The sequence below is a fragment of the Armatimonadia bacterium genome (assembly GCA_039679385.1).
In the GTDB taxonomy this organism is placed as follows: domain Bacteria; phylum Armatimonadota; class Zipacnadia; order Zipacnadales; family JABUFB01; genus JAJFTQ01.
The window spans coordinates 1-54516 of the sequence record JBDKVB010000036.1; the positions used below are offsets into that span (position 1 = coordinate 1).

Genomic DNA, 54516 nt, shown 5'->3' on the forward strand with positions numbered 1-54516 from the left:
CGGTCTCTACCACACCGACACCGATGCGAGCGGCAATTTCGCAATAAACATACCGGTCGGCCAGTACCGGATCGCCGTCAACCACAGTTGCTGGGCAACTCCCGACCCGCTCAAAGTGGTGCCGATGGGGAATCCCAACACGTCGGTCACAGCGCCTTGTACTCAGTAGGAGGGGCGGCGGGCAACCCTAGGGTAGCCGCCCAGTCTGCAGATAGTAGCGATACGGCCGGTGGCAAGAGCGAAGGCTCACCACCGGCCGTTCTGTGTCTGCCTGCTCCCGGACACCGCACCGCAAGGTGCCATCCTTCACCGCTTCTTGCCACGCAGAGTCGTCTGATTCGTCTCGGCCTCGGGCGGTTTCTGCTTCCAGCCCCACACCGCAAGGAATCAGCCTGTACAGCGAGGAAACCAGCAGTGTGGGTGCTGCTCCGGACGCGGCGCCCCTCTCTGAGATGCGAGCTGAGCCGATCCGTCGGATGCTGCAGATGGAACGTCCACTGACACGCCTCTGGCCGCACTGACGCCTTGCCTCACGATGCAGCGCGAGCAGTCCCGGCACCAACTGCGGACAGTGCGGACCAGGAACTGACTGGAGGGACCAAAATGGGGCATGGAGGACAGTTGTTCCGGATACTGGCAGTGATGGTTGCCCTGCTGACGGTCGGAGGCCTCAGCGCCGCCGTCGCCGCTGAGGCTCCGGGGTTGGTGGCCTACTGGCCGCTGGACACGGTGACGGGCCAGATCACCCCGGACCTCTCCGGGAACGAGGCCAACCTGATCATCGGCCTGGCGCAGAAGGTCAAGGGTGTGAGCAGCACCGGCCTGAAGTTCGACGGCAAGACCGCGCAGGCACGCTGCATGAGCGCCGGCAGCATCGACGCTGCGACCGGACTGACCATCGAGGCGTGGGTGAATCTCGACGGCCTCGACTTCTCCGGCTTCCCCTCTGTGGTGCGCAGGGATGGGGCCTACGCACTTCGGTTCAGCCAGAGCCGGATCGGGATGGTGCTGTGGTTCGACGGCAATCCGATCTCGATCGGCGGCAAGAAGACGGACTGGGTAACAGGCCGCTGGTACCATCTCGCGGCGACCTACGACGGCACGACCATGCGCACCTATGTGGACGGCCAGCAGGATGACGCGCTGGAACGGCCGACGGACAAACCGCTGGAGATGAGCACCGCCGGAGCCTTCGTGGGGTCGAGCCCGGGACAGCACTCGCTGAAGGGGACCGTGGATGAGGTGCGCCTCTACAACCGTGCGCTGACGCCGGAGGAAGTGACTGCCTCCTATCGGCGGGGGCTCGCCTCTCTCGAGACCCAGAAGGATCTTGTCTTCGAGCCGGAAGTGATTGGCAAAGCGCCCGCGCCGTTCCGCAAGCCACCCAGGGAGGTGACCATGGTGCAGGACGGGTTCCTGTGGATCGATGCCGAGGACTTCGCCGACTACGGCGGCTGGATGATCGACACGCAGTTCGTGCATCTCATGGGCTCGGCGTACCTGATCTCCACCGGCGTCGGCAAGCCGGTCGACAATGCAACGGCCAGGATTCAGATCCCGCAGGCCGGGACTTACCGGCTCTGGGTACGCGCCAAGAACTGGCTGAAGGACTACTACCCCGGCCAGTTCCGGGTGATGGTGAACGGCAAGCCGTCGGCAAAGGTCTTCGGCACCGCACCGACGGAGGACTGGATCTGGGAGTCCGGCGGCGACTGGCAGCTCCCGCAGGGCGAGACCGAACTGGCACTGATCGACCTGACCGGCTACTACGGTCGTTGCGATGCGTTGATCCTGACGCGCGACCTGAACTACACGCCTCCCTCTGAGGTCGAGGCGATTGCCAAGGAGCGCAGCCGACTGACGGGGCTGTCGCTTGAGCCGACGCAACTGGTCGACTACGATGTGGTGGTCGTCGGGGCGGGCACGGCCGGTTGCTGTGCAGCTATCTCGGCCGCCCGACATGGGGCGAAGACGGTGCTGGTCCAGGACCGTCCCGTCCTGGGCGGCAACTCCAGCCTTGAGCTCGGCGTCGGCGTCAATGGCGCCGGGAGCAGCCATCCGAACGCTCGCGAGGGTGGAGTGATGGAAGAGGTCGGCCGCGTCCAGGCCTTCTACGGCTACCGCAAGACCAGCGAACCCTTCGCCGAGGTCATGGCGAAGGAGCCAAACCTGACGGTGACCTACAACAAGCGCGTGGTTGCCGCCGAGATGGCGAGCAAGCAGGTCATCGCCTCCGTCAAGGCGGTCGACACTCTCACCGGCGCAATGACGGTCTACCGGGGCAAGTACTTCATCGACTGCACCGGTGACGGCTGGGTCGGCTACTACGCCGGTGCCGAGTACCGCTACGGACGCGAGGCCAAGAGCGAGTTCAACGAAGGCCTCGCGCCGGATCAGCCCGACGAGATCACCATGAGCGGCTGTATCATGGGGCAGTTTGCCATCTCCTACCGGGCAGAAGACACCGGCAAGCCGGCTCCCTACACTCCGCCTGCCTGGGCGCCCAAGTTCCCCTCGCCGGAGGAGTTCTGCCGCTCGCCCCGAGGCTTCACCGGTGGGCAGTGGTGGCTTGAGCACCGTGGCGACATCAACGACCTGTGGGACGCTGAGAAGGCCCGCGACGAGCTGATCCGCATCAGCTACGGCTACTGGGACTACATCAAGAACACCTGGCCGGAGCGGGATAAGGCCATCAACTACGCCATGACCTGGGTGCCCTACATGGACGCACGCCGCGAGACTCGGCGTCTCGTGGGCGACTACCTCCTCACCCAGAACGATGTGCAGAGCGCCCGGAGCTTCCCCGACCGCATTGCCCATGGTGGCTGGCCGCTGGACGTCCATCACCCCGAGGGGATCTACTCAGGTCGTGCCAGCGCCTTCTGGTGTGACACGCCGCTGCCTGTCTACTCAATTCCCTACCGCATCTTGTACTCCAAGAACATCGACAACCTGCTCATGGCTGGACGCCACGTGAGCGTGACTCACCTCGCCCTGGGGACGGTCCGCGTTCAGGGAACCCTCGCGGCGCTCGGTCAGGCTGCGGGAACGGCGGCCGGGATGGCCAAGCAGTACAACACCACGCCCAGGGGGATCTACGAACAGCACATGAGCGAACTGCAGCAGACCTTGCTGAAGGACGATCAGTACATTCCGGACCTCAAGAACGAGGACTCTCTCGACCTGGCACGGACCGCCAGGGCGACGGCATCCAGTGTGGCTGACTATGAGGAGTTCGGCTCGAAGCTGGTCCTGCCGGCGGAGATGCATGAGCTCAACATGCCTCGCGCAGTGATGTTCCCGCGTGGGCAGAGCACGCAACTGAACTCGGTGTTCGTGCTGCTGTCCTCGGCGCTGGACAAGCCGACGACGGTGACGCTACACCTCCGAGAAGCGGCCGACGGCGGCGACTTCTCCTCGACGAAGGACATTGCAGCCGCCACTGCCTCCGTTCCTGCCGGGCGGCAGAGCTGGGTCGAGTTCAAGGTCAACGCGCAGAGCAACTCGCCCTATCTGTACGTGTGGCTTCCCGAGACGCCCGGCCTGTCCTGGCGGTTGATGGAGAAGGCACCTTTCGGGTCCTGTCGGGGCTATGGCGGCGGGCCCTGGACGGTGGTGAAGAGCCAGTTCTACGCCTTCTACACCGACCCCGCGATTCGTCTCGCACTGCCCGATGCGTACCGACCGGAGTACGTGATCAACGGAGTGGCGCGAATCGTGGACCGCAACATGAACGCCTGGGCGTCGGACCCGGGTCAGGCCATGCCGCAGTGGATCGAGCTGCAGTTCCCGAAGCAGACGACCCTGAACTCGGTCTACCTGACCTTCGACACCGATCTGAATGCGCCTTACCACTCGGTCCCGACGGTCCCGCAGTGTGTGCGTGACTACGACCTATCCTACTGGAATGGCGCGCAGTGGGTGACGGTGGCCGGCGTCAAGGGTAACTTCCAGCGGCGGCGCCTCCACCGCTTCGAGCCGATCAGCACCGACCGCTTGCGACTGACGGTGCGAGCGACGAACGGTGACAAGGCGGCCCGGCTGTTCGAGATCCGGGCATACAACGAGTAGTGGCTCGGAACCAGCAGAGTAGCAGGCGGTCGCAGTGACTACCATCGCGCAAGGGATGACGGCGGATGCCACGGGCCTGTGTCTTCGTGAGCTTGCTGTTGCTGACCGTGGTGGGTTGGTGTCAGGGGCAGGAGGTCGGGTTGCTCCAGTGGGAGCGTCTGCCGGACTTGCCCCAGCCGATCTCCGGCCACTTCGCGGGAACCGTGGGCGGACGTCTGACGGTGATCGGCGGCGCATACTTCCCGGTGTCGCTCTTTGAGGGCGGCCGCAAGACCTGGGTGGACCGCATCAGGGTCCTGGATGGACCGCAGGGCCGGTGGCGAACAGCGGGCCGATTGCCGCACCCTCTGGCTTACGGGGCCACGGTATGCGATGGCGACGACCTGATCTGCATCGGCGGCGGCGATGCGACGCGCAACTACGCCGAGGTGTTCCGGCTGGCGTATCGGGGACCAGTCCTGCAGAGTGTCGCCTTACCGTCACTGCCCCAGGAGTGCGCGATGATGGGGGCAGCCAGAATCGGCAGCGTCCTCTACGTCTGCGGTGGTCAGAGGACGCCAACCGACACCCAGGCGTTGCAGTCGCTCTGGGCTTTGGATCTGCGCAGCCCTGAGCGTGGATGGCAAGTCCTCGAGCCCTGCCCGGGGCCGGGACGAATCCTGCCGATAGTCTGCGCTCAGGCCGGGGCACTGTACGTAATCAGCGGAGCCGAGCTCCTCGCGGGCCCTGACGGAAAGCCAACCCGGCGCTATCTGACAGATGCTTACCGGTACCGTCCGGGGAGGGGATGGGAAGCTCTTCCGGCGGTGCCCCGTCCGGTAGTTGCTGCGCCTGCCACGGCCTGGGGGCAAGACAATATCCTCGTGCTCGGCGGCGATGACGGATCACTGGCGCCTCGGGTGAACGAGCTGCGGGAGCGACACCCGGGCTTCAGCCGAGATGCCCTGAGCCTTGACGTGCAGACCGGCAAGTGGTCGCGGGCAGGTGACTGGCCTGCCGGTCTGGTGACGACGACTGCGGTGAGGTGGGACGATCGGATCGTGGTGGCTGGAGGCGAGGACCGACCCGGACACCGGTCCTGTCGGGTGTGGGGATTGCGGACCGGGGCTCTTCAACCCTTACGCTGACGCCAACCCAGTTCGCGGGAGCTATCGCGATGACCCACTTCTCGGTCCTCGACTACGGCATCTTCGTGATCTACCTGGTTGCCTCCGTGCTCGTCGGGTTGCTGTTTGTGAAGGAGCAACGCTCGATCAAGGACTACTTCCTTGCCGGGCGCAGTATGGGGCCGGTTGTGGTGGCAATCTCGGTACTGGCGGCGTTGTTCTCGGGCATCTCTTACCTCGGAGCGCCGAGTGAGGTCTATGCCCACGACCTGTCCTTCATGCTGGTGGGGCTGAGCTTCTTCTTCGCGACTCCCGTCACCAACCTGATCTTCCTCCCCTTCTTCTACCGCGTCCGGTTCTACACGGCCTACCAGTACCTGGAGGAGCGCTTCTCAGTCGGCGTGCGGACCCTGTCCTCGGCGCTCTTCATCATCCGCGTGCTGCTCTGGCTGGCGTTGGCGACCTACGCTCCGGCGCTGGCCTTGGAGCAGGTCACAGGGATGCCGCTCTGGTTCACCCTTGTGGTGACGGCTGTCCTGACCACCTTCTACACAACCCTGGGCGGGATGAAGGCCGTCATCTGGACTGACGTGATGCAATTCGTGGTGCTCTTCGGGGGACAGATCGCCATCTTCTTCGTTGCCACCTCAAAGGTGCCGGGCGGCCTTGGCGGCGTGTATGAGATTGGCAAGGCCGGTGGTAAGTTCGTGCTCGACCTCAGCCTCGACCCCCAGGTGCGCGTGACCCTGTGGGGACTGCTGATCGGTGGCGCCTTCATGAACCTGGTGCAGATGGCTACCGACCAGGTGTCCGTCCAACGCTACATGACCGCCACCAGCCTGCGCGAGGCCCAGAAGTCACTGTGGATCAAGCTGGCGCTGACCTTACCGACGGCCTGGACCTTCTACCTGACCGGCGTGGTGTTGTTCGCCTTCTACCAGATCCACGGAGACCCGGTCGCCGCCGGGAAGATCGCCAAGGCCGACAGCATCCTGCCGTACTTCGTCGTCAATGAGATGCCCGTTGGGATGCCCGGCATACTGGTGGCGGCCATCTACGCGGCGAGTATGTCCACTATCTCGGCCGGGATCAACGCACTCACCACGGCGACGCTGGTCGACTTCTACCAGCGTCTGTGGCGCCCGAAGGCTGAGCCCGGCACGCTGCTGAGGCTGGCCAAGTGGTTCACGTTGTTCTACGGCGCCGTGGTGCTGGTCCTGGCCTTCGTGGTGGAGAAACTGGGAACGCTGCTTGAAGCCAGCAACAAGGCCATCGGGCTAGTCGGTGGCCCGCTCCTGGGGCTGTTCCTGCTGGGAATGCTCTCGAAACGTGCCAGCGCAAAGGGTGCGATCGTTGGATGGGCCGCCGGGGTGGCGGTGCTGACCCCGGTCTGCTTCTGCACGAAGGTCTCCTTCCTGTGGTATGCGCTGATTGGGTGCTTCGTGACAATGGGCGTCGGCTGGCTCGCGAGCCTGCTGATGCCTCTGCCGCCCGAGAAGTCGCTGGAGGGGCTGACCTGGGAGAGCCGGTACGTCGAGGAGGAAGAGGAAGCGCCAGAGGAGGAGCCCGAAGCCGTGACGGTCTGAGGGAACCGTTCCCGCAGAGGGTCATGAGCTGCGGCTGATTCTACAGTCACCAAGTGGAAGGGGAAGATGAAGATGCCTGCACAGACGGTCCTGCCGCGATGGCGCGGCTTCAATCTTCTGGAGATGTTCACCTCGAAGAGCACCGGCGAGTGGGAGGAAGACGACTTCCGCTGGATTGCCGACTGGGGCTTCGACTTCGTGCGGCTGCCGATGTGCTACCTGCTGTGGATCGAGGGCGACGACGTCTACAAGCTCAGCGAGGCCGGGCTGGCGAGGGTCGACCGGGCCGTCGAGCTTGGGCAAAAGTACCACCTCCATGTGAACCTCAACTTCCACCGTGGGCCTGGCTACTCAGTGAACCGCGAGCGCGAAGAGCCCTTCAACCTGTGGAAGGACGAGGAGGCCCTGCAGGCTTTCTGCTTCCACTGGGAGCACTTCGCGCAACGCTACAAGGGGATCGGCTCAGACAAGCTCAGCTTCAACCTGGTCAACGAGCCGGCCTCCCCCTCCGACAGGATGTCGCGCGAGGACCACGAGCGGGTGATGCGGGCTACTGTCGCGAGGATCCGGGCGATTGACGCCGAGCGACTGGTCCTTCTCGATGGCCTGTCCTGGGGCAACGATCCGTGCCCTGAGCTGGCCGACCTGGGTGTCGCGCAGAGCTGCCGGGCCTATGTGCCCATGCAGATCAGCCACTACCGGGCGAGTTGGGTGAACAGCGAGGGGTGGGCAGAGCCGACCTGGCCGCTGCAGTTGCCCGGTGGTGAGGTGTGGGACCGTCACCGCCTTGAGCACCACTACGGACGCTGGGCCGAGCTTGCGCAGAAGGGCGTCGGTGTGCACTGCGGCGAGGGAGGCGCGTACAGCTACACGCCGCACGAGGTGTACCTGGGCTGGCTGCGCGAAGTGATGGAAGTGCTCCAGGGCTACGGCATCGGCTATGCGCTGTGGAACTTCCGTGGTTCCTTCGGGATACTTGATTCGAAGCGTGAAGACGTGGCCTATGAGGACTGGCACGGTCATACCCTCGACCGCAAGGCACTGGACCTCTTGCGGCAGTTCTGACGACCCAGAGACGCAGCTTTCCAGGCGCCGGAGTGGGGACGAGGCCGATGGACCGCCGAGGCTTTGTGAAGGGTCTGGTAGGGGCATCTCTTGCGGTGGCCACGGAAGCCGCCGAGATGCCTGCCGGTCGCACCGATTCCAGGAGGACGCTCATGCCCGAGAAACGCCCGAACATCCTGATCTTCATGACTGACCAGCAGAACGGGGCGACGGTGCTCCCGGAGCACCCCTGCAAGACCCCGCATCTGGATCGTTTTGCGCAGGAGAGCGTGACCTTCACGCAACTGCACTGCCCGACGGCTCACTGCTGTCCGTCGCGGGCAAGCCTGATGACGGGGCTCTATCCCAGCAAGCACGGTGTGTTCAACAACGTCGAGACCACGACGGCCATCCACGGGGGACTGAACCCGGGGCTGACGCTGTGGGGTGAGGAGTTGCGCGACGCGGGTTACAAGATGGCCTACTCGGGGAAGTGGCATGTGTCGCGCGAGGAGGGCCCTGAAGACCGTGGCTGGGAGAGCCTGAACGGGCCCTTCCCCAAGGGCAAACCGGACGCGCGTCTGCAGCCCCAGATGTGGCAGGGCGCCAGGCAACAGCTTGCAGCTCCGGAAGCACGTCAGCGGGGCTGTGTGCTGCGGCCCGGCTGGGGAAACGTGCGGCTGTATGGTGAGATGGCGCCGAAGGGTGATGACCGCTATGCCGGTCACGGGGATACCCGCATTGTCGCACGCGGTCTGGAGGCGCTGAAGGGCTTGGCCGGCGGCGAAGATCCCTGGTGCCTGTACCTGGGTGTGAACGGCCCCCATGACTGCTACGTGATCCCCGAGTACTTCGCGAGGATGTACGATCCGGCGCAGGTTGAGCTCCCGCCGAGTTTCCGCGACGACCTCCTGGATAAGCCGCGCATCTACCAGCGGATGCGGTACCAGCACTGGGCCCAGCTAAGTGACGACGAGATTCGCGAGGCCATCGCCCACTACTGGGGCTACTGCACGATGGAGGACATGCTCTTCGGCGAGGTCCTGCAGTCCCTGGAGGCCACGGGGCAGGCGGACAACACGGTCGTCCTGTATATGTCCGACCACGGAGACTACTGTGGCGCTCACGGGCTGTGGGCGAAGGGCGTCCCTGCCTTCTCAGAGGCCTACCATGTGCCGCTGATGGTGCGCTGGCCAGGGCGAATAGCGGAGCCGGGAAGTCGGGTCGACGAGTTTATCTCGATGACCGACTTCCGGCCGACCTTCCTCGAACTGGCGGGAGCCCAGGCACGGTCCGAGCACTCCGGCCAGAGCTTCGTACCCTTCCTGCGTGGGGAGCGACCGGCAGACTGGCGCGATGCCTGGTTCACCCAGTTCAACGGGGTGGAGCTGTACTACTCGCAGCGGACCGTGACCACCAAGAACTGGCGCTACGTGTACAATGGCTTCGACTTCGATGAGATGTATGACCTGCAGCAGGATCCGGAGATGATGCGCAACCTGGTCTTCCCGGACCTCGGCGCCAGACCCGCTTCAACGCACACTCAGGGCCTTGTGGGGCCGGAGGGAGTGCCCTGGCCGCCGCTCTCGCCCGAGTTGGAGGCAGCGCGACGAGACCTGCTGACCCGCCTGTGGGGCTTCGCCCGCGAGCAGGAGGACATCATCTTCAATCCGTACCTTACGGTGGCTCAGGCGCCGCTCGGCCCGGGGCTTGTGATGTAGGGGAAAGGGAACCGAGGACTGTAACGAATAGGGGCCGGACGGTTCGCGTGACCGTCCGGCCCCTTCGTATCATCTCAACAGTCTTCGCGGCCCTCGGTGAGGCCTAGTAACCGAGGCGGAAGTCGATGGCGCCCTCGGCGATTAGCTGGCCGTCCTCATCATAGGTGGCCCAGGTGGCGGTCTTTACGCCACCGGCCTTGAACCACAGGCCATAGCGTCCCGAGTCCCACAAGATGTCGCCATAGCCGTCCTGAGGTGCCACCCACGTCACCGTTGGGCCTGCGATAGTGGCCGTCCACGGTGCCATGGTCTCCTGATCGCCGGCAGCGGAGGGTGCGCCTTTGGGGAGCGTCAACCGGAAGGAGTGGATGGCGCGCTGGTCCTCGTCAACGACGCCGTCGCGCCTGACATGATTGGCACCGACATACAGCATGACCTTCCCCTTCTCTTTCCAGGACTCCACGGTCTCGGCACTAGCTACGACACAGACGAAGCTGATCAACAGCCCTGCAACGATCCACGTCAGATGGCGGCGCATCAGAAGGCGGCTCCTTTCTGGCGACGGGCTGCAGAGTTTACTCGGCCTCGCGTAACATTAACTTGATCAGACCGAGAGCGAGTACAGAGTGAATCTTGATATAATCGAACAAACGCTCAAGTATTGTCGCCAAAGCGGCCCGCCATGTCAAGCCCCTCTTGTTACATCCATGCACCGTCTCGCCAACGCCGGTGTGTCTCCCCAGTACCCCGCCCTAACGCAGCAGCAGAACCCGGCTCTCGTAGGGGCCGAAGTGCAGCGGCAGAGCGCCTCCCTTTGCACCCTTCAGCGTCCCTCCGGCGATCAGGTCCTGGGCCTCACTGAAGCTGGCCCCGAGGCACTTGATCTCGCCGCTTCGCTCCGCATCTGCTGTGTTGATGGCGATCAGCACGTGGCGGCCATCCGCTGTGGAAAGCAGGCTCGCACGGATGTCCGCCGGCGTGAGCAGCGTGGACTCGACCCCTGCCTCACCGGCGATGGCCAGTACAATCTCACCCGCCTGGTTGGCAACGGTCCCCGTGCCCTGACGGGTGAAATCGTCCCCGACGCCCTGCCGCGTGGAGTAGGCCAGACCCAGGTTGAGCCCCGAGATCACTGCCCGTCCGTCACCGTAGCGGTTCGCCACCAGGGCCGCAGTCCCATCGGCGTAGGTCCCGAGGACCTGTGCACCCTCACAGGGCTCGAACCACTCGCGGAAGTGGCTGCCTGTGACCTCGGAGGAGCACTCGCCACTGCGGATCTCGACGGCCTGCTTGCGAGCGGAGGTCACGTCGATCTCGTGGCACCCGAAGACCTCGTCGAAACCGTCACCAGGCACCTCGCGAGCCAGAGACAGGTCGTGGTTGAAGGCGCACAGATACGGATCGGACAGCAAGGTTCCGCCCTGTCGCACGTAGTCCATAAGCGGCTTCCTTACCTCCTGCGCCAGGGCCGCCGGGTTCGGAAGGATGATCACCTTGTACCGAGCCAGCAGGTCCGCGTCGACGTACTCCTCATGGATCACGTCCACAGGGAGGTTGGCATCCCAGAAAGCCCGGTAGTAGCCGCTGAGTGAGTCGACGCTGAGCTGGCAGTTCCGATGGTTGGCCCAGTCGGTCATGAAGGTGCGGTAGCTGAAGAGCAGAGCCACGGGTGCCGGCGCGGTCTGAGCCAGCGGGAACAGGTCACCGTGTGAGTTGAGGACCCGGCCGACAACAGATACTGCCTCCAGGAGCTCGGTCGAGTTGCCGGCGTAGTCGGTGAGGCCGAAGGCGCCGATCTCCGATCCGTGCGCCTCCTTGCGGAACTGCCAGAACAGCAGGCCCTTAGCACCGTGGCGGATCGACTCCCAGCAGAACATGGCCTCGACCTCGGGCCGAATCCGCCCACCACGATCCAGGCCGCTCCCATAGTCTCCGGCGCCCAGCTCGGACTGCCAGAACTCCTTGCCCTGTGCTGCATTGCGGGTGGCGTCGGTCCCGAGACCGACGTTCATGGTCTGTCCCGGGGAGGAAGGGAAGGCGCTGTAGCCCCACTTGTCCACGGGCGCTGCGTTCTTCCAGTCATCGAAGGCCATGGCGCCCAGTTGCGGGCAAGTCACGCAGCCGCCGCCCCAGGAATGGGCGATCACGGGAGCCGAGGAATGGGGGCGGATCAGCCGGGCACGGCGATCGACAAGCGCTGCGATGTTCTCGGCGGTGAAGGTCCGCCAGTCGACCCAGTCGGCGTAACCGAAGACCCAGGTGGGTGGACGCACGTCATCCCAGCCGGACACGCGGCGTCCCCAGGCCTGCTCCAGGGCATCGAGCGAACCGTAGCGCTTCGCGAGCCAGTCCTGGAAGGCAGCGCGAGTGGCTGGGCAGTAGCAGAAGGGCCCTGGAGGGTTCTGGGCCAGGTCGACCCACATGTGGGGTTCGTTGATGGGCTCCCAGAAAGCCAGGGCGGGATGATCGGCCACGTGGGCTGCGACGCCCTCGATGAAGGAGGCTTCGAGCTGCTGGACTTCCGCATGGTCGGGACAGAGCCCTGGCCAGCCACCGGACGGCGTGTTGGCACGCTGCGAGGACTCGAAGGGCAGGCCGCGCATGTCCACATACCAGTACTGCGGGTACTCGCGGATCGCCCACTCGGGGCAGCCGTAGAGGTGGAGCAGGAAGCCCACTCGCAACTCGTTGCGGAGGGCGGTCTCCAGGAACTCGTCGAGGTAGTCGAAGTCGATCTCGCCCTGCCGGGGCTCAATCACTCCCCAGACCAGCCAGGCGCGGATCGTGTTGAAGCCGGCCTCGTGCATGGTGGCCATGTCCCGCGCCCAGTCGGAGCGGGCGGGAGTCATGCCGCGCAGGTACTGGGAGCCGAAGACAAAAGTGGGATCGGGCAGTCGGGTCGGTCGGCCCGGCCCGGAGGGAAGGTCTGCAGGGGTCATGGGCGATAGCGCCTCACTTTGTGGTGATCTGGGTTTGCTGCGGCGGGCGCCCGGCATCTCACAGACCGCCGGACATGGGCTAGTATACGAAAGGCTGTGTGCTTTTGGAAGTGACCGGGGGCGAGAAGGAGGTCGCGTCACTCGGCAGGCAGGTATTGGAGCTTGTGTAGGGAAACCTCCACCATTCTTACCCGGGGGGAATATGAGTTCATGCTTGCCAGAGTTCACTCCTCTGCCATACTCGGTATTGAGGCGTATCCTGTCGAAGTGGAAGTTGACATCACGCGTGGAATGCGCAAGTTCGACATTGTCGGTCTGCCCGACCCGGCAGTCCGTGAGAGTCGCGAGCGGGTGCAGGCGGCGATCAACAACTCGGGGTTCGAGTTCCCGACCGATCAGATCGTGGTGAACCTCGCCCCGGCCGACGTGAAGAAGGCCGGACCAGCCTTCGACCTTCCCATCGCCTTTGGTATCCTGGTGGCCAGTGGACAGGTGAGCGCCGACGACCTCGACAAGGTCGTCATGATCGGCGAGCTGTCTCTGGACGGGCTCCTGCGTCCCGTGAGTGGTGCGCTTCCAGTGTCTCTCGGGGCGCGCAAATGGGGGAGCCACTGCCTGGTGGTCCCGCCCGACAATGGCAAAGAGGCCGCTGTTGTCGAGGACTTCGAGGTCTACACGGCCGACAACCTGTACGATTGCGTGTCCTTGGTGGAGCAGGGCTTCATGGCTGACCCGGTGGAGGTGACGCCGGAGGAACTGGAGCCTGCCACGGCGCCCTATGCGATGGACTTCGCCGACGTGCGCGGTCAGGAGCACGTGAAGCGGGCCCTGGAGATTGCAGCCGCCGGTGGCCACAATGTGCTGATGATTGGGCCCCCGGGATCGGGCAAGACGATGCTGGCCCGACGGGTTCCCAGCATTCTGCCGCCGATGGCCCTGCCGGAAGCGCTCGAAGTGACCAAGCTGTACTCGATCGCCGGACTGCTGCCCAAGAAGACGGCGCTGCTGCACGAGCGACCGTACCGGCACCCGCACCATACCGTGAGCACCGCCGGTCTGGTTGGTGGCGGGTCGATTCCGCAGCCTGGTGAGATCAGTCTGGCACACAACGGTGTGCTCTTTCTCGATGAGCTGCCGGAGTTTACCTCGGCGGCGCTGGAGGTCTTGCGGCAGCCGCTGGAGGATGGGGAAGTGACCATCGCGAGGGCCCAGATGGCTCTGACCTTCCCGGCGAACTTCCAGCTTGTCGCGGCCATGAACCCCTGCCCGTGCGGGTTCTTCGGCGACCCGATGAAGCCCTGCACTTGTGCGCCGTCGGCTGTCGGGAAGTACCAGAAGCGGCTCAGCGGACCGCTCCTCGACCGCATCGACATCCATATGGAGGTACCCCGGCTGACGCCCGACGAGCTGATGGTCCGGCAGCCGGGAGAGCCTTCGGCGGCCATCCAGAAGCGAGTGGTCGAGGCACGCCGGCGGCAGTGCGAACGGCTGGCCGGAACGCCCTTCCGACACAACGCCGACATGTCCAGCAAGGCGGTGGAAGACTTCTGCCCGCTACCGGAGGACTGCAGGTCGCTGCTGCGCGCAGCCATCGACCAGTTCGGGCTCTCGGCCCGGGCCCATGACCGGATCATCAAGCTTGCACGAACCATTGCCGACCTGGAAGGCGCCGAGGGAATTCAGGTGCCACACTTGGCCGAGGCCGTCCAGTACCGGAGCCTCGACCGCAAGCTGTGGGGCTAGGCGTAAGTGCTGCGCCGGAGACCGTGACTGCCCGCCGGACTTGCCGGCTCAGGAGGACAGAGCATGGAATTCGTCGGTGTGGGGATCATGCTGTTCGTGTGGCTGTTCGTCGGTCTGATCGGACTTGCGGTTACCGTCTTCTGGATACTGGCGCTGGTCGATTGCCTCACGCGGCGTTTCGAGGACCCGATGAACCGTGTGGTGTGGGTACTCGTGATCGTGTTCCTGCACGGCCTGGGGGCGGTCATCTACTGGTTCGTCGGCCGACCCCAGGGCACTCGGTGAGCGCTTGGGCGACTTGCCCTCGCCCTACCCCGTGCTGCCGGTATGGCGGAACATGAAGTACGCCGCGGCGATCAGGCACAGCCCGGCCCAGAGGAAGTCAGTGCGTAGCGTCTGCTTCATGTAGACCACTGAGAAGCCGGCGAAGACACACATGGTGATGACTTCCTGCAGCACCTTGAGCTGGCACAGCGAGAAGTAGCGGAAGCCGATCCGGTTCGCCGGCACCTGGAGGCAGTACTCCAGGAAGGCGACGCCCCAGCTCAGGAGGATGACGGCCAGCATCGGCTTGCTCTTGAAGTCACGCAGGTGGCCGTACCAGGCGTAGGTCATGAAGAGGTTGGAGAACACCAACAGAATCACGGGGGCAAAACGGGAAATCGCAGGTCACTTCCTTCGCCACAGACTGAGGGGAAAGTATACTGCTGTGCGGGGCCGCTGAGAACCCCGGGGGACAATCTGGAAGGTGGCGGCATGACCGACGCCGTGGTTCTTGCCGGAGGGACGATCCCGGATCGAGAAGCGAGCTTCCGTGAGGCAGTGGGAGTTCCCTGCAAGAGCCTGATCCCGCTCTGCGGCCGCATAATGGTCAGCTACCTGGTGGACGCTCTCAAGGCGGCACAGGGAGTTGATCGGGTAGCGGTCGTCGGACCGGAGAGCCTGCAGGGCCATCCTGACTGCCATGCCGCCGACCTGATTCTGCCGGAGTCAGAGGGACGTAGCGAGAACCTGTTCCTGGGGGTCGACGCCTTCCCGGAGGCTGACCGGGTGGTGATGATGACCTCCGACACGCCGCTGGTGACGGCCGAGATGATCGACGATGCGCTGGCCGCCTTTGGCCCCGAGGTCGATCTCGGCTATGTGCTGGTGGCGGCTGACACCGTGTTGACCCGGTTCGCCGACCGTCCTGCGCCGCCGCCTGACGACCGGGGACGGCGGATGCCCAACTGGGTGACCCTGGGCCTGCGCGACGGACGGTTCACGGGGACCTCCTTCCTGGTCATCAAGCCGGCCGCGGCCCAGAAGCTGCGGGGCTTCATCAAGGGCGTCTTCGACAACCGAGAACTGGGCAATGTGGTACGGGTGCTTCGCCCGGTCTTCGGTCTGTGCTTCCTGCTCAAGGTCGCGCTCGTGCTCAAGTGCCCGCGGGCGAGTGGGCTGGTTGGAGTAGCCGATGTCGAGAACCGGCTGAGCAGGGGACTTGGCCTTGTGTGTCGCAGTTACGTCAGTCCCTACGCCGAGATGGCCTTCGACGTGGACCATCTCACTGACGTACTCCTTGCTGAGGAGGTCCTGAGAGCCCGGGAGTTGGGCGTCTGAGCTGGCGCCCCAGGCGTTGTCCAAGCATGGCAGCCTCCGGTAGGCTTCGCCAGTTTTCCCCGACATGAAGGAGCATCGCAAGTGGAATTCAACGAGATCAAGTTCCAGGATGCAGCAACGAAGGCGTACCTTGGCAGCCCCAGTATCCTACGGCTGGCGGACGGAGCGCTCGTGGCCACCCACGACTACTTCGGAGCCGGCGCACCCAGAACGATGGAGCACGAGTGGGGACTGGCCAGCGTCTACCGCTCGGAGGACGACGGCAAGAGCTGGACCGAAGTCAACCACATCATGGGGTGCTTCTGGGGGAGTCTCTTCGAGCACCGTGGCGCGATCTACCTGCTAAGCGTCTCACAGGAGTACGGTTCGCTGGTGATCAGGCGCAGCGACGACCGCGGTGATAGCTGGACGCATCCGCGAGACAGCCACACCGGCCTGCTCTTCGCCGGGGGCCCGTACCGCAGCGACCCGAACTACCACACCTCGCCGGTGCCTATGCTGTGCTCGGGCGGCCGGATCTACCGTGGCTTTGAGGACTGCTGGGGAGCCCGCTGGCCCCAGGGGTTCCACTCGCTGGTCATCTCCGTCGACGAGGACGCAGACCTGCTCGAGGCGGGGAACTGGCGGATGAGCAACAAGCTGGGCTTCGATCCTGCGTGGGCCCCGGCCTCCTGGCAGGCTCCGGCGCCGGGTTGGCTTGAGGGCAACGTTGTGGAAGCCCCCAACGGTGAGCTATGGAACCTCCTGCGGGTGAACTCGACGCCGGCTGTCGACGTGGCGGCGGTCGTCAAAGTCCATGACGAAGGGCGTCGGGTCACCTTCGACCCGGAGACGGGGTTCATCCACTTCCCCGGCGGGATGACGAAGTTCGAGATCCGCCGCGATCCGCAGACCGGGCTCTACCTCTCGCTCAGCAACAACAACACCGATCCGACGTGGGCCGCCCAGCGAAATGTGCTGTCGCTGTACGCCTCCGACGATCTGCTGCACTGGCGGCATGTGCAGACGCTGCTCGAGGACGATCAGGACATCCCCTGGGAACAGTCGCTGCGGTTCACGGCCTTCCAGTACGTGGACTGGCAGTTCGATGGCGATGACATCATCTACATGTCGCGCACAGCCTACAACGGCGCCCACAACTACCACGATGCAAACCGCATGACCTTCCACAAGATCGCGGGCTTCCGCAGTCTGCTCTAGGACGTGTGATAGCCTCGATACGCAAAGCAGAGCGCCCTGGCCGCGAGGAGATGGCCAGGGCGCTTTCGTACGAGAGAGCGTAACGCTACTGCGGCGCTGCGGGCTTGGCGGCGAGTTGCGCCTTGAGCCAGCAGTAGATCGTGTCCGCGATCTGCCGGTAGCCGTCGGCCGAGGGATGGACGCCGTTGTTCAGCCGCGCAACCTGTACCTGGGAGCGTGCGTTCGCGGGCCCGGTCACCGTCGGATAGTTGTTCACCGTGTCCAGGTTCACGTGTGCCGGAAGCAGCCAGATGCCCTCTGCCTCGCGTCCTCCGAACTTGGCGATCATGCGCTCCACCACACGGTGCTGGTTGCGGCGGTACTGCCACCGCGTCTGGCCGCAGTTGTAGTTGGTGCCGAAGGCATCCTGGGTCGCCGCGGGTGGCGGAAGCAGTAGCAGGCCGATGCGGGTCTGTGGACCAACCCGCCGGAACTCGGCGAGAAGCGTGTCGGCATAGCCGAACATCGTGTCGATGGTCGTCTCGATCGTCGCCTCCTGCGCTCCGAAAGTGTCGTTGCAGCCCAGAAGCACGGTGATGAAGTCCGGGGCCTTGCCTTCGCTGTTGGTCTGGCAGTACTTGGCGAAGTCCAGGGTCGGCTTGCCGTCGACCAGCGTCAGGAAGGGGCTCTTGGCCTTCGGGTCGGTGCCCTCGGTCCAGCGGGTGCAGAAGGTCTGCCAGGCCCATCCGCCGTAGCCCTCATGAACCACCTCCGGGGGCATGGCGGCAATCGGGTGATGCGTGCCGATCAGCTTCAGCTTCGCCTCACCCTCCATCCCGAAGAGCGCCCAGAGCTCCTGCGGGTAGATGGAGGCGTTCGTGAGACTGTCGCCCACGCACAGCAAGGTGAAGGACGTCCCTGCGCCTGCTGAAGCGGGCACAACATGCAGGGCGCTCTTGCCTTCTGTGAGAGGCTGCATCTGGGCGTCGAGCACCCGGAGCACCAGCTCGTAGTCGCCGACGTCGGTCTCAGCCGGCGTGAAACGCCAACGCTCCTCGTCCTGTCTGCCCTTGGTGCAGTCTACGTCGAACACCAGGCTGCGCAGGTCGCGCGCCAGCACAAGGTTGTCGAAGTACAGGTTCAGCTCTCGTCCGGGAACTACCCACAGGTCGGCGGGAAGGACCAGTCGCACACCCTCCAGCTGGGGTGCAGCAATGGCGGTCTCTTGCGGCTGCGTCGCGGGTGTTGCGGCTTCCTGTGCATCGGCAAGCGAGGTGAGCAACAGGGTCAGCGCAGCGAATCCGCAGAAGAGGAGACGCATAGCGGAACACCTCCTGGGACTTGGGCTAACAGAGTGAGGGCCTTCGATGAGCAATCAGGCAATTCGCTGTCCGGCAACGGGAGGCCTTCCGGCTCAGGGGCCCACAAGGATTCGTTGCATGAAGCGGGGAACAGACTACTCGGTGGAGATGGGATCATGGGTAGGTCGCCATTCAGCGTCCACCCTTACTCATGAGGGAGTTCAGACCGATGATCGCTCGCGTACGGATGAGTGCAGCACTTCTTGGGGCCTTTGCCCTGTGCTTCCCCGCGCTGGGGCAGCAGATGAAGGTTGAAGAACAGCTTGCGGGGACGATGCCGGCCAAGGTCGAGTCCTTCCTGGCGACGCCGGATGGTCTGCATGTGGCCGTGGTAACGACTCAGGCAGACCGCCGCGTGGTCCTTGTCGATGGCAAGGCCGGTCCGGAGTACAAGTGGATCGGTGAGCGGCGTTTCAGCCCTGACGCAAGCCGCTTCGCCTACGTGGCCTTCACCGGCGAGAAGTACCTCGTGGTCTGCGATGGCCAGGAGGGCAACCCCTATGACGCCATCGCGGCAGGCTGGCCGCAGTTCAGCCCGGACGGCAAGCGTCTCGCTTACGTGGTGCAGAAGGGTACCGACTGGATGGTCGTGGTGGACGGCCAGGAAGGACCTGCCTACACGGCGATCCTGCGCGATACCCCGGTCTTCAGTCAGGATAGCAGCGCGGTTCTATACGGCGCACAGAAGAAGGGCGCCTGGTACGCGGTCGTAGACGGCAAAGAGCAGGGACCCTACAAGGGCCTGGGCGCCGTGGCCTCGTCAGGCAAGAGATTCGCCTATGCCGCGAACAAGGACACAGCCTGGGTGATTGTGGTCGACGGCAAGCCGAGCACCGGCTTCGCCGGTGTCGCGCCGCTGAGTCCTGTGTTCAGCCCGGACGGACTGCAGTGGGCAGCCGTGGTACGCGTGGGGACCAAGTGGGCGCTCGTACTCGATGGCAAGCGAACGGCCGACTACGACGCTGTGATTGCCGGTGGCCCCACCTTCCTGCCCAATGGACGGGTGGAGATCCTTGCAACCAGGGGCGACAAGCTGTACCGCGTCCGCACACTCTTGCCCGGGACCGGGCAGATCATGATGGGGACGCCGAAGCCGAAGTAACTAGCCTTCTCGACGAGAAACAGACAAGTGGAGGAAGAGGCATGACCCGACTCGTGATCACGGGGATGCTCGTAGTGGCGCTGGTGGCAGGCTGCCTTGCGCTTGCCCTGGGCCAGGATCAGGGCGAGACCGTCCTCAGCGCGGACTTCGAGCGTGAAGGCCCGGAGACGATCGCCTCGCCCGAGATGGCATCGAAGGTGCTGGTGACCACCGACCCAGCCGAAGTGGTCGCCGGTAACCGCTCTCTCAAGGGCGACTCACGAACCTCGGAGGCGCAGTGGAACGAGTACCTCCGCTCACGGGCTGGTCTGTTCAGGCCCAGGGAGGGATACCTCGTCTCCTTCGATTACCGCGTGCTGGCACGCGAGCCCCGGGCGACGTTCTACCTCCTCTTCCGCCAGCCGGGCGGAACCGGGAATGTAGGTTGGGTTGACTGGCGAGGGGAGCCGGGCGAGAAGGGACACATCGACGCCACGCTCCCGGCGAGCAGCACCCCTGACTTTGCTCTCATTTTGGGCATCCAGTGGCGCGGCGCCCTGGCCATCGACAACCTTGTGATCAGGACAGACCCGCAACAGCGGCCCGAGGGCGACAAGCTCCCGGCACCCGAGCGGACCTGGAAGTCGACCGGCAACTGCGCCTACTATGTTGACTCCCAGGCCGGAAACGATGCGGCGGACGGCCGATCCGAGCAGACCGCCTGGAAGAGCCTGGACCGTGTGAACGCCGGCGAGTTCAGCCCCGGCGACCGGATCCTGCTGAGAGCGGGGTCTGAGTGGTCCGGATATCTTGCGCCCGGAGGCAGTGGGCAAGAGGGAGCGCCGATCCGACTCGAACGATACGGTGATGGCCCCAAGCCGCGGATCAACGGACAGGGCAAGACGCTGACAACGCTGCTGCTTCTCAATGTGCAGCACTGGGAAGTCAGCAACCTCGACATCACGAACACAGGAACCCGCCGACAACCAGGACGCACCGGCGTGCTGGTGAAGCTGCAGGACTTCGGCGTCGCTGAGCATATTCACCTGCGCGGACTCGACGTTCACGATGTGAACGGGAGCCTCGTGAAGTCCCAGGGCGGAGGCTCCGGGATCCACTGCGCCGCCTCCGGGGCAACGGCAAAGTCGCGCTTTGACGACCTGCTCATTGAAGGCTGCCATCTCCAGCGGACCGACCGCAACGGCATCACAATGAACGGTTCCTGGGCGCGTCGGGACTGGTTCCCGAGCACCCGCGTGGTGATTCGCGGCAACCTGCTCGAGGACATCGGTGGCGACGGCATCGTGCCGATTGCCTGCGATGGCGCACTCGTCGAGCACAACGCCCTGCACGGCGGCCGACAGCGATGCCGGGATGCCGCCGCCGGAATCTGGCCCTGGAGCTGCGACAACACGGTGATCCAGTTCAACGAGGTCAGCGGGATGAAGGGTACCGTTGACGGCCAGGGCTACGACTCAGACTGGAACTGCCAGAACACCGTCCTCCAGTACAACTACAGCCACGACAATGAGGGCGGGTTCATGCTGGTGTGCAACAACGGCGGATCGGTGATGCCCTACAGCATCGGCAACATCGGCACCCTCATCCGCTACAACCTCAGCCAGAACGACGGCTGCCGGACCTTCCACATCACGGGGCCCTGCAAAGACACCAAGATCTATAACAACACTATCTATCTCGGGAAGACCCTCGACATCCCGATCCTGCGCCCCGGCAACTGGGGCGGGTCCTTCAGCGACAACACGCTGTTCGCCAACAACCTCTTCCTCGTGGAAGGCAAGGCGAGCTTCGATCTGGGCGGCATGACCGGCACGGTGTTCGAGGGGAATGCCTTCTATGGTGAGATAGCGCAGCGGCCTGAGGATGCTCGCGCGATCCTCGCTGATCCACTCCTGCGGGCAGCGGGAACTGGGGCCGACAGCTTCGCCTCGCTGGATGGCTACAAGCTCAAGGAAGGCTCGCCCTGCGTGGGTGCCGGTCGGGTGATTCCCGACAACGGCGGACGGGACTTCTGGGGCAACCCGGTCCCGGCAGGCAGCAGGCCAGACGTCGGCGCCTACCAATCAGGCGCAGAGAGATAGAGCGGCGGGGCAAAAGGAGTCAGGACGTGAGCCTGCTGCGACGCCGGGTGTCGAGCTCCCGGCGTGCTCCTTTTTGGGACCATGCCTGACGAGACGACGCAACGGAGCGAAACGCAATGGCAAGCCGGTTTCGGTACGGCGCGCATGCGTACCTGTGGACCGATCACTGGTCCGACGAGGCGCTGGGGCTGCTGGACCACGCTCGCGAACTCGGTGCGGAGCTCTTTGAGATCCCCTTGGGCGAGGACGTGGAGTGCAGCGAGGAGGCCGTCAGGCGGCGTAGGGAAGAGGTAGGGCTGGAGCTGACGGTCGGGCCGGGAGGCCAGTGGCCGCCGGCCTGCGACCTGTCCTCCGATGACCCCGACGAACGTGCACGGGCACTGTCTTGGCACGCTGAGATGATCCAGCGGGCGGCACAGATGGGAGCGGTCGCCTACTGCGGGGCCCTCTACGGCCGTCCCGGTACGGTGCAGCGTCGTCGTCCCCCGGCCGACGAGTACCCGCGAACTGCCGCCGGGCTGCATGAGCTCGCCGAGCTCGCCCGGAGCCTCGGTGTGCGCCTGCTCCTTGAGCCCATGAGCCGGTTCCGCACGCACGTCGTGAACACGCCCATGCAGGCCCTTCAGCTCGTCAATCTGGCAGACCACGCGAATCTTGGCATCATCCTGGACACCTACCACATGGTGACCGAGGTGCGCGACTACGCGGCAGGGATCCGCTGCGTCGGTGACCGACTGTGGGGCGTCCACGCTTGCGAGAACGATCGCGGTGTGCCGGGAGGCGGACTCGTACCCTGGGACGAGGTCTTTGATGCCTTGGTGGAGGTGCAGCCGGAGGCCAGGATCATGCTCGAGACCTACAACACCTCGATAGGTGACCACGGCTATCGGCGCGGGCTGTTCCAGAACCAGTGTCCCGATGGCGATGCCTTTGCGAGGCAGGCTTTCGCCTTCCTCAAGCGCCGTGCTGCTGAGGCTGAGCGGCGCCTTCGGACTGGGGCGACAGGGCCGTCTGGTTCTGCTGTGTGAGTGTGTCCAGGTGTGCGAGCAGTTGGTCGAGGCGCTGCAGAAGCTGCCGCTGCAGGTCGTCCGACGCGGGAGCTGGTGGCCGACCTGCGGCCGTGAAGAGCAGCCGGCCGATCTCCTGCTTCGCCTGGTCGTAGAGGGGGTTCCCCAGCAGGATCAGAACAGAGCCGATGAGCTTTCCCGCCGGGGTGACCGGTGGGCAGCCACTCTCGCCTACGGACGCCACCGTCGCGAGGGCATTCCACAGCGCGTCACCGAGGGTCTGGATCCCGCTGGGACTGTGGCGCTCGGCTGCGACAAGGGCCACAGACGACACCACTACCAACCCCGTGAGCATGGCCAGAGCGTGGTCGCTATCGGCCTCGGCGAGATAGCTTGCGATGGCGTCGCGCAGCTCCTCGGCCTTCCCCACGGCGGTCTCACTTTGCGCGGGTTCGGCGTTCCGGTCCCGAAGCGCTGGCTGTGCAGCCTCCACAGCTTGCTCCTCACTCACTCTCATCACTCCTCGATTCCTGCCAGAGATACGATAGCAAGCCCATCGCGTGCGTAGCTGAGCAGTTGGCGGCCGTCGGGCGTCATGGACGGCGGGCACACATAGGCGGTCCGCAAGACCAGGATCGGCGCCTTGGCGGAGCCGTCAGTCGGCATGGCGAAGACCGCATATCCCTGGCCAGGATCGCGCTGCAGGAACAGCAAGGAGTGGCCCTCCGGCGTGAAGTATAGCTGTGTTATGTAGTCCGTACTTGTGTACACGCTACGCGTCAGCCAGGGGTTGGAGGTCGGCGCCACGCAGATACCATAGGGACGGTCACGCTGGCTGGAGTAGGTAATCAGGGCCAGGTCGGCTCCCGTGGGACTGGAGCGCACACCCACATAGCTCTCGCCGCGCCCCGGGTAGATGAGCGTTGTCAGGTTCGCCTCCGGCTCATCGCGGACAGTGAGGACACCGCGGCCGCGTCCCGAGAGGGAGCCATCGAAGCACAGCGCCTTGCCGTCGGGCATCCAGTCCATGAGGCCGCAGTAGGGCAGGCTGCAGACGTGCCTCTGGGTTCGATCAGTCACCGCGACCGTGTAGAGATTGTAGGGCTGTCGTTGCGGGCGTGACGCAGTCTTGTCCTGGGAGTCCGGGCGCACGTAGCCTAGCAGTGCGATCTTGTCGCCTCGCGGCGACCAGCGAAGACTCTGGACGGAGCCCTCCAGCGTGCAGACTGGGCGCGGCTCCTCGCGTCCCTCCGAGTCCACGATGGGCAACTGAGTGTTCGCAACTGCCCCTGCACCTATATAGGCTAGGTGCTTACCGTCGGGAGAGAAGGAGAACTGCGTGCCGCGGATGGGCAGGGAGCGAGTGGAGATAGGGAACATGCGGTGCCGAAGCAGCCAGGTCTCCTGACGGGCCGGCTCCAGGGCTGCATACTCGCGCCAGTGGGTCTGGGCCAGGGCAAGACGGCCACCTTCAGCCAGCAGGCGACCCAGTACCAGATGCGGCTCGGGTGCCTCCGGGTGCTTCTGGGTCAGGGTCCGCAGGGACTGCTGGGCCGCCTCGTTCAGTCCCTCCGTCAGGTCAAGCTCTGCGAGCGCTACCAGGGCGGGAACGCAGTCCGGGTCGATCGCCAGGGCCGCGTGGAGGGTCATCCTCGCCTCAAGAAGCTCCTTCCGATCCTCGAGGGCAAGACGCGCCGTACCGACCATGCCCCTGAGGTTCCCACCATCAAGGTGTAAGGCTTTCCGGTAGCTGCGCAGGGCCAGGGTGTCCAGACCCGCCTCCCGCTGGGCATCCCCGAGCTTCGCAAGCAGCTCGGCGGTCTGACCGTAGAAGAGGGCGGAGTCGTAGTGTGCGGCGGCAGAGGCGGGGTCACCACAACGAATCGCGAGGTCTCCGCAGGTGGTGAAGGGCTCCTGGGCGTCCGGCTCTACGTCCAGCCACTCGCGAGCCAGGTCATAGGCCGCCACGACCTCGCCGGCGTTCTCGAGGTCGGCGATCCGTGAAGGGTACGGGGAGCTCGCGACGGTGTTATTGGCCGTCACCACGACGCCAAGCCCCAGGAGAGCTGCCAGGCAGAGCAGGTGTCGCAACATGAAGCCCTTCCTCAAGCGGAGAACCCGGGAGTAACAAGCCTGCGGACGAAGCCTTTCGACCTCAGCGCACGGGAATCCTGCAGTCGCGTCCCTACGGTACCTGTGTTGCGGAGGGGGCCTGGGCAGCAGCGGCACGGAGTCGAAAAAAAGGGGATAGACCCCCTTGCGAGGTTCTATCCCCCGTTCGCCTGGCTCCCCCCCACTGGGGCGCCAGAGAACTCAGTTGATCGAGCACAGGAGAGCGAGGCTCTCTAGAGTGCTCGCCACCAAGCCGTGTTGGTGAGCGCCGAGCCCGACGCGTAGGGCAGGCTCACCTGGTTGGAGGCCGCCCAGTCTGCGCCCGGCGAGAGCTGGCCGGCCGACGGAGTGGACTGTAGGAAGCCGATGACCCGAAGCTCAGTCCGGCTGTCTCCGGCCGGTAGCGACAGGCTCCAGTCGAGACGGTTCTCCGCTGTGCTGAAGCCGGCGCCCGAGTCGGAGAAGTAGTACTGCAGGCTGCTGTCGAGGTAGTCAGCCACCTGGATCGTCTTCGCCTGGCTGAGTGTGGCGTTCACGGTAATCGTGAAGACCACGGCATCGCCCAGACCCAACTGCGGGTCCTGGGAGCCAGATCCGAGGGCGTTGACCTGCGCCAGCACCTGCGTGAGGACCGCAAGGTTGGTAGCCTCCGAGTTTGCCAGGGCGTCTTCCATCGCCTCGCACAGTCGTCTCTGAGTGGCCTGGTCGCTGGCGGCGTAGGTCCCGGAGAGCAGGTTGAGTTCGCAGGCCAAGAGCTGTGCCCTGGCTTGCGCCACCGGATCGGAGGAGCTTGCCCCCGCAAGGATCGTAGCCGCGTTGCTCAGCATCGTGGCGCCACTGCCCAGCTCGAAGGGCAGACCGGTGCCGGTCAGGTAGAAGCTGTTGACGGCGCCGAGCCAGGTCAGAAGGTCCTGCTTGCTGATCGTGGCCCCAGAGCTGAACACAAGGGCCCTGTCTATCGCCTTGTACCAGTTCAGCGCGGGCATGCAGCTCCCGTAGACCTTCACACCGGACTTGGTCAGGGAGACGTTGACGGTCTCGTTCCGCTGTACACAGAGCCCGGCGTCCCAGGTCACGTCCGAGGCACCGGCAGCCACTGGGAACTCGGCGGTGTTGCCGGTCGCGTCGATGTCTGAGTCGGCCGCGTCGTTGCCGCCCGCATGGGCCGTCGTGACCGTGTAGCCGGTCGGAACCGAGAAGAGCAGTTGGTAGGTTCCGGCCTTGGCTACCGCGAACTGGTAGCAGCCCCCGGCGTCGGTTGTGGTCGTGGCGTCGGCAACCGAAGCGTCGGAGACACTGTGCAAGGTCACTTGTACGCCGGCAACTCCCGCTTCCCCTGCATCCTGGACACCATTGCCGTTGGCATCCTCCCACACTCTGTCGCCAACCTTCGCTGAGGTGACCAGCGGCTGCTCCGAGGTCGACCGTAGCCACGCCTGGTTGGACAGTGTGCTGACGACGACGGGACAGCGCTCCCGACCGGAGACCCAACTCGCCCCGCTGCAGGTCGAGGACACCACGTTGCTGGCCGTCCATCCGTCACCGGGTGTACCGGCGTCGCCCGCCGGGGAAGCGACTACCCGCGTCCACAGCGTGAGAGTGACCGACGGCTTAGCCGGGCTGACGGTGACGTTCCAGGATACGCAGCGGTCTGTAGCGGAGAAGGTCCCACCGTTGGAGGCCGATACGAAGGCCAGGGCGCTGTCCAGATAGTCGCGAACCTCGACCTGACGCTCCTGGGTCACCTGGGCCTTGACCACGATCGTGTAGGCCACGTAGTCGCCGATGCCCGTGGTATCGGTGTGAACGTAGTTCTCCTGGTTGTTGATCCAGTCGCACAGCTCATGGTACGGGGCCAGGTCGATGCCCGGTGTGTTGAGCGCGTCCTCCACCTGGGCGCAGAAGGAGCCCTGAGCCGCCGCATCGATGAGAGCGAAGTAGTCCGGGAAGCCGGCGACCTGGGTCGAGGCGTAGTTCAGCTCGCAGCCCAGAAGCTGGCAGCGTGTCTTCTGCACCATGTCGCTGGCGTCGTAGTTGGACAGCACCTCATAGGCACGCGCCAGGAGCTCATTGTCCGTCGGCGCGGCGCCGAACTGGATCTTGTAGGGGTCGTCACGGTAGAAGCTGTAGACGTAGCGCAGGAGGCTGACGAGGTTCGAGCGGCTGACCTGCGTCCCCCTGGTAGTGCCGGCGATTGCCTTGCCGATGTTGTTCTTCCAGAAGCCGATGGTCCGGCAGTTGCCCCAGACCTTGCCGCCCGACTTCGCGATCTCATAGCGGTCGGCGTAGAGCCCGGCGTCCCAGGTGCGATCCGTTTCGTTGGACTCGAGCGTGGTCGGCGCACAGACGCCCTGGGCGTCGATGTCGGAGTCCAGCGCGTCGTCACCGGCATCCTGGAGGGTGACGTTGTAGCCATCAGGCACCATGAACTCGACATGGTAACTGTCCGGTGCGAGGTTGGTGAACAGGTATAGGCCGCTCGCATCCGTCTGCTGGGTGGCGACCTCGGCGCCCTGAGCGTCGAAGAGCTTCACCGTAACGCCGGCCAGGCCAGGTTCGCCGTCGTCCTGAAGACCGTTCACGTTGCTGTCGAGCCAGGCGCGGTCACCGATCGCGGCCAGACGGTAGACGCCGGCATCCCAGGTCAGATCAGTCTCGCCGGACTGCAGGAAGGTCTTGGCGCAGGAGCCGTCCGGGCCCGCATCGGAGTCCAGGGCATCGTCGCTCCCGGCATCCTGAGTAGTGAAGCGGTAGCCGGAGGGCAGCGTGAACTGGACGTAGTAGGTACCCGGAGTCAGGCCTGTGAAGAGGTACTTGCCGTCGGCGTCGGTGAGGCAGGTACCGGCCGACTTGCCATCCGCGGTGAAGAGCTCTACGGCGACGCCCGCCACACCGGGCTCACCGCTGTCCTGGAGGCCATTGCCGTTGAGGTCTTCCCACACGAAATCACCGATGGAGGCCAGACGGTACATGCCGGCGTCCCAGGTGCGGTCAGACTCGCCCGAGTTGAGGGTGAACTGCTCGGTGTAGCCGTCGGTCGGGTCGGCATCGGAGTCCACGGTGTCGTCGGAGCCCTGGTTCTGGGTTGTCATGATCCAACCGGTGGGCTTGTCGAACTGTACCTTGTAGTAGCCCCCGGGCAGCCCACGGAACAGGTAGAAGCCCCTAGTGTCGGTGACCTGGGGGCTCTTGGCCTCCTGCCATCCGGCTGCCTTCAGCGCGTACAGGTGTACGGTAACACCAGGGATCGGCGCTTCGTCGGCGTCCTGGATCCCGTTGAGGTTCGCATCCTCCCAGACGTAGTCCCCGACCTCGGCCGGTGACGGCGGCTTCGGTGCGTAGAAGCCGAAGTCGATGTGCTGGCGGACATTCGGGGCCGAGAGGCTGCCGCTCGTAGAGGTGTGCTTGCGAGCGTACTCAGACAGCTCGTCGCTAGACCAATCCAGCGGCGGCTCAGGCCACGGCGCCCCCGCCTGGGTCATGAAGCCGCGGTAACGCGGGAACATGTAGGGATACCAGTTGAAGACCGGGTTGGTCGTAGCGGGAACCGGCACCTGGATGTTGCCATAGCGGGTTCGGGAGGCGTCCTCGCCATGCTTGCTGTAAACCATCCCGATAGCGTCAGCCGGGTCGGTGGTGCAGTTGTAGGGCGAGCTGGAACCGATCAACTGGAGCGCCGGGTCAGAGGCGTTCTTCGGATCGGCCCAGAGGTAGACCTCGTAGTACTCAGGCACCGGGAACAGCGTGGCGCTGAGCCTGTCCAGCGGGGTCACGGGGATGGAGTAGAACCCGTTGGCCTGGGTCTTCCCTTTGAGGCCCAGAGTGCGCAGGTCAGCCTGAAGCATCGGGCCATCTGAGGTCTTCCGGTAGTAAAGACGAACACCCAGATTGATGCCGGCGAAGCCGGTCTCGCCCTCATCCCACATTCCGTTCGGGGTGTCGGCAGGGAAGTCCGCCGAGCCATCGAGGAACACGTAGCCGCAGATGTAGGCGGAGCTGCCGCCAGAAGCGGCGAAAACCATGGCAGGTGTTGCGAGCAGGAGTAGTGCCGATACCGCAGCAAGCGATAGAGAGATGCGTGTGGACATGTCCGTCTGCCTCCTCTAAGGTCTCCGATGGGGCAACCAGGCCCCTCCGGGACCATCCCGGTAGGGAGGAACTAGGCTTTGCGACCGACTCTGGGTGGTGTGATGGAGGCTGCGGTGGTCGTCAGTGCAGTGTGTGCGGCCCCAACTGGCGGAAGAAATCACAGAGCATGTCGTCCAGAGCACTTCGCTGCTGAGCCGCGGTCAGGCGCCTCGGGAGACCTAACGGGGGGTCGGAAGGAGATACGATCAGCCGGTTGCTATCTGGCACCCGACCGAGGTCGCGAGCGGCCTCGGAGGGCGTCGAAGCAGGACCCTTTGGCGAAGCTGATCGCCGAACCTCGCGACACTCGGTTAGTGGGGCCTCCCATATGGAGGAACCGGCGTCGTTGAGCAGGCGACACTGAAGATCAGTACGACGTGCTTGGACAGTCACACCCATGTCACCATCCTCCACCACAACTGTTACGATATGAGAATAGGCGGGGGGTGCTGACAAGTCAATAAACGGCCACTTAAGATAATCTAATGTTTCGCTCAAGCCCTTAGGGATATATAATAGGGTAAAAGGAGTCTAGGATGAGTCGTCAGGACAAGACAAAGTGGTAATAGCCACCTAAAAGGTGTTTATAGATTCGGGCCGGCTCGAGCGTAGTGGGTTTTTGTACCTCCCTGATGCGTACACAGTAACGACGGCGCGGGGCGGGGAAGGTAACCGGCCATCCGGTAGCGAAGCATGCAGCAGCACTCTAGCTTCTTAGGAGGTAATGCAGGGTGAACAGTGATTCCCGTAAGTTCCTTGAAGCCCTGGTCAATGCACCGTCGCCGTCTGGATTCGAGCAGCCGGTGCAGAGGATTGTCCGGGCTCGTGCCGACAAGTATGCCGACGAGGTCAGGACCGACGTCCATGGCAACGTGATCGCCGTCAAGAACCCCGAGGGTTTCCCCCGCGTCATGCTAGCCGGCCACTGTGACCAGATCGGGCTCATGGTCCAGCACATCACGGGGGAGGGCTACCTCAAGTTCGCTCCCATCGGCGGCATCGACGCAACGATCCTGGCCGGTGCGGCTGTGACGGTCCACGCCGCCAAGGGGCCCTTGGTTGGCGTCATCGGTCGCAAACCCGTACACCTCATGTCGCCCGAGGAGAGGGAGAAGGGACGCGTCGATCTGGACCAGCTCTTCATCGACATCGGCGCCAAAGACAAGAAGGCAGCCGAGAAGCTGGTAGCCATTGGCGACTGCGCGACCTTCAACCTGGGGATGCGTGCACTCGAGGGTGACCTGGTAGTTGCCGCCGGCTTCGACGACAAGGTCGGCTCCTTCGTCGCGATGGAGGTCCTGCGTGTACTCAAGGACGAGAAGCTGGAATGCGGCCTGTTCAGTGTCTCGACCGTGCAGGAGGAGGTTGGGCTGCGCGGGGCCCACACCAGCGCTTTCGGGATTGACCCGCAGGTAGGCATTGCGATCGATGTCACGCACGCCACAGACTACCCCGGCACCGACTGTGGGAAGACCGGGGAGATCAAGATGGGCGAGGGGCCGGCGATTGCCCGGGGTGCGAATATCAACCCGATACTGGGCGAGATGCTGATCAACACTGCCAAGAAGGGCAAGATCCCCTACCAGGTGGAGCCGGCTCCGCGTGGCACGGGCACTGATGCCAACGCGATCCAGATCACCCGTGCAGGGGTGGCGGCTGCTCTTGTGAGCATCCCGAACCGCTACATGCACACTGCCGTTGAGGTGGTCTCGCTGGGGGACCTGGACAACGCTGTGAAGGTCATCGCTGAGACCGTGAAGCAGATCAGCAAGACGACCGACTTCACGCCGCTCTAGTCCGTCTCAGGTTGTACGAGCGGGGCTCGACACCGGCGGTTACTGGCCATGCCAGGACGTGCCCCGCAGTCCCTTGGTCCGCCCGTCTCGGCGCGAGCACCACATTCCCACACCCAGGGGCGTGATGCCAGAGTGGTTACCAAAGCAGAGCTCAGTGGGGTCCTGAGAGCACGTCAGCAGGAGATGACCTCGGCCTGGGCCCGACGGATCAAGCAGTCGAGCGACCGTTACCAACTGATGCCGATCGAGGAGATCGAGCAGTCGGTCCGCGAGTTAGTTCTCGGTCTGTCCATGGCCATCGAGAGCGGCGACTTTGGCCCGCTGAGCGCCAGTCTCACAGCCACCGGCGCGATGCGAGCTGCCAGTGGTTTCGAGCCTGCAGAGGTCCAGCGAGCGATACTGATGGGGTGTGACGCAGCGTATCCAGTCCTGGAGGACGCCTTCGGCAAGAATGCCCAGGACCTCGTGTGGTCGGTGACGCAAGTCGAGAAGGCGCTGCACCGAAGCCTGAATCTGTTGCAGGGCGTGATGAGGGACGCGCAAGTCCGACAACGCGAATCTGAGGCAGAGTATGCCCGGCGTCGGCTCGAGAGAACCGAGCGACGCCTGCAGGCCCTGCTGAAGGCTCTCGGAATCGGTGCGATAGCCGTAGACCGGGACAGGATCGTGACCTGGACCGACGAGACAGGGGGAAGCGCGAAGTGCGGCCTGCTGACCCGGGGCGAGGTCATCAACGGGGAAGCGGCACCAGGCCTTCGAGCCGACATCCTCACCGAGGCGCTGACGACCGGCCGCACTCACCGGGCCAAGCGTCAGGGGGAGTGCGACATCTGGATGGCCTTCCCTGTGTTCGCGGAGGACGGGCAGTTGGTGGAAGTCATGGGGCTCCTCGGACGCCCCAATCCAGTGCCTTCCGAGGACGCGGAAGCCTGACCGACCGCGCCGGCGAGTGGCCCTTCGATCTCCCTTTGAGGCCTTGGTGACCCGATGCAGCCCCTTCACCGGGGCCCTGTCCTGTCAGGGTTTGATTTCCGGGGCCGATGCGGGTAATATGTTGCCAGCACGGGTTAGGGCAGGGGTCACCCCACGGGCGACGGATTAGCAAGGTGCTACAGCGGGGCCTGCGACAGTAGTTGTGTCGCGGGCACCGTTTGGTTCCGGACAGGGGTTTGGCGTCCCGCCGACTGACCAAAGACACCTGGCGGGCGATTGCTTCTGTGCACCCTTGTCGGGTGCCGACGGTGGCCGCGAGGCCGGAAGAGAGGAAGACACACAGATGGCTAAGGGCGTCGTCGGGAGCATCCAGCGGCTCATGCACTTCTTCCTGCCCAGGGAGGAAGAGTTCTTCGAGATCTTCGCCGAGATGGGCGACAAGGCAAAGGCTGCAGCAGTGCTGGTGCACCAGATGTTCGTAGACTACCCGGAGATCGGGAATGTGGTCGAAGAGATCGCCGTGCTTGAGCACGATGTCGATCACATCCGCCACGACTGCGTGCGGCGGCTCAACGAGACCTTCGTGACGCCGGTCATGTTCGACCGACAGGACATTTTCGATCTGGCCGACATCCTTGATGACGTGGTCGATTTCTGCCGCGCGGCTGTGGACCGTACAGCCCTGTACAAGGCCGAGAGGGTCCCACCCAATATCATCAGGATGGCCGAGACGCTTGTGGAGGCCACGGCGCTGCTCGCCGAGGTCTGCAACCGCCTCGAAGGGATCCGCGGCGAGGCACAGACGTATGTCGAGAAGATCAACAACCTGGAGAACCAGGCGGACGCCATGCTCAAGCAGGGCCTCGCAGACCTGTTCAGGGAAGAGAGGAACGCGGTCGAGATCCTCAAGTGGAAAGAGATCTACGACTACGTTGAGGAAGCTATCGATCACTGCGAGGACACGATCAACCTGATCGAGGCGTCTCTGGTCAAGAACTCCTAACGCAGGAGCTGAGGAACTGGCGCGGCGCGAGCACAGGAGCGCCGCGATTCACCTATGACTGATGCTTGGGTCTGGGCCGTAGTGGCCCTGGGACTGATCTTCGAGTTTGTCAACGGATTCCACGACGCCGCGAACGCCATCGCGACGTCGGTTCTCACCCGCGCTCTGTCGATCCGGAACGCGGTCGTAATGTGTGCGGCGCTGAACTTCCTTGGCGCTGTGTCCAGTAGTGCCGTTGCGACGACGATGGGGAAGGGGATCGTGCCACCGGGAGAAGTGACCAATGAGGTGGTCGCTGCCGCCTTGCTGGGGGCGATCATCTGGGACCTCATCACCTGGCACTTCGGCCTGCCTACCAGTTCGACCCACGCCATCGTCGGCGGCCTCATCGGCGCCGCAGCAGGCTACAAAGGGCTGCAAATCGTCGAGTGGGCGGGGACCTCGCGGGTTCTCATGGGCCTGGTGCTATCACCCGTACTGGGGGTCACAGTCGCCTTCGTGGTCATGATGATCTTCACATGGATCTTCCGGCACCGCCCGCCCTCGACTCTCAACCGCCGGTTCCGGCTCATCCAGGTTCTGTCCGCCAGCCTGATGGCCTTCAGCCATGGCGAGAATGACGGCCAAAAGTCCATGGGCGTCATCTCGATGGCCCTTTTCAGCGCCTCGGTCGCCGCCCACGGCGCCGGTGTTGAGTTCACGATTCCTCTCTGGGTAATGGTCTCCTGCGGTCTGGCAATGGCCCTCGGGAGTGGCGCCGGCGGCTGGCGCATCATCAAGACCCTGGGGCGCAACGTGATGGAATTGCAGCCCATCCACGGCTGCGTCGCCGAGCTTAGCTCCGCCTGCGTCATCATGGCCGCCTCGAAGGTCGGTGCACCGATCTCGACCACGCACACCGTCTCCTCAGCGATCATGGGCGTCGGGATGATTCGTCACTTGAGTTCAGTGCGGTGGAAGGTCGTCACGAACATCGTCTGGGCTTGGTTGCTTACCATGCCGGTCGCGGCGCTCTTCGGGTTCGCCTCGCTACGTCTGCTGCAGTGGGTCTTCGGCTAGGGATTGCTAGGACGCGGGGATCATCGCGCGGAGCAAAGCGAGGGTACCGAGACCGTAGTAGGTGTACTCCACATCCGGCACCGCATCGCGTGGGCAGGACGAGAAGCCACCACCAGGCCTGGCACAGGTGCGGGCAAAGCGTGCAAGCGCTGCGAGATCCACCGGCCCAACTGCGGCAAGGCCGATCAGTGCCAGGAACGCCGTGAAGCTCGACAGTAGGTCGCCCTCCGGTGCCGCGGCATGGGCTCGGAAGCCGCCGTCTTCCGAGGTCTGCATCGACACCAGGAACCGGGCCGCCGACGCAGCGCAGTCTTCCTCCAGTTCGCCTGCCATCGTCAGGACCGCAAGCCCCGCTGCTGTGGCATTCGTCTGCGCCGCGGTCTGATCCGCTCTCTCCGCAAAGCCGCCCTCAGGACGACGTAGTTGCTGCACTCCCCGGAGTACCTCCTCCCCCGCAGACCAACCATCTCCCAGCATCTCATGACACAGGGCAAGCAGGAAAGCCTGGTAGGCGCTCACTGACGCCTCCGGGTTGTCGTGCAGCGCGCCCTCCGCTTCAGTCAGGCAGGCGTACACAGACGGCGGTACCGGCAGCGGGTCACGCCCCGGTGACTGCAGCATCCGGCGGCAGTTCAGGTAGCTGAAGCACTCGACCAGGTCTCGTGGTGGTGGCTGTGCAGCGAGGAAGCCCGGGATGGCGCCCAAAGCCGGAGAGGCCGGGGCAGTCAGCACAAGCGTCCGCAGGGCGAAGTCGGTGTAGTACAGATCCTCGACGCCTGAGCGCCCGACGAAGCCGCCCGCAGGGCCCTGACGGCTTCCGACGTAGCTTGCCTGCGCCCTCAGGAACCCGTCGCCCAGCAAGGCAGTACCTGTGGCCAGCATCTCGTCCAGCAGATCGAGATAGCCCATGGAGGTTCGGCTCAGTCGGATACGAGCCGCACCTCGCGCAGGATGTTGCGGACGAGGAACTGGAAGAGCTCCCGGAGCCCCGGAGGTCCTATCTCTTGCGTAAGGTCCAGGGCACGTGTACGCAGGCCCCCGTAGAGCCGGTGGGCCTTCTCGAAGACCCCATGTTGATGGTAGAGGGTCCGGACCTGCGGCAGGACCGTGCTCCGGCTCCCGCTGGCACGAGCTGCGGTCACCAGGTCGTCCAGGGCCTCTCCCGCACCGGCCTCAAGAGCAAAGGCACGCAGGATCGTGGGCCTGCGGGCCAGCACATCCTGGCCTCGGTGGCCCTTGTTCGCGTTGTCCTCTTCCCAGTCGGTGAGGTCGTTGAGCACCTGGAAACCCTCGCCGACGAAGGTGGCATACTGGCGCAGGAGGGTGTCCTCCACAGCGACCTGTGCCGCACGCAGGCCGGCGTAGAGCGCGACCTCGAAGGCCGGCGCCGTCTTCAAAGCCCCAATCTGCAGTGCATGGATGGGCCGCAACTGCGTGGAGGCTTGGCCGTTCCACATCAACTCTGCGCCCTGCCCGGAGGATAGCTGGAGATGGGCCTGCGCCAATCGGGCGAGGATGTCTGCGACGCAGCCAGCGCCCAGTTCGGGCCCTTGCGAGGCGATCAGACGATAGCCTAGGCCGATCAGGAAGTCGCCCACGTTGATGGCTGTCTCGACCCCGTAGGTCTGATGGATCGTCGGTTGGCCGTAGCGGTACGGATCGCGGTCCTCGATGTCGTCGTGGACCAGGGAGGCCTTGTGTATGGCCTCGAAGGCGACGGCGACGGTGCGGATGCCCGGTGGAAGGAGAGCTTCGGCGTCAGCGCCGGCCTCCAGGGCCTCGAAGCCTGAACGTGCGACGGCATAGGTCGCCAGGGTAATGAAGGGCCGCAGGCGCTTGCCGCCGCGCTGCAGGAAGTCACAGGCAATGCGCTGGGTAGCCTCCAGCAAGGGTGCTGACACCTCGTCGCCGGGAGGCGTCTGGTTGCAGGCGCCGAGCAGTGGGGTGAGGTGCTCCGGGGTGAAGACGGTCTGCGCCGCACGCAGCAGGGGAAGGTAGCTGCGCTCGATCAGCCTGCCCCCGGTGGCATGGGTGCCGATCAGCTCGCCGAGAAGGTCGACCTCCGCCGTGGTATCCTGGCAGCCGTCGGTCAGCAGAGGAAGGGCCTGGTGAGGCACGCCCAGGTCGGCAATGCGCTCGAAGGACTTCTCCAGGGAGTCCAGGCAAGCCACACCAAGAATCGCGTCGGCCTCGCCCTCCATGACCTTCTCGACCACTGCCGAAGTGCCCTCGGCCACGATGACATGGTAGCCGAGGTCCTCCGCCCGCGCCTTGAGGTCCTGGATCACACAACCGCCGCAGCCGGCGCAGTGCAATCCTACGGAGTCGATGCTCGCCCGGCAGGTATGTCGGTTCTGCAGGCACTTGGGTAGTAGCAGAAGACGGCGCCCAAAGGGGACCGCCGAGAAGGCGCCCCACCAGAGGGCGTTGTCGAGGGCGACCATGGCGAACCCGAGATACTCGCGAGGAAGCCCCAGGTCACTGAGGATGGAAGCGGCGCCCTCCCGCAGCACTTCATCCCCCGGGAGAGCCGTATGCCCCAGGGAGTCGGCAAGGAAGGCGGCCCGGGCACGGATCAGCGCCCGGGTCGAACTGTCTGCGGGAACCTGCTTGATGTCGTCTCTGGCCTCGCCGGTTTCAGTCGGCGGGCGGCCGGTGAGTACACTCATAGGTCTCTGACCGTCCCCTCGTCCTTCCAGACGGGTACCATGGTCAGTTGACGGCGCCGATGCAGTACAGGTTCTGGAATCCGCGCAAGAACAGCCGGTCACCGTCGAACACGGGTGAGCCCCGATAGGGCTCGATCTTGTTGCGGCCGACCTCCGAGTAGGTGCGGCCCGGAGTGACGACTACGGTTGTGCCATTGTCGCCAGCGACGAACAGGTGACCACCGGCGAAGGTCACGCTCGGGTAGCAGACCGCCCTGCCCAGACCCAGGTTCTGCTCATAGACAACCTCGCCGGTCGCCGCATCGATGCAACTGAACACGCCCACCTGGTTCACTGCATACAGGAGCCCCTCATGCAGGACCGGCGAAGCGTAGTAGCGATCTTTCTTTGGCTGAGTGTTCCACAGCTTCCTGCACACAACCTTGTTCTCCACGACAGCCTCGGGCAACTCGACAGCCTTGCCGCCGTTCTCGATGAAGTAGGCGATGCGGCCGTCGAGGGTGGGGCTCGCGTACTCCAGGCCGGCGATGCCCTTAGCGAGGACCACGCCGTCATCGACCCGAAGTATCTCGCCCTTGGGCGTGACGATGACCTGGGTGCCACCGATCGCCGTCGGAAGGTGGGTACCCCAGCACGCCCCGGACCGGGTCTGCCACAGCCTTGCTCCGGTGCTCTTGTCCAGGGCGGTGAACTGGCTGATGTGCACGATCAGCTTGTCCCCGACCACCACAGGCGAAGCACTGTGCCCCCACATGTCCGTTGGCTTCTCGATGAACTTCGCCCACTGACGGTTGCCCTCCAGATCGTAGCAGGCGACGATGCCCGTGCCGAACACTACCCACACGTAGTGGCCGTCACTGACCGGCGTGGCGGAGGAGTAGCCGTTGATGTCATGCCGCGGCGGCAGGATGTACCAGAGCTTCCGGTAAGGCTCGAGTTCGAGGCCGATGGCGGTCTGCCTGGCCTGAGCTGCCGCGAGCTTGGTCTTGAGCGCTTCGTCGTCAGGCTTGGACTGCAGACCGGCCTTCGCCTGATTCGCCTCGCGACTCGCCTTGTTGAACTCCCCTTCGAGGGCCTTCGCCTTGGCCTGGTCAGGGCCGATCTTGGCGAGGTCCTCGGGAGAGGCGATGTCCTCGTAGGTGTTCGTCTTCTGCCAGAGGATATGGCCATCGGTCGCCTCCAGGCAGACGAGTGTCGAGGGTTCAGCGCAGAGGAAGATCCTGTTGCCGACCAGAATCGGCGTAGCGTTGCCGGTGCCCGGGAGCGCCGTCTTCCATCTCACGTTCTGGTCCGGTCCCCACTGCAGAACGGGCGTCGCTGTGGGGTACCTGCCGGTGCCGTCGGTGCGCCAACCAACCGTCTCAGAGGCCAGGGCACTGGTGGCTGCGACCACCAGCACCGTAACGAGCATGATCCTGCGGGCATGGAACGCCAGGGACATGTGTCTCCTCCTGAGGATGATGAATGCTCCGCCCAGGGTCGGGCGGTTCAGAGCGGCACCACAGCCCTATCCGGCTCCGGTGGCAAGAGATCGACTGGCGCGAGCCAGCGCCTCGACGGTCCACATGACCGGGTAAAGGGCTTCGCTGTACCACAGACTCGCGAAATACAGACCGATGGGCGCGGCGTTCGTCCAGGACCCTTCTTCGACCCGCGCTACGAGCTGCTCTATGCCTCGTGACAGCGCCTCCGGAGCAGCCTGAGGCCACTGTGCAAGGGCGCTCACGGCCAGAGCGGTCTCCTCAACGGTGACAGGCACACCGGCTTCGGCGCCCCATCCACCCTCCTCGCTTTGTGCAGCAAGGAGGTACTTCAGGCCCCGCTGCGCCTGCTCACCACCAGGACCAAGCTCGGCCAGCGCCATCAGAACCCGCGAGGTGGCGAGCACCGGGTTGCTGTGATCTGCGGTCCGCTGACTTCCAGACCACAGCGGGACCCAGGAACCGTCAGCCCGCTGCGTGCGCACCAGATAGGACAAGCCACGACGCATGCAGGTCGCAAGACGCTGGTCCTGACCGAGGGGATCGACGGCATGAAGCGCTCGCAGGGCATGGGCGGTGATGTCGGCGCAGCTCATGTCAAAGGGTAACTGACCCCAGCCGCGACAGAAGGTCGGCCACCCACCGTCGGCGTTCTGCAGGTCCATCAGCCACCGGGCACCCTCGGCAATCCCCTTCGAGTTCGCGGTCCCGGCAAGGGCAAGCACGGCACCCGAGGTGTCATCGGCATCGGGAACGCTGCCGGACAGGTACGACCAGCCCCAGCCTCCCGCTGCTGCACCGGTGTATGGATGCACCGTGCCGCGCTGCTGACCGGCAAGCCATTGTCGGGACACTACCAGCGCCGCCGCAGCATCCTGAGCCGGCCCGTCCTCTGGAAGCACGGGCCTTGCCTGCTCGAGGGCGTTCACGGCCCCGCTCGTAACCCAGGTGGCGAGATGGGTGTCGATCGGCCAGCTCCCATCCTCGCGAAGACTGGTTCGCAGGAAGTGCAGACAACGAGACAGCACGGGATGTTCCGGACCAAGCGCGCCGACCAGGCCCATGGTGACAAAGGCGGTGAGCGGAGTGGCCTCCAGGTACCCGCCGCTTTCCGGCTGGATCCGCTCCAGGGTCCTCAGGACGCCCGGGGTAACCGCCGACCTCAGAAAGCGCCGGGAGCGACCGCTGCCCTTGTGATGGTGAACAGTGAGGCCGACGGCAATGAGCGCCGGAAGGGCATAGCTGACCACCTGCAACCGGAGCACGGGGTAAAGCGACCGCGGCAAAGCCGCCATCTCGAAGGGCAAGTCCGGAACCTCACTCCAGGGCACCAGACCTGCAAGGGCGCAGTTCATGAGGATAGGCACCGCGAAGGTGCGATCAGCGCCGTAGGTCTTGCGGATCGCCGCGACCCGCTCCCCGGGTGTGGCACCGGCCCGGTGTGTTACGTAGGCCTCGGCCCGCTCATATGCGCTCTGACGGTCGGATTGTGCGTGACTCAGATGGAGCGCGGAAAGGGTGAGGAGAGTCGTGGAGAGGTTACTGGGGCTGTCGGGAGTATCGCCCCAGCCGCCGTCCTCGTTCTGGGTCCGGCAGAGCCAGTCCAGTCCTGCCGCGGTTCTCTCGCGGTCCTCGGGCATCGCGGCCAGTGACAGCGCACTGATTGCCGTCGCGGTTGCCAGGGCCGAAGAGGACAGATGGCCCTCCCAGTGACCCTCCGGCGAGCAAAGCGACAGCAGATGGTTCACTGCTGTCGCGAGGGCCTGCTGCAGACGATCCGGGTGCATCATGCCGGCGCCCTCCGGCGGTGTCGGGCCAGATGACCCGTCCACAGAACGACCTGACCCTTGGCCAGGAGCTGGATCAGGAGGCGACGGCTCAGCGGCGCTCCGGCACCCTTCTGGTCGTCGAGGTAGATTCGCGGCGTCCACTTGAAGTTGAACCGGTAGCACTCTCGCACCAAGTCCCAGTGTAGCCGTGTCAGCACGGGCGGCGCAGTGCCGTCCAGAGGAGCGTAGATCACCGGGAAGAGGGTGATGGCCTCACCGCGGAAGCGCCGTACCCAGTCGAGGGTCTGCTGTACGTGCTCGGGTGTCTCGCCGGGAAGGCCGACAAGAAGGCTGACCATAGGCAGGAACCCCGCGCGACAGAGCCGTCGCAGTTGCTCCTCGCACACCTCGCCCCAGGTGTCCGGGCCAATGGCTCCCATCTTGGCGCGCCCGCCACTGGCCTGCAGCAGCTCTCCTGCGGCCGTCTCGACGCCCACGTTCACCCAGGGACGGCGCGTCACCTGGTCGCCCACCAGAAGGTCTCGCGCCTGACGAATCTCGCCGTCGGTCCATTGCGCGATGCTGGCGATGTTGGCGTGGTCGAGTTGCAGAAGCCGCACTGCCTTGAGCGCCCGGATCTGCTCCAGAAGGGCGAGAGCTGTCGCGGGTCTACAGTGAACGCCGCTGGCCCCGTAACGGAAGAAGTCCTCACTCAGAGCGGCGAGGGCGGTCTTCGCGGCGGCAAGGTTCGTCTCAACGTCGGCAAGAATCGTGTCCGTCGGGAGATGCCCCATGGGTGTCGTGGCGATGGCGCAGAAGCCGCAGCCAAGACCACAGCCCCGGCTGATCTCCACCACTCCCATGGTCGTAGCGCCCCGTATGGGCGGAATCTGATCTACGGGGACGCCCTCACCGAGGGTCACAGCAGGCAGACTCTCCTGGGCCAGGAGCTTCGAGAAGACCTCGACCACGTTGCCCTCGGAGTAGCCCACGACGACATGATCGACTCCGGTCTCTGCAGGGGTGACGGAGGAAGGGGAAGAAGTGTCCTGCGCAAGCTGCCAGGCTCCCGGTCCGCCCAGGAGAACCCGGGCCTGCGGAGCACGGGCCTGCAAGTAGGCGCGAACCCCACTGAGCAGTTGGCGGAACATCGCCAGCGGGTAGATCTCGCCGCCTGCGATCCCGGCCATGGTGGAGCTGCTCATACCGAGGCCGTGCGGCTCGCCGGAGCTGATGCCGACCACGAGAGTTGCCGGGCCGATGGCCTGGTGGAGGTGTGCGTCGTCGACGACGACGATGTCACCGGGGTCGATGCCGCCGCGAACCAGGGCCGCCTCGACGCGGCGCAACCCCAGCGGGGCGACCACACACTGCCCCTCGGGATGTGCCGCCCGGGGCATCAGCAGGTGGTTCATGATCGCAGCCGGGGTCCGCGTCGTCTGGCTGGCCGCCGTCATCCCATCCAGCAGGACACGATAGTCTGCCATCAGGGTTCGGTCAGCGGTGAGGACGATCGGGTAGCCGTCGCGTCGTAACACTCAAGGACTCCTGCGTGCGCTTTCGTCAAGCTGTGCGATCAGGGCGTCGATCTCGTCGAGGACCGGCTGGCTGCCCGGCGCCTGCGGGGCCTGCGGCAAGGCACGCCCGCACTCCGGACAGGTCTTCTGCCCGGCCAACTCCGGCGGCAGCTCACCCTCCGCCCCCGAACACAGAGGACAAGTCGCGCCAGTCCGCGAGTAGTACATCCGCCGGGCTTCGGCGTCAAGGGTCACGAACTTGCCCGGAGCGCCGCAGATCGCCGGGTCGTCCGTGTACAGAGGGAAGACGATCGCACCGGCGGGACAGATGCGTGAGCAAGCCGGGCAGCCCGGCTTGCAGTTGTCGGGATTGGTCACCGTCACTTGACCGGCGCCGTCCTGCGAGTAGACACCGAACAGGCAGAACTGGAGGCAATGGCCGCAGTTCCGGCAGCGCTCCAGGTCGATGACCGGGTACCAGCGCTCCGCGAGGCGACCCTCCAGGACAGTGGTCTCACTAGCGACTGCCGAGTCCCCGGCAACCGCACCAATCGCCGCCAGGGCCCGCTCCACTGCGGACTCGTCGGCGAGGTTCACGCAGCCGTCCTCCGGCACCGAGATTCCGCGATGGTGGAGAAGCGCCCTGAGCGCCCGAGGGTGCAGGCACGAGAAGAAGGCTGCGATGGGCGACAGCCGCTGCAGCTCTGGCCACACCGCGCTGCCTTCGGGTAGGTGATAGGGATGTGGGATGACAGTGGTCTGAGCCCCTGACTGCCGACACTGCGCGAGCAGTCCCGCGACGGCTTCAGCGTCTTCAGGGAAGGGCTGTGCGATGACGACCTGCGCGTTCCTCATCAGCAGTCCACCAGACCGGATCGGGCAAGGCGTGCGAACTTGACAGTGTTCTAGGCAGTCTATAATATTGTTATACAAACGGTCAACCCTCAGTTCTGCCTCCCGAAGGACGAGGACGTCGATGTCTGAATCGCAGGCAAGTCCGCCCGAAGGCCCGCTCACCTCGAAACCTCAGCCCGGCCTTGCTTCTCCTTCCACGGGAGGTCCTCAGCCTTCGCGACGCGATCCCGTGGCACTACTGATCACCTGGGGTATCCCCGGATTCTTTGCGATCGTCGGTGCCTTGCTGCTCGTTGTCTGGCTCCGAGGAGCGCCCAATCCGGCGGACGTCGCCCCTCGCACTCCCACTTCAGATCGCAGTGCCGGGGCGACCGGCGTTGTTGCCCGACCGGCTGCCGGACCTGGTGGTGCGGTGACTCCCGGGGCGATGCCGGGTGCACCCTTGGGGACGGGTCCCGTAGTTGGCGCGCCTGCGGGTAGCGCTTCAGGTCTGCCGGGCGCAGCTTCAGCGACCGCAGCCGCCGGCTCGGGCGCTCCGATAGCCTCCGTGCGGGGGTTCTGGCCCGGCTTCCGCGGACCGAATCGCGACAACCTCAGTCCGGACTCCACGTCACTGTTGACGAGTTGGGGTGGAGGACCGACTCGACTGTGGTCGGTCAGCATGGGAGAGGGCTACGCCGGAGCGGCTGTTGCAGATAGCCGGGTCTACGTGCTGGACTATGACCAGACCGCACGGGCCGATAAGCTGCGCTGCCTGTCCCTGGCCAACGGGCAGGAGCTGTGGTCGCAAAGCTACCCCGTGGACGTGAAGCGCAACCACGGGATGTCGCGCACAGTGCCCGCGCTGTACAAGCAGTATGTCGTGACCCTGGGACCGAAGTGCCACGTGATGTGTTGCGACGCCAAGACCGGGGCGGTGAAGTGGAGGATTGACCTCGTGGCGCAGTACGGGGCGACGGTGCCTCCCTGGTACGCCGGGCAGTGCCCGCTGATCGACAACGGGCGAGTGATCCTGGCCCCGGGCGGCAAGGCGCTCATGATCGCCGTCGACATCGCAACCGGCAAGGTGGCCTGGCAGGCCCCCAACCCACGCGGCTGGAAGATGACACACACCTCGATCGTCCCCGTGTCGGTTGCCGGGAAGAAGATGTATGTGTACTGTGGTTCCGGAGGCGTGGCGGGCGTTGCAGCCGACAAGGGAACCCTCCTCTGGGACACGACCGCCTGGGTCGTGAGCACTGCGACGGTTCCGAGCCCCGTGCCGATTGGTGACGGCAGGATCTTCCTCTGCGGTGGGTACAACTCCGGTGCGATGATGCTGCGGCTCGTGCCCTCGGGTGGCAAGTTCACGGCCGAGCAGGTATTCCGGCTCAAACCCAACGTTTTCGGCTCCGACCAGCAGACCCCGATTCTGTACAGGGGGCACCTGTACGGCGTCATCCCTGGCGGGCAACTGGCGTGTCTGAGCCTCGATGGGAAGCAGGTCTGGGCCAGTGGAACGGATCGCTTCGGCCTGGGGCCCTATATGATCGCGGGCGGGAACATATACGTGCTCGACGACAAGGGCGAACTCTCACTGGTGTCCGCGAGTCCGAGTGGATATAAGAGACTGGCGCGGGCGAAGGTCCTCAACGGTCCGGATGCCTGGGGACCGATGGCCCTGGCTGGCGGTCGGCTGATCGTGAGAGACCTGACCACCATGGCATGTCTGCAAGTCGGGAGGTAACGATGGCCGAGACGGTGCCGCCGAGGCGCCCTGGAGGTCGTGGAGCTGGATGGGCCACTGCCGGTCTGGCCCTGGTGGTCGTGGCTGCCGGTCTGCTGGTGTATCAGCATCTGCACCAGGGGCGGCAGGTCTCCACGCAGGCCGTCCAGCCACAGCAGACCATCGACCAGACGCTGGAGACGCTGCGGCAGGTCGATCCGGCGCTGGTCAAGTACCGCGAAGCCCGCACGGTGCAGACAGGCTTCCAGACGCCTCGCGGGATTGCCTTGAGCAGATCAGGCGAACTCTACGTAGTGGGTGACAGGGCCCTGCGGGTTTTCGAGGCTGACGGCGTCGGCACCACGGGAACCCAACTGGGTGACGAGCCGACCTGCGTGGCAGTGGACGAGGCAGTGATGGTGGCCCTTGGCTACCGCGGGAGTGTGGAGATCCGTGATGACGGTGGGGCTGTGCAGGCCCACTGGCAGGTGGCCGGGAAGAGCCCCTATGTGACCTGCGTTGCGCTCTCCGGCGAGCAAGTGTGGGTGGCCGACGCCGGTGATCGCGTAGTGCTGCGCTATGATCGCACCGGGAAGCTTCTGGGACGTCTCGGTGAGAAGGACCCCGCGAAGAAGGTACCGGGGCTGTTCTTGCCCAGTCCTCACCTGGACGTGGTGCCGCTGGATCAGGGGCGGGTTCTGGTCAACAACACAGGCCGCCACCTGGTGGAAACCTACACGGCCCAGGGAGAGTTGAAGTCAGCATGGGGACGCTACGGGCCGGAGATTGATGGCTTCCCCGGGTGCTGCAACCCGACGGATCTCGCACTGCTGCCCGACGGGAAAGTGGTGGCCAGTGACAAGGGATTGCCGCGGGTGAAGGTGTACAATCAGCAGGGAGCGTTACAGGCGGTCGTCGCGACACCGGCACAGTTGTCCCGCGACGCCTCTGCGCTGGACCTTGCGGTAAGCGCCGACGGCACAGTCTACGTTCTGGATGGCCCGGCGGCGCTGGTGAGAGTGTTCGTCCCTAAGTGATGCAGCGAGGATGAGAGGGCGAAATGGGACCCACAGACAAAGAGAATCGGCGGCAGTTCCTCGCCGGGCTTGGTCGCGGCCTCCTGGCTTGCGGGCTCGGACTGGGAGTGACCGCCCTGGTGGCTCGTGGAGGCAAAGACTGCCTTCGCACCGGGGGCTGTGAAGGCTGTGCGCTGATCGGCAAGTGCGACCTTAGCGAGGCGCAGGGCTACCGCGACCGCGCACAGAGGAGGTGAGGCGGATGTCTGAGGACGGCAAGCTCAAGCGGCCCGAGCAGCGGATCAGTCGGCGCCAGATTCTGGCCGAGTGCCTGCGCGGTGCCGGGGTGCTGGTGATGGGCGGTGCCCTGGGGTCGCTGGTCACCCGGGGGCATGCGGACAACACGGTATGGCAGATCGATCCGAGCAAGTGCGTACAGTGCGGCAAGTGTGCCACCGACTGCGTCCTGAACCCCTCGGCGGTGAAGTGCGTCCACCAGTACCGCGTGTGTGGCTACTGCGAGCTTTGTTTCGGCTACTTCGTGGACCAGCGTGCCAATGACGAGGAGCGAGCGGAGAACCAGCGCTGCCCGACGAACGCCATCCGGCGCACCTTCGTCGAGGACCCGTACTTCCAGTATGACATCGACGAGCTCAAGTGCATCGGGTGCGGGATCTGTGTGAAGGGCTGCAAGACCTTCGGAAATGGTTCCCTGGTCTTGCAGGTACGGCATGACCGCTGCCTGAACTGCAATGAGTGCAACATCGCTCAGAACTGTCCCGCGAACGCTTTCGTGAGAGTTCCCGCCCAGACGCCCTATCTTCTGCGCACAGAGCAAGAGGAAGGTCCGGGCGCCAAGCAATGAACTGCGACCGCTTCACCAACCGAACTGAGGGGAGAGGGCCGCGTCTGTTCTCGGGGTCTGGGCTTCGCACCTGGACCCTGGTCGCGTGCGTCTTGGTGACGGAGGGTGTGGGAGTAGCGCTGGCTGCCGAGAACTTCCCGCCGCCGGAGTTCACGACGGGCTACCAGTTCCCGAAGGCGACGGAGCCCGGCCCCAGGGATGCGAGCTTATCGCTGGTGGATGCGGCGGTACTGCTGACGGCGCTATCGTTGGCGGCGTACTTCGCTTTGCGCCGACGGTCTCGCCGGGAGCTGGCGATTCTGTCGGTGTTCTGCCTGTTGTACCTGGGCTTCTACCGGCATGGCTGCGTCTGTGCCGTCGGCTCCTTTCAGAATGTCGCGCTTGCGGTTGCCGACCCGGGCTATGTGTTGCCTGTCGTGGTGGGCGCGTTCTTTGTGCTGCCCTTGCTGTTCGCGCTGTTCTTCGGGCGGGTGTTTTGCTCGGCAGTGTGCCCGCTGGGTCAGGCGCAGGAGGTTGTGCTGCTGAGGGCTGTGAAGGTGCCGCGGTGGGTCGACCAGGCCCTCGGTGTCCTTCCCTTCCTGTACCTGGGTGTCGCGGTGCTGTATGCCGCCCTGGGGAGTGCCTTTGTGGTCTGCCGGTATGACCCCTTCGTGCTGTTCTTCCGCCTCGGCGGGAACTTGGAGATGCTGATCTTCGGGGTCGCGGTGCTGCTCCTGGCGACGGTGGTGGGCCGTCCGTACTGCCGATTCCTGTGCCCCTACGGGGCGCTGCTGCGACTGATCGCGCCCTTCGCGAGGTGGCGGGTCCGCACCACTCCCACGGAGTGCGTGAACTGTCACCTGTGTGCGGACGCCTGCCCTTACGGGGCGATTCAGCCGCCGAACGTTACCGACGCGCGGATCGGTCGGCTGGAAGGTCGCAGCCGCTTGGCCTGGTTGGTGGCAGCCTTTCCGCTGATCCTGGCCGCCGGAGGGTTCCTCGGGTGGCAGAGCGCGCCAGTCCTGGCGAAGCTCGACCCGACGATCAGCCTGGCCAACCGCGTGTGGCTGGAGGAGCACGGTAGGGTGAAAGGCAAGACTGAGGCGAGTGAGGCCTTCGCCACCCAGGGCACACCCAGCGCAGACCTGTACCGGGAGGCGGCCAAGATCCGCAAGCGGTTCGATGGTGGCTCCCTGCTCCTGGGTGTTTGGGTCGGCCTGGTGATTGTCCTGAGGATGATCTCGCTGTCGGTGCGACGCCGACGAGAGGCGTACCAGGTGGACCCGGGGGCCTGCGTGGCCTGCGGTCGTTGCTTTTCGGCCTGTCCCGTGGGCCGGTCCGTGATAGCCGAAGCCGAGGGCGCGAGCATCTCTGCGCTCACCCCCGGTGAGGAGGGGCGTTGATGGCCGAATTGCCCACTGAGTCGACCGCACCGGTCAAACGTGACCGCACGAAACTGTACTACCGGACCGCGGTGACCGTCGCCTGCGTCGCGGCGGTCTTCTGCCTGGTCGTCCTGGTGCTGCTGGTGGTGAATGCCGTCCAGGCCCGCTCTGCCGACCCCTCGAAACCGGCACAAATCGAGATGATGAAGGCCGACCTGGCCAAGCAGCCCACGAACCAGAAGCTGCGCGACGACATCCGCAAACTCGACCAGGATATCCGTTGGTCCTACTACATCACTCGTCTCCGCGCGATTCAGGGCGCGTATCTGCTTCTGGGCGGCGTCGTGGTCCTGCTGGTGTCGCTGCATTTCGTGCTCAAGCTGCGCACACGGCTGCCCGTGCCGACGGAGGTAAGCGGCCTCAAGGTCTGGCTTGAGGCGGCCGTGGCGCGTCGAACGGTGATTCTCCTTGGCGTAGTGCTCGCGTCGGTCTTGCTGGTAATGGCTGTGCTGGGGAGGCATGATCCCTCCTCGGAGTACGCGAAGACGTCGGTGAAGGACGTCCTGCCTCCGCAGCCGGGACCGATGGAAGTCCCGTCGATGGTTGCCGGGCAGCCTACACCTGTGGGACAGCCGAACCTGCAGTCACCACTCTCGCCTCTGGCAGCCGCCGGGAGTCCGGGACTCGCCGGACCGCAAGGTCCGGCAGGCCCTCCAGGACCCACGGGACCAGCAGGTGAGCGTGGTCCTGCCGGTGAGCAGGGACGCCAGGGAGAGCCGGGACCGGCCGGTCCGGCAGGAACTGCGGGTTTCCCTGGTCGGCCCGGCGGCTCTAGCCGCCCTGGTGCCACCGGCGAGTCTGCGGGCGAGGGAGGACGGACCGGCAGACAGGGGATGGGAGGCCCAGGCAGCTCCGGCTTCCAGGGATCAGGAACGCCCGGATTCCCGGGTGGGCCGCAAAGGCCCGGACTGCCGGGAACGCAAGGTGGCGCTCCCGCGGTAGGCCAGGGATCTCCTGACCTGCTGGCCAACTGGCCCGTCTTCCGAGGCTACATGCCCGGCCGGGTGTCGACAGACCGGTTCCCCGTGCAGTGGGACGCCGGTAGTGGACAGGGCGTCCTCTGGAAGGCTGCGGTCCCGCTGCCGGGCAAGGGGTCTCCTGTGGCCTGGAAGGACCGCGTATACCTCAGCGGCGCCAATGACAAGCAGCGCGAGGTGTATGCCTTCGATGTGGCAACCGGCAAGCTGGTATGGAAGCAGGCGGTGGTACTCAACGAGAGCAAGTCGCAGCCGGCTCCCGAGGTCAATGAGGAGACCGGGTATGCCGCATCGACCATGACCACGGACGGCAAGAACGTCGTGGCGATGTTTGCCAACGGTGATGTCGCAGCCTTCGACCTGACCGGCAAGCAGGTCTGGTCTCGCTCCTTCGGTCCTCTGGATAATATCTACGGGCACGCCTCCTCGCCGATCCTCTATCGTAACCTGGTCTTGCTGCAGCTCGATCAGGGCGGGGACCCCGACGGTGGGCTGTCCGGGCTGCTGGCCCTGGACGTTGCCACCGGGAAGACGCTGTGGCGGACGCCGCGGCCGGTTCCCAACTCCTGGTCGACTCCCATCGTTGCCTTCACGGGCCGGCGCTTCGAGATCCTCACGATGGCCAGCCCCTTTGTCATCTCCTATGATCCGGGCACGGGCAAGGAACTGTGGAGGACGATGTGTCTCAACGGCGATGTGGCGCCTTCTCCCGCCTTCGGGGGCGGTCTCGTCCTGGTCGCGCAGGATGGTTCCGGACTCTTCGCGATCCGTCCTCCGGAGCCGAATACTGGTGACAAGGGCGAAATCGTGTGGCAAGCAGGCGATGGGCTACCGGACATCTGCAGCCCGGCCGCCAACGACGAGGTTGTGATCCTCGCCGCCAGCGGAGGGCTCGTGACCTGCTATGAGACGGCCACCGGCAAGAAGCTGTGGGAGCATGACCTGGGCACCTCGGTCAACGCCTCGCCGGTGATCGCCGGGAAGCTGGTGTACCTGACCGACACCGAGGGCGTCACGCACATCTTCGAGGCCGGACCGGAGTTCAAAGCGATCGGCGTGGGCAAGTTCGGTGAGCCGGTGTACACGACGGCAGCTTTCGCCGCGGGGAAGGTCTTTGTCCGAGGCACCAAGAACCTGTTCTGCGTGGGAGCGAAACCTGCCAACGGATGAGCGAGAAGGATACCGTGACCATACCGGCCCCAGAGACGGCCGATGATGCCCAGAACGCCGGCGATCAGATAGCGGAGGCGCCCGAGACGCTTGTGGCCGAGCAGCCCGTCACCTCGTCGCCGTGTGCGTGTGCCTGCAAGGGCGGCGAAGCGCCCCTTCCCGGTGCGCAAGAAGAGTCTGTCGCTCAGCAGGACCTTGACCTCACCTTCGTGGACCAGACGGTCGCCGAGCTTGGCACCGGTCCCGAGGTCCTGATCGCGATTCTGCACGCCCTGCAGCAGCACTATCGTTACCTCCCCGAGGCCGCCCTGCGTCGTGTGTGCGAGCTGACCGAGATCACTCCGGCGGCCATCGCGGGCGTCTCCACCTTCTACCACAAGTTCCGCCATCGCCCTGTCGGCAAGCACCTCATCAGCGTCTGCCACGGCACTGCCTGCCACGTCAAGGGTGCGCCCTTGGTCTCCGAAGCACTCCGCCGACATCTCGAAGTTGAGGGCGAGGAGGATACGACCGCCGACGGCCTCTTCACGCTTCAGCGTGTGGACTGCCTAGGTTGCTGTACGCTGGCTCCGGTGGTGCAGATCGACGGGATAACCTACGGTCACGTGACCCCGGATGGCGTCGGGCAGGTAGTGACGGACTTCCTGGAGTTGCATCGCCGGGGCGGGCTGGCAGAGTCGGAACCCGGCGCCGACGCAGACACCGACGGTCTGGCGCAGATCCGCATCGGTGTGGGGTCCTGTTGCATTGCCGGCGGCAGCCTGGATGTCCGTCAGGCGCTCGAAGAGGCCGTCAAGGAAGTCGGCGCGGCCGCCGTAGTCATGCCGGTGGGATGCGTCGGGATGTGCCACCAGACCCCGCTGGTCGAGGTGCTGATCCCGGGGCAGCCGCCTGCGACCTACGCGAGGATGCGCGCTGCGGATGCGGCGGCGGTGATCCGGCGGCACTTCGAGCCCAAAGGCCTTGTACGCAAGGTCAGGACCGCGCTGAACACGGCGCTGGAGAAGCTGCTGACCGATGAAGCCTGGGAGCCGGTCACCCGCTATGCCCTGGACGTCCGTGATGGCCCCGTCTGCGCCTTCCTGGGCCCGCAGCATCATCTCGCCACCGAGCTTTACGGGACCGTCGGCCCGCTCGACCTGGAGGCCTACCTGGAGCATGAGGGCTTCGCCGCACTCCGCACCTGCCTGACCAGGCTGCAGCCGGAGCAGGTGATCGAGGTCATCAGTGACTCGGGCCTGCGCGGGCGGGGAGGAGCGGGATTCCCCACCGGTCGGAAGTGGGAGTTCGTTCGTGCGGCTGAGGGCGAACCGAAGTACGTCATCTGCAATGGTGACGAGGGCGACCCCGGAGCCTTCATGGACCGGATGCTTCTCGAGTCCTATCCCTTCCGCGTGCTGGAGGGGCTTGCGATCGCCGCCTATGCCGTGGGTGCGAGCGAGGGCGTGCTGTACATCCGCAATGAATACCCACTGGCCGTGCGCCGGGTGCGCGAGGCCATCCAGAGGTGTGAGGAGCGCGGGATCCTCGGCGACCACATCCTCGGGACGGAGTTCAGTCTGCGGCTGCGGATCATGGAGGGCGCGGGTGCCTTCGTATGCGGCGAGGAGACCGGGCTGCTGGCCTCGGTGGAGGGACGTCGCGGGACTCCACGGTTGCGACCGCCCTTCCCGGCGCAGCACGGGCTCTGGGGCTGCCCGACCCTGGTCAACAACGTCGAGACCCTGGCCCTGGTGGGGTGGATCGTGCGCAACGGCCCGGAGGCCTTCGCGAAGCTGGGCACCGAGCACAGCAAGGGCACCAAGGTGTTCTCCCTCACCGGCAAGGTGCAGCGCGGCGGTCTGATTGAAGTTCCGATGGGCATCAGCCTGCGGAGAATCGTGGAGGAGATCGGTGGAGGAGTGGGCGAGGGGCGACGCTTCAAGGCGGTGCAGATCGGCGGACCTTCCGGTGGCTGCATCCCGGCTGAGCTTTCCGACACGCCGGTCGACTACGAGGCTCTGATCGGCGCCGGCGCAATCATGGGCTCGGGCGGACTCGTCGTGATGGACGACCGCGACTGCATGGTAGACGTCGCCCGGTACTTCCTGGAGTTCACGCAGCGGGAGTCCTGCGGCAAGTGCACCTTCTGCCGCATCGGCACCAGGCGCATGCTGGACCTGCTCGACCGCATGTGTACCGGGCACGGCCGACCGGGCGACCTGGAAAAGCTCGAAGAACTGGCTCTGTGGGTGAAGCGCGGCAGCCTGTGCGGACTGGGGCAGACGGCGCCCAATCCGGTCCTGACCACTCTGCGCTACTACCGCTCCGAGTATGAGGCACACCTGAACGGCAAGTGCCCGGCAGGCAAGTGCAAGGCGCTCATCGCCTACCGGATCAACGACAAGTGCATCGGCTGCACCAAGTGCGCTCAGCGTTGCCCGGCCGATGCAATCGAGCTTACGCCCTACCGCAAGCACGTGGTAGATGAGGCCAAGTGCATCCGTTGCGACACGTGCCGCCAAGTGTGTCCCGTGGATGCCGTCGAGGTCGTCTGACCGCAGGCCCGCAGGGGCTCTGCAACGAGAGATGCTGCCATGCCGACGATCACGCTGGACAACCGAGAGGTGACCGTGCCCGAGGGCGCCACGATTCTCGAGGCGGCCCGGAAGCTGGGGCTTGAGATCCCGACGCTGTGCTCCCTTGAGGGCTGCCGACCGGAGACCTCCTGCCTGGTCTGTGTGGTAAAGGTGAACGGCGGCGCTCGTCTGCTGCCCTCCTGCGCGACGACGGCAGTGGAGGGTATGGCGGTGGAGAGTGAGACGCCGGAGGTCCACGAGGCACGGCGCACCGCCCTGGAGTTGCTGCTAAGCGACCATCTGGGCGACTGCGTGGGGCCCTGCCAGTCCATCTGCCCGGCGCGGATGGACATTCCCGAGATGATCCGACTCATCTCCGCCGGGAAGATGGCCGAGGCCGTCGCCAAGGTCAAGGAGCGCATCCCCTTCCCGGCGGTCCTCGGACGCATCTGTCCCGAGTTGTGCGAGAAGGGCTGCCGCCGCCGGAGCCTCGACAACCCGGTCGCCATCCGGCAGCTCAAGCGCTACGTTGGGGACTGGGACATCCTTCAGGTGGCCCGGCACCGGCCTGCCTGCAAGCCGTCCAGTGGACGCCGGGTTGCGATCGTCGGCGCGGGGCCGGCAGGTCTGACGGCTGCCTACTACCTGCAGCAGGAAGGCCATGCCTGCGTGCTCTTCGACGAGCACGAGCTACCCGGCGGAATGCTGCGCTATGCGGTGCCGACCAGTCAGTTGCCCCGCGACGTGCTGGACGCAGAGATTCGCAGCCTTCTCGTTCTCGGTGCGGAACTGCGGGCCGGGGTGCAGGTTGGCCGAGACGTCCCCCTGGCGCAGCTTTGGGACGAGTACCATGCGGTCCTGCTGGCCACCGGCGAGCTAACCCACGAGGCCGCCGGGCAGATGGGTCTGCCCCTGGCGGGAACCAGCATCCCGGCGGACAAGCGCACGCAGATGACGCGGCAGCGTGGTGTGTTTGTGGCCGGGTCGGCCTTCTCACCATCCCATCATGCCGTGCGAGCCGTCGGAAGCGGCTACAACGCCGCGTGCTCCATCAGCCAGTATCTCGAAGGCGAGTTGCTGACCGGGGTTCATCGGCTCTTCACGGTGCAGATGGGACACCTCGAGGAGGCCCAGATGCGGGAGTTCGCCGCACTGACGCCGCAGCATGACCGTCTGACGCCCTCCGGTGGCGAGGCCACAGGCTTCAGTGTCGAGGAAGCGGCGGCCGAGGCCGACCGGTGCCTGCATTGCGACTGCGCAGGGATGGAGTGCTGCAAGCTGCGCAAGTGGTCCGAACGTTACGGTGCGGGGCCAACGCGTCTGCGAGATCATCGACGGCCCTACCGGCGAGAGGCTTCCCATCCGCTGGTAACCTACGAGCCCGGCAAGTGCATTGCCTGCGGGCTGTGCGTGCAGATCGCCGGTCGCTCGCAGGAGCGCCTCGGGCTGGCCTTCATCGGCCGCGGCTTCGACGTTCAGATCGGCGTGCCCTTCAATGAGACCCTCGCAGCAGGACTGGAGCAGGTGGCGCGGGAATGTGCTGAAGCCTGCCCGACGGCGGCCCTCGTTCTGCGGAAGTAGCGAACCCTCCAGACGATGCATCCGATACCCAGGCCCAATCAGGGGGATGACCTGCGGTGAATGCCCCTCCCGAGAAACTCGAACTTCACGAGCTAACCAAACGCTTCGCCACTCCAGAGGGAGGCGAGATCACTGTCCTCGACCACGTCTCGCTGTCGGTGGCACCCGGTGAGACCCTGGCGATTCTCGGCCCCTCGGGTTCAGGCAAGAGCACGTTGCTGAACCTCCTGGGAACGCTGGATCGGCCCACTTCGGGCAAGGTCACTCTCGGCGACCTTGACCTGTCCACTCTGACGGGGCGCGAGCTGGCCTCCTTCCGGGCGCAGCGCGTCGGCTTCGTGTTCCAGGAGCACCATCTCCTCCCGCAACTCACCGCCTTCGAGAACGTGCTGCTTCCCGGTCTTGCCCTCGGGGCCGCCCGCAGTGCAGACCTGGAGGACGTCGCCCAGGAGTTGCTCTCCCGGGTGCGCCTTACGGAGCGCAGGGAGGCTTACCCGGCTCAGATGTCCGGGGGCGAGCGTCAGCGCGTGGCTCTCGCTCGGGCGCTGGTGAATGGCGCTGGGCTGCTCTTGTGTGATGAGCCCACTGGTAACCTCGACCGCCAGACCGGCGCGGCGGTGGTATCCTTGCTGCTCGAGGTTGCGCGGCAACGAGGCGTGACCGTGCTCATGGCCACGCACAACCTGGCACAGGCTGCACGCTTTGACCGCAGTCTGCAACTCCTCGACGGACGGCTATCCCCGGCGGAAGCCGAGGAGGTCGAGGGGGGAAGCGAGTGAGCCTCCTACGACTGGTCTTGCGGAGTCTGGTCTTCAACTGGCGCACCGGAGTGGTGGTCGTCTTCGGTTTCGCGGTTGCGGTTGCGACCATCACCGGGTCCCTGGTGATCGGCGACTCAATGCGTGGCAGCCTGCGCGACACCGCTTTGTCTCGCCTGGGACGCATCGACTACGCCCTTTCCGCACCGGGCTTCTTCCGCGACAAGCTCGCAGCCGACCTTGCTGCAGACCCCTCGCTTGCGACTCAGACCCACGGTGTCTGCTCCTTGCTGATGACCAGGGGAGCGGCCCGGAACGCCGAGTCGGAGGCAGTGATCCCCGAAGTCCAGATCGTCGGAGTTCCCGGCGAGTTCTGGCCTCTCTTCGACATGCCCCAGCCGCCGCAATTGACGGGTCGTGAGTGCGCGGTCAGTGCAGCCCTCGCCAGGGACCTTGGCGTGCGCGAAGGGCAGTACGTGATCGTCAGTGTGCACCGCGAGAGCGAGATCGCCTCGGACACCCTCTTCTTCCGCCGGGGCCTCAAGGACACTGCGCCGTCGCTCAGGCTGCAGGTCAAGACCGTGCTGCCTGCCGGCGG

39 protein-coding genes are annotated in these 54516 nt (G+C 65.1%); 26 read left to right on the forward strand and 13 right to left on the reverse strand.

The genetic code is table 11. The features are described 5' to 3' along the window. The first annotated feature begins 603 nt into the window (after window positions 1–603). The 5 genes from ABFE16_03470 (at window position 604) to ABFE16_03490 (ending at window position 9528) form a co-directional block, all read left to right on the forward strand. A complete protein-coding gene (locus ABFE16_03470) occupies window positions 604–4071 on the forward strand; it encodes an FAD-dependent oxidoreductase (GenBank protein MEN6344335.1) in 3468 nt (1155 codons plus the stop codon). 65 nt (window positions 4072–4136) lie between these two features. Continuing rightward, window positions 4137–5198: a galactose oxidase gene (locus ABFE16_03475; GenBank protein ID MEN6344336.1), complete on the forward strand. Its 1062-nt coding sequence runs from the start codon at window positions 4137–4139 to the stop codon at window positions 5196–5198. A 29-nt stretch (window positions 5199–5227) separates the two neighbouring features. Beyond that, window positions 5228–6763, forward strand: coding sequence for a sodium/solute symporter (locus ABFE16_03480; GenBank protein ID MEN6344337.1), 1536 nt, complete (start codon window positions 5228–5230; stop codon window positions 6761–6763). A gap of 66 nt (window positions 6764–6829) precedes the next feature. Further along, the gene (locus ABFE16_03485) at window positions 6830–7828 is read left to right on the forward strand and encodes a cellulase family glycosylhydrolase (GenBank protein MEN6344338.1); all 999 of its coding nucleotides are present in this window, start codon (window positions 6830–6832) and stop codon (window positions 7826–7828) included. A 152-nt stretch (window positions 7829–7980) separates the two neighbouring features. Next, window positions 7981–9528, forward strand: a complete 1548-nt coding sequence (locus ABFE16_03490) for a sulfatase-like hydrolase/transferase (protein ID MEN6344339.1) — start codon at window positions 7981–7983, stop codon at window positions 9526–9528. A gap of 103 nt (window positions 9529–9631) precedes the next feature. Here ABFE16_03490 and ABFE16_03495 read toward each other — a convergent pair whose 3' ends face one another. Beyond that, window positions 9632–10066, reverse strand: a complete 435-nt coding sequence (locus ABFE16_03495) for a hypothetical protein (GenBank protein MEN6344340.1) — start codon at window positions 10064–10066, stop codon at window positions 9632–9634. Between the two features lie 214 nt (window positions 10067–10280). Beyond that, window positions 10281–12467: a beta-galactosidase gene (locus ABFE16_03500; GenBank protein MEN6344341.1), complete on the reverse strand. Its 2187-nt coding sequence runs from the start codon at window positions 12465–12467 to the stop codon at window positions 10281–10283. Between the two features lie 210 nt (window positions 12468–12677). Here ABFE16_03500 and ABFE16_03505 point away from each other — a divergent pair, with 210 nt between their 5' ends. Both ABFE16_03505 and ABFE16_03510 read left to right on the forward strand, forming a co-directional pair. Then, window positions 12678–14210, forward strand: coding sequence for a YifB family Mg chelatase-like AAA ATPase (locus ABFE16_03505; GenBank protein MEN6344342.1), 1533 nt, complete (start codon window positions 12678–12680; stop codon window positions 14208–14210). Between the two features lie 63 nt (window positions 14211–14273). Then, complete coding sequence (locus ABFE16_03510; protein ID MEN6344343.1) at window positions 14274–14495, forward strand: PLD nuclease N-terminal domain-containing protein; 222 nt, start codon at window positions 14274–14276, stop codon at window positions 14493–14495. Window positions 14496–14519: 24 nt separating this feature from the next. On the opposite strand, the gene ABFE16_03515 is transcribed toward ABFE16_03510, so the two are convergent. After that, complete coding sequence (locus ABFE16_03515) at window positions 14520–14873, reverse strand: DMT family protein (protein ID MEN6344344.1); 354 nt, start codon at window positions 14871–14873, stop codon at window positions 14520–14522. Between the two features lie 93 nt (window positions 14874–14966). Here ABFE16_03515 and ABFE16_03520 point away from each other — a divergent pair, with 93 nt between their 5' ends. Both ABFE16_03520 and ABFE16_03525 read left to right on the forward strand, forming a co-directional pair. Continuing rightward, entirely contained in the window at window positions 14967–15812 is an 846-nt protein-coding gene (locus tag ABFE16_03520; protein ID MEN6344345.1) for an NTP transferase domain-containing protein, read from the forward strand. Between the two features lie 81 nt (window positions 15813–15893). Then, entirely contained in the window at window positions 15894–17012 is a 1119-nt protein-coding gene (locus ABFE16_03525) for a sialidase family protein (GenBank protein MEN6344346.1), read from the forward strand. An 85-nt stretch (window positions 17013–17097) separates the two neighbouring features. Here the strand turns inward: ABFE16_03525 and ABFE16_03530 are convergent, their stop codons facing one another. After that, on the reverse strand, window positions 17098–18312 hold the full coding sequence (locus ABFE16_03530) for a hypothetical protein (GenBank protein ID MEN6344347.1): 1215 nt from the start codon (window positions 18310–18312) through the stop codon (window positions 17098–17100). Window positions 18313–18521: 209 nt separating this feature from the next. Here ABFE16_03530 and ABFE16_03535 point away from each other — a divergent pair, with 209 nt between their 5' ends. The 3 genes from ABFE16_03535 (at window position 18522) to ABFE16_03545 (ending at window position 22563) form a co-directional block, all read left to right on the forward strand. Then, window positions 18522–19454, forward strand: coding sequence for a hypothetical protein (locus ABFE16_03535; GenBank protein MEN6344348.1), 933 nt, complete (start codon window positions 18522–18524; stop codon window positions 19452–19454). A 41-nt stretch (window positions 19455–19495) separates the two neighbouring features. After that, a complete protein-coding gene (locus tag ABFE16_03540) occupies window positions 19496–21535 on the forward strand; it encodes a right-handed parallel beta-helix repeat-containing protein (GenBank protein MEN6344349.1) in 2040 nt (679 codons plus the stop codon). Window positions 21536–21651: 116 nt separating this feature from the next. Beyond that, window positions 21652–22563 carry a sugar phosphate isomerase/epimerase family protein gene (locus ABFE16_03545; protein MEN6344350.1) on the forward strand — a complete coding sequence of 304 codons (912 nt, stop codon included), beginning with the start codon at window positions 21652–21654 and terminating at the stop codon, window positions 22561–22563. Here ABFE16_03545 and ABFE16_03550 read toward each other — a convergent pair. The 3 genes from ABFE16_03550 to ABFE16_03560 all read right to left on the reverse strand — a co-directional run bounded on the left by ABFE16_03550 (window position 22490) and on the right by ABFE16_03560 (window position 28742). After that, entirely contained in the window at window positions 22490–23053 is a 564-nt protein-coding gene (locus tag ABFE16_03550; protein ID MEN6344351.1) for a hypothetical protein, read from the reverse strand. The two genes, ABFE16_03545 and ABFE16_03550, sit on opposite strands and share 74 nt — an antisense overlap. A 5-nt stretch (window positions 23054–23058) precedes the next feature. Next, window positions 23059–24636, reverse strand: coding sequence for a tetratricopeptide repeat protein (locus ABFE16_03555; GenBank protein ID MEN6344352.1), 1578 nt, complete (start codon window positions 24634–24636; stop codon window positions 23059–23061). Between the two features lie 251 nt (window positions 24637–24887). Continuing rightward, window positions 24888–28742 (reverse strand): SdrD B-like domain-containing protein, encoded by a 3855-nt coding sequence (locus ABFE16_03560; protein ID MEN6344353.1) that lies wholly within the window; start codon window positions 28740–28742, stop codon window positions 24888–24890. A 771-nt stretch (window positions 28743–29513) separates the two neighbouring features. Between ABFE16_03560 and ABFE16_03565 the strand changes: the two genes are divergently transcribed. From ABFE16_03565 to ABFE16_03580, 4 genes are all read left to right on the forward strand, one after another. After that, the gene (locus tag ABFE16_03565; protein ID MEN6344354.1) at window positions 29514–30578 is read left to right on the forward strand and encodes a M42 family metallopeptidase; all 1065 of its coding nucleotides are present in this window, start codon (window positions 29514–29516) and stop codon (window positions 30576–30578) included. A 132-nt stretch (window positions 30579–30710) separates the two neighbouring features. Then, the gene (locus ABFE16_03570) at window positions 30711–31511 is read left to right on the forward strand and encodes an RsbRD N-terminal domain-containing protein (protein MEN6344355.1); all 801 of its coding nucleotides are present in this window, start codon (window positions 30711–30713) and stop codon (window positions 31509–31511) included. A 343-nt stretch (window positions 31512–31854) separates the two neighbouring features. Further along, window positions 31855–32514: a DUF47 family protein gene (locus ABFE16_03575; GenBank protein MEN6344356.1), complete on the forward strand. Its 660-nt coding sequence runs from the start codon at window positions 31855–31857 to the stop codon at window positions 32512–32514. A gap of 54 nt (window positions 32515–32568) precedes the next feature. Further along, complete coding sequence (locus tag ABFE16_03580) at window positions 32569–33573, forward strand: inorganic phosphate transporter (GenBank protein MEN6344357.1); 1005 nt, start codon at window positions 32569–32571, stop codon at window positions 33571–33573. A gap of 6 nt (window positions 33574–33579) precedes the next feature. Here ABFE16_03580 and ABFE16_03585 read toward each other — a convergent pair whose 3' ends face one another. From ABFE16_03585 to ABFE16_03610, 6 genes are all read right to left on the reverse strand, one after another. Then, window positions 33580–34482, reverse strand: coding sequence for a prenyltransferase/squalene oxidase repeat-containing protein (locus tag ABFE16_03585; GenBank protein ID MEN6344358.1), 903 nt, complete (start codon window positions 34480–34482; stop codon window positions 33580–33582). Between the two features lie 11 nt (window positions 34483–34493). Then, entirely contained in the window at window positions 34494–36242 is a 1749-nt protein-coding gene (locus ABFE16_03590; protein MEN6344359.1) for a polyprenyl synthetase family protein, read from the reverse strand. 43 nt (window positions 36243–36285) lie between these two features. Then, a complete protein-coding gene (locus ABFE16_03595; protein ID MEN6344360.1) occupies window positions 36286–37683 on the reverse strand; it encodes a PQQ-binding-like beta-propeller repeat protein in 1398 nt (465 codons plus the stop codon). A gap of 66 nt (window positions 37684–37749) precedes the next feature. Further along, entirely contained in the window at window positions 37750–39513 is a 1764-nt protein-coding gene (locus tag ABFE16_03600) for a prenyltransferase/squalene oxidase repeat-containing protein (GenBank protein ID MEN6344361.1), read from the reverse strand. Beyond that, complete coding sequence (locus ABFE16_03605) at window positions 39510–41030, reverse strand: radical SAM protein (protein MEN6344362.1); 1521 nt, start codon at window positions 41028–41030, stop codon at window positions 39510–39512. Before ABFE16_03605 ends, ABFE16_03600 begins: the two co-directional genes overlap by 4 nt. Then, window positions 41031–41864, reverse strand: coding sequence for a hypothetical protein (locus ABFE16_03610; GenBank protein ID MEN6344363.1), 834 nt, complete (start codon window positions 41862–41864; stop codon window positions 41031–41033). A gap of 229 nt (window positions 41865–42093) precedes the next feature. On the opposite strand from ABFE16_03610, the gene ABFE16_03615 reads away from it, so the two are divergent. The 10 genes from ABFE16_03615 to ABFE16_03660 all read left to right on the forward strand — a co-directional run. Next, window positions 42094–43590: a PQQ-binding-like beta-propeller repeat protein gene (locus ABFE16_03615; GenBank protein ID MEN6344364.1), complete on the forward strand. Its 1497-nt coding sequence runs from the start codon at window positions 42094–42096 to the stop codon at window positions 43588–43590. Between the two features lie 2 nt (window positions 43591–43592). Then, window positions 43593–44606, forward strand: a complete 1014-nt coding sequence (locus tag ABFE16_03620; GenBank protein MEN6344365.1) for an NHL repeat-containing protein — start codon at window positions 43593–43595, stop codon at window positions 44604–44606. 23 nt (window positions 44607–44629) lie between these two features. Beyond that, a complete protein-coding gene (locus ABFE16_03625; protein ID MEN6344366.1) occupies window positions 44630–44842 on the forward strand; it encodes a hypothetical protein in 213 nt (70 codons plus the stop codon). Window positions 44843–44847: 5 nt separating this feature from the next. Next, window positions 44848–45450, forward strand: a complete 603-nt coding sequence (locus ABFE16_03630; GenBank protein MEN6344367.1) for a ferredoxin — start codon at window positions 44848–44850, stop codon at window positions 45448–45450. Window positions 45451–45557: 107 nt separating this feature from the next. Then, window positions 45558–46832, forward strand: coding sequence for a 4Fe-4S binding protein (locus ABFE16_03635; protein ID MEN6344368.1), 1275 nt, complete (start codon window positions 45558–45560; stop codon window positions 46830–46832). Beyond that, the gene (locus ABFE16_03640; protein ID MEN6344369.1) at window positions 46832–49021 is read left to right on the forward strand and encodes a PQQ-binding-like beta-propeller repeat protein; all 2190 of its coding nucleotides are present in this window, start codon (window positions 46832–46834) and stop codon (window positions 49019–49021) included. Before ABFE16_03635 ends, ABFE16_03640 begins: the two co-directional genes overlap by 1 nt. 14 nt (window positions 49022–49035) lie before the next feature. Next, on the forward strand, window positions 49036–51558 hold the full coding sequence (locus ABFE16_03645) for an NAD(P)H-dependent oxidoreductase subunit E (protein ID MEN6344370.1): 2523 nt from the start codon (window positions 49036–49038) through the stop codon (window positions 51556–51558). Between the two features lie 39 nt (window positions 51559–51597). Then, a complete protein-coding gene (locus ABFE16_03650; protein MEN6344371.1) occupies window positions 51598–53160 on the forward strand; it encodes a 2Fe-2S iron-sulfur cluster-binding protein in 1563 nt (520 codons plus the stop codon). Between the two features lie 56 nt (window positions 53161–53216). Beyond that, complete coding sequence (locus tag ABFE16_03655; protein ID MEN6344372.1) at window positions 53217–53939, forward strand: ABC transporter ATP-binding protein; 723 nt, start codon at window positions 53217–53219, stop codon at window positions 53937–53939. Then, on the forward strand, window positions 53936–54516 hold a 581-nt coding region (locus ABFE16_03660; protein ID MEN6344373.1), incomplete at its 3' end, for a hypothetical protein. The genes ABFE16_03655 and ABFE16_03660, both read left to right, overlap by 4 nt.

Excerpts from the sequence above, each read along its gene's own strand:
- ABFE16_03470 (MEN6344335.1), top strand. The coding sequence starts at position 604 with ATGGGGCATGGAGGACAGTTGTTCCGGATACTGGCAGTGATGGTTGCC.
- ABFE16_03475 (MEN6344336.1), top strand. The coding sequence starts at position 4,137 with ATGCCACGGGCCTGTGTCTTCGTGAGCTTGCTGTTGCTGACCGTGGTG.
- ABFE16_03480 (MEN6344337.1), top strand. The coding sequence starts at position 5,228 with ATGACCCACTTCTCGGTCCTCGACTACGGCATCTTCGTGATCTACCTG.
- ABFE16_03485 (MEN6344338.1), top strand. The coding sequence starts at position 6,830 with ATGAAGATGCCTGCACAGACGGTCCTGCCGCGATGGCGCGGCTTCAAT.
- ABFE16_03490 (MEN6344339.1), top strand. The coding sequence starts at position 7,981 with ATGCCCGAGAAACGCCCGAACATCCTGATCTTCATGACTGACCAGCAG.
- ABFE16_03495 (MEN6344340.1), bottom strand. The coding sequence starts at position 10,066 with ATGCGCCGCCATCTGACGTGGATCGTTGCAGGGCTGTTGATCAGCTTC.
- ABFE16_03500 (MEN6344341.1), bottom strand. The coding sequence starts at position 12,467 with ATGACCCCTGCAGACCTTCCCTCCGGGCCGGGCCGACCGACCCGACTG.
- ABFE16_03505 (MEN6344342.1), top strand. The coding sequence starts at position 12,678 with ATGCTTGCCAGAGTTCACTCCTCTGCCATACTCGGTATTGAGGCGTAT.
- ABFE16_03510 (MEN6344343.1), top strand. The coding sequence starts at position 14,274 with ATGGAATTCGTCGGTGTGGGGATCATGCTGTTCGTGTGGCTGTTCGTC.
- ABFE16_03520 (MEN6344345.1), top strand. The coding sequence starts at position 14,967 with ATGACCGACGCCGTGGTTCTTGCCGGAGGGACGATCCCGGATCGAGAA.
- ABFE16_03530 (MEN6344347.1), bottom strand. The coding sequence starts at position 18,312 with ATGCGTCTCCTCTTCTGCGGATTCGCTGCGCTGACCCTGTTGCTCACC.
- ABFE16_03535 (MEN6344348.1), top strand. The coding sequence starts at position 18,522 with ATGATCGCTCGCGTACGGATGAGTGCAGCACTTCTTGGGGCCTTTGCC.
- ABFE16_03540 (MEN6344349.1), top strand. The coding sequence starts at position 19,496 with ATGACCCGACTCGTGATCACGGGGATGCTCGTAGTGGCGCTGGTGGCA.
- ABFE16_03545 (MEN6344350.1), top strand. The coding sequence starts at position 21,652 with ATGGCAAGCCGGTTTCGGTACGGCGCGCATGCGTACCTGTGGACCGAT.
- ABFE16_03555 (MEN6344352.1), bottom strand. The coding sequence starts at position 24,636 with ATGTTGCGACACCTGCTCTGCCTGGCAGCTCTCCTGGGGCTTGGCGTC.
- ABFE16_03560 (MEN6344353.1), bottom strand. The coding sequence starts at position 28,742 with ATGTCCACACGCATCTCTCTATCGCTTGCTGCGGTATCGGCACTACTC.
- ABFE16_03575 (MEN6344356.1), top strand. The coding sequence starts at position 31,855 with ATGGCTAAGGGCGTCGTCGGGAGCATCCAGCGGCTCATGCACTTCTTC.
- ABFE16_03580 (MEN6344357.1), top strand. The coding sequence starts at position 32,569 with ATGACTGATGCTTGGGTCTGGGCCGTAGTGGCCCTGGGACTGATCTTC.
- ABFE16_03585 (MEN6344358.1), bottom strand. The coding sequence starts at position 34,482 with ATGGGCTATCTCGATCTGCTGGACGAGATGCTGGCCACAGGTACTGCC.
- ABFE16_03590 (MEN6344359.1), bottom strand. The coding sequence starts at position 36,242 with ATGAGTGTACTCACCGGCCGCCCGCCGACTGAAACCGGCGAGGCCAGA.
- ABFE16_03595 (MEN6344360.1), bottom strand. The coding sequence starts at position 37,683 with ATGTCCCTGGCGTTCCATGCCCGCAGGATCATGCTCGTTACGGTGCTG.
- ABFE16_03600 (MEN6344361.1), bottom strand. The coding sequence starts at position 39,513 with ATGATGCACCCGGATCGTCTGCAGCAGGCCCTCGCGACAGCAGTGAAC.
- ABFE16_03610 (MEN6344363.1), bottom strand. The coding sequence starts at position 41,864 with ATGAGGAACGCGCAGGTCGTCATCGCACAGCCCTTCCCTGAAGACGCT.
- ABFE16_03620 (MEN6344365.1), top strand. The coding sequence starts at position 43,593 with ATGGCCGAGACGGTGCCGCCGAGGCGCCCTGGAGGTCGTGGAGCTGGA.
- ABFE16_03625 (MEN6344366.1), top strand. The coding sequence starts at position 44,630 with ATGGGACCCACAGACAAAGAGAATCGGCGGCAGTTCCTCGCCGGGCTT.
- ABFE16_03630 (MEN6344367.1), top strand. The coding sequence starts at position 44,848 with ATGTCTGAGGACGGCAAGCTCAAGCGGCCCGAGCAGCGGATCAGTCGG.
- ABFE16_03640 (MEN6344369.1), top strand. The coding sequence starts at position 46,832 with ATGGCCGAATTGCCCACTGAGTCGACCGCACCGGTCAAACGTGACCGC.
- ABFE16_03650 (MEN6344371.1), top strand. The coding sequence starts at position 51,598 with ATGCCGACGATCACGCTGGACAACCGAGAGGTGACCGTGCCCGAGGGC.